General features: G+C 54.2%; 50 protein-coding genes. 19 read left to right on the forward strand and 31 right to left on the reverse strand.

The features are described 5' to 3' along the window. Positions 1 to 253 precede the first annotated feature (253 nt). Entirely contained in the window at positions 254 to 448 is a 195-nt protein-coding gene (locus tag EJ361_RS23880; protein ID WP_126249098.1) for a hypothetical protein, read from the forward strand. A 156-nt stretch (positions 449 to 604) separates the two neighbouring features. On the opposite strand, the gene EJ361_RS23885 is transcribed toward EJ361_RS23880, so the two are convergent. The 7 genes from EJ361_RS23885 to EJ361_RS23915 all read right to left on the reverse strand — a co-directional run bounded on the left by EJ361_RS23885 (position 605) and on the right by EJ361_RS23915 (position 8765). Next, positions 605 to 976 carry a hypothetical protein gene (locus EJ361_RS23885; RefSeq protein ID WP_126249099.1) on the reverse strand — a complete coding sequence of 124 codons (372 nt, stop codon included), beginning with the start codon at positions 974 to 976 and terminating at the stop codon, positions 605 to 607. Between the two features lie 204 nt (positions 977 to 1180). Beyond that, positions 1181 to 1903, reverse strand: a complete 723-nt coding sequence (locus EJ361_RS23890; RefSeq protein ID WP_126249100.1) for a hypothetical protein — start codon at positions 1901 to 1903, stop codon at positions 1181 to 1183. Between the two features lie 314 nt (positions 1904 to 2217). Next, a complete protein-coding gene (locus EJ361_RS23895; protein WP_240646723.1) occupies positions 2218 to 3036 on the reverse strand; it encodes a hypothetical protein in 819 nt (272 codons plus the stop codon). Positions 3037 to 3138: 102 nt separating this feature from the next. Next, entirely contained in the window at positions 3139 to 5124 is a 1986-nt protein-coding gene (locus EJ361_RS23900) for a tetratricopeptide repeat-containing sensor histidine kinase (protein ID WP_126249101.1), read from the reverse strand. 127 nt (positions 5125 to 5251) lie between these two features. Continuing rightward, positions 5252 to 6559, reverse strand: coding sequence for an OmpA family protein (locus EJ361_RS23905; protein ID WP_126249102.1), 1308 nt, complete (start codon positions 6557 to 6559; stop codon positions 5252 to 5254). A gap of 109 nt (positions 6560 to 6668) precedes the next feature. Continuing rightward, positions 6669 to 7958 carry a hypothetical protein gene (locus tag EJ361_RS23910; RefSeq protein ID WP_126249103.1) on the reverse strand — a complete coding sequence of 430 codons (1290 nt, stop codon included), beginning with the start codon at positions 7956 to 7958 and terminating at the stop codon, positions 6669 to 6671. Between the two features lie 99 nt (positions 7959 to 8057). Next, a complete protein-coding gene (locus EJ361_RS23915) occupies positions 8058 to 8765 on the reverse strand; it encodes a Crp/Fnr family transcriptional regulator (RefSeq protein ID WP_126249104.1) in 708 nt (235 codons plus the stop codon). A 122-nt stretch (positions 8766 to 8887) separates the two neighbouring features. Here EJ361_RS23915 and EJ361_RS23920 point away from each other — a divergent pair, with 122 nt between their 5' ends. The 4 genes from EJ361_RS23920 (at position 8888) to EJ361_RS23935 (ending at position 12362) form a co-directional block, all read left to right on the forward strand. After that, the gene (locus EJ361_RS23920; protein WP_240646724.1) at positions 8888 to 9532 is read left to right on the forward strand and encodes a class I SAM-dependent methyltransferase; all 645 of its coding nucleotides are present in this window, start codon (positions 8888 to 8890) and stop codon (positions 9530 to 9532) included. A 13-nt stretch (positions 9533 to 9545) separates the two neighbouring features. Then, complete coding sequence (locus tag EJ361_RS23925; RefSeq protein WP_126249105.1) at positions 9546 to 10109, forward strand: PhnA domain-containing protein; 564 nt, start codon at positions 9546 to 9548, stop codon at positions 10107 to 10109. A gap of 5 nt (positions 10110 to 10114) precedes the next feature. After that, positions 10115 to 11794 (forward strand): SulP family inorganic anion transporter, encoded by a 1680-nt coding sequence (locus tag EJ361_RS23930; RefSeq protein WP_126249106.1) that lies wholly within the window; start codon positions 10115 to 10117, stop codon positions 11792 to 11794. A gap of 82 nt (positions 11795 to 11876) precedes the next feature. Then, positions 11877 to 12362 carry an Lrp/AsnC ligand binding domain-containing protein gene (locus EJ361_RS23935; protein ID WP_126249107.1) on the forward strand — a complete coding sequence of 162 codons (486 nt, stop codon included), beginning with the start codon at positions 11877 to 11879 and terminating at the stop codon, positions 12360 to 12362. Positions 12363 to 12437: 75 nt separating this feature from the next. Here EJ361_RS23935 and EJ361_RS23940 read toward each other — a convergent pair whose 3' ends face one another. The 7 genes from EJ361_RS23940 to queG all read right to left on the reverse strand — a co-directional run bounded on the left by EJ361_RS23940 (position 12438) and on the right by queG (position 21489). After that, on the reverse strand, positions 12438 to 14171 hold the full coding sequence (locus EJ361_RS23940; RefSeq protein ID WP_126249108.1) for a tetratricopeptide repeat protein: 1734 nt from the start codon (positions 14169 to 14171) through the stop codon (positions 12438 to 12440). A 228-nt stretch (positions 14172 to 14399) separates the two neighbouring features. Further along, positions 14400 to 15137 (reverse strand): hypothetical protein, encoded by a 738-nt coding sequence (locus EJ361_RS23945; RefSeq protein WP_126249109.1) that lies wholly within the window; start codon positions 15135 to 15137, stop codon positions 14400 to 14402. A gap of 11 nt (positions 15138 to 15148) precedes the next feature. Beyond that, on the reverse strand, positions 15149 to 16441 hold the full coding sequence (locus EJ361_RS23950) for an OmpA family protein (protein WP_126249110.1): 1293 nt from the start codon (positions 16439 to 16441) through the stop codon (positions 15149 to 15151). An 81-nt stretch (positions 16442 to 16522) separates the two neighbouring features. Next, the gene (locus EJ361_RS23955) at positions 16523 to 17158 is read right to left on the reverse strand and encodes a response regulator transcription factor (RefSeq protein ID WP_126249111.1); all 636 of its coding nucleotides are present in this window, start codon (positions 17156 to 17158) and stop codon (positions 16523 to 16525) included. 42 nt (positions 17159 to 17200) lie between these two features. After that, positions 17201 to 19390, reverse strand: a complete 2190-nt coding sequence (locus tag EJ361_RS23960; RefSeq protein WP_126249112.1) for an ATP-binding protein — start codon at positions 19388 to 19390, stop codon at positions 17201 to 17203. Positions 19391 to 19464: 74 nt separating this feature from the next. Further along, on the reverse strand, positions 19465 to 20421 hold the full coding sequence (locus EJ361_RS23965; RefSeq protein ID WP_126249113.1) for a glycoside hydrolase family 43 protein: 957 nt from the start codon (positions 20419 to 20421) through the stop codon (positions 19465 to 19467). 129 nt (positions 20422 to 20550) lie between these two features. After that, positions 20551 to 21489: a tRNA epoxyqueuosine(34) reductase QueG gene (gene queG, locus EJ361_RS23970; protein ID WP_126249114.1), complete on the reverse strand. Its 939-nt coding sequence runs from the start codon at positions 21487 to 21489 to the stop codon at positions 20551 to 20553. A gap of 163 nt (positions 21490 to 21652) precedes the next feature. Between queG and EJ361_RS23975 the strand changes: the two genes are divergently transcribed. Both EJ361_RS23975 and EJ361_RS23980 read left to right on the forward strand, forming a co-directional pair. Continuing rightward, positions 21653 to 23671: a transglutaminase domain-containing protein gene (locus EJ361_RS23975; protein ID WP_126249115.1), complete on the forward strand. Its 2019-nt coding sequence runs from the start codon at positions 21653 to 21655 to the stop codon at positions 23669 to 23671. Continuing rightward, positions 23668 to 25587, forward strand: a complete 1920-nt coding sequence (locus EJ361_RS23980) for a DUF3857 domain-containing protein (RefSeq protein ID WP_126249116.1) — start codon at positions 23668 to 23670, stop codon at positions 25585 to 25587. Before EJ361_RS23975 ends, EJ361_RS23980 begins: the two co-directional genes overlap by 4 nt. A gap of 60 nt (positions 25588 to 25647) precedes the next feature. Here the strand turns inward: EJ361_RS23980 and EJ361_RS23985 are convergent, their stop codons facing one another. Beyond that, the gene (locus EJ361_RS23985) at positions 25648 to 26913 is read right to left on the reverse strand and encodes an OmpA family protein (protein ID WP_126249117.1); all 1266 of its coding nucleotides are present in this window, start codon (positions 26911 to 26913) and stop codon (positions 25648 to 25650) included. Between the two features lie 287 nt (positions 26914 to 27200). Here EJ361_RS23985 and clpB point away from each other — a divergent pair, with 287 nt between their 5' ends. Then, a complete protein-coding gene (gene clpB / locus EJ361_RS23990; protein ID WP_126249118.1) occupies positions 27201 to 29801 on the forward strand; it encodes an ATP-dependent chaperone ClpB in 2601 nt (866 codons plus the stop codon). Between the two features lie 340 nt (positions 29802 to 30141). After that, the gene (locus tag EJ361_RS23995; protein WP_126249119.1) at positions 30142 to 30627 is read left to right on the forward strand and encodes a nucleoside deaminase; all 486 of its coding nucleotides are present in this window, start codon (positions 30142 to 30144) and stop codon (positions 30625 to 30627) included. Between the two features lie 3 nt (positions 30628 to 30630). Here EJ361_RS23995 and EJ361_RS24000 read toward each other — a convergent pair whose 3' ends face one another. The 4 genes from EJ361_RS24000 to EJ361_RS24015 all read right to left on the reverse strand — a co-directional run bounded on the left by EJ361_RS24000 (position 30631) and on the right by EJ361_RS24015 (position 33271). Then, positions 30631 to 30981 carry an anti-sigma factor family protein gene (locus EJ361_RS24000; protein ID WP_126249120.1) on the reverse strand — a complete coding sequence of 117 codons (351 nt, stop codon included), beginning with the start codon at positions 30979 to 30981 and terminating at the stop codon, positions 30631 to 30633. Positions 30982 to 31011: 30 nt separating this feature from the next. Then, positions 31012 to 31623 carry an RNA polymerase sigma factor gene (locus EJ361_RS24005; protein ID WP_164714407.1) on the reverse strand — a complete coding sequence of 204 codons (612 nt, stop codon included), beginning with the start codon at positions 31621 to 31623 and terminating at the stop codon, positions 31012 to 31014. A gap of 39 nt (positions 31624 to 31662) precedes the next feature. Further along, a complete protein-coding gene (locus tag EJ361_RS24010; RefSeq protein ID WP_164714408.1) occupies positions 31663 to 32661 on the reverse strand; it encodes a tetratricopeptide repeat protein in 999 nt (332 codons plus the stop codon). Between the two features lie 67 nt (positions 32662 to 32728). Further along, entirely contained in the window at positions 32729 to 33271 is a 543-nt protein-coding gene (locus EJ361_RS24015) for a sigma-70 RNA polymerase sigma factor region 4 domain-containing protein (protein ID WP_126249122.1), read from the reverse strand. 74 nt (positions 33272 to 33345) lie between these two features. Here EJ361_RS24015 and EJ361_RS24020 point away from each other — a divergent pair, with 74 nt between their 5' ends. After that, on the forward strand, positions 33346 to 34107 hold the full coding sequence (locus EJ361_RS24020) for a C40 family peptidase (protein WP_126249123.1): 762 nt from the start codon (positions 33346 to 33348) through the stop codon (positions 34105 to 34107). 71 nt (positions 34108 to 34178) lie between these two features. Here the strand turns inward: EJ361_RS24020 and EJ361_RS24025 are convergent, their stop codons facing one another. The 5 genes from EJ361_RS24025 to purE all read right to left on the reverse strand — a co-directional run bounded on the left by EJ361_RS24025 (position 34179) and on the right by purE (position 39725). After that, the gene (locus EJ361_RS24025; protein ID WP_126249124.1) at positions 34179 to 36641 is read right to left on the reverse strand and encodes a hypothetical protein; all 2463 of its coding nucleotides are present in this window, start codon (positions 36639 to 36641) and stop codon (positions 34179 to 34181) included. 218 nt (positions 36642 to 36859) lie between these two features. Then, positions 36860 to 37402 carry an inorganic diphosphatase gene (locus EJ361_RS24030; RefSeq protein WP_126249125.1) on the reverse strand — a complete coding sequence of 181 codons (543 nt, stop codon included), beginning with the start codon at positions 37400 to 37402 and terminating at the stop codon, positions 36860 to 36862. Positions 37403 to 37560: 158 nt separating this feature from the next. Beyond that, positions 37561 to 38028, reverse strand: coding sequence for a DUF4878 domain-containing protein (locus tag EJ361_RS24035; RefSeq protein ID WP_126249126.1), 468 nt, complete (start codon positions 38026 to 38028; stop codon positions 37561 to 37563). 93 nt (positions 38029 to 38121) lie between these two features. After that, positions 38122 to 39165 (reverse strand): PhoH family protein, encoded by a 1044-nt coding sequence (locus tag EJ361_RS24040; protein ID WP_126249127.1) that lies wholly within the window; start codon positions 39163 to 39165, stop codon positions 38122 to 38124. Between the two features lie 104 nt (positions 39166 to 39269). Then, the gene (gene purE, locus EJ361_RS24045; protein WP_126249128.1) at positions 39270 to 39725 is read right to left on the reverse strand and encodes a 5-(carboxyamino)imidazole ribonucleotide mutase; all 456 of its coding nucleotides are present in this window, start codon (positions 39723 to 39725) and stop codon (positions 39270 to 39272) included. Positions 39726 to 39939: 214 nt separating this feature from the next. Between purE and EJ361_RS24050 the strand changes: the two genes are divergently transcribed. Next, positions 39940 to 42549, forward strand: coding sequence for a PAS domain-containing protein (locus tag EJ361_RS24050; RefSeq protein WP_126249129.1), 2610 nt, complete (start codon positions 39940 to 39942; stop codon positions 42547 to 42549). 7 nt (positions 42550 to 42556) lie between these two features. Continuing rightward, entirely contained in the window at positions 42557 to 42949 is a 393-nt protein-coding gene (locus tag EJ361_RS24055; RefSeq protein WP_164714409.1) for a response regulator, read from the forward strand. Here EJ361_RS24055 and rpe read toward each other — a convergent pair. From rpe to thrA, 5 genes are read right to left on the reverse strand one after another with little or no spacing between them, the layout of a single operon-like run. Next, positions 42930 to 43607, reverse strand: a complete 678-nt coding sequence (gene rpe / locus EJ361_RS24060; RefSeq protein ID WP_262707084.1) for a ribulose-phosphate 3-epimerase — start codon at positions 43605 to 43607, stop codon at positions 42930 to 42932. The two genes, EJ361_RS24055 and rpe, sit on opposite strands and share 20 nt — an antisense overlap. Positions 43608 to 43637: 30 nt before the next feature. Then, positions 43638 to 44453 (reverse strand): tetratricopeptide repeat protein, encoded by an 816-nt coding sequence (locus EJ361_RS24065; RefSeq protein WP_126249131.1) that lies wholly within the window; start codon positions 44451 to 44453, stop codon positions 43638 to 43640. 24 nt (positions 44454 to 44477) lie between these two features. Then, entirely contained in the window at positions 44478 to 45806 is a 1329-nt protein-coding gene (thrC, locus tag EJ361_RS24070; protein WP_126249132.1) for a threonine synthase, read from the reverse strand. Continuing rightward, positions 45793 to 46764, reverse strand: a complete 972-nt coding sequence (locus EJ361_RS24075; RefSeq protein WP_240646725.1) for a homoserine kinase — start codon at positions 46762 to 46764, stop codon at positions 45793 to 45795. Before EJ361_RS24075 ends, thrC begins: the two co-directional genes overlap by 14 nt. Continuing rightward, complete coding sequence (gene thrA, locus EJ361_RS24080) at positions 46765 to 49206, reverse strand: bifunctional aspartate kinase/homoserine dehydrogenase I (protein WP_126249133.1); 2442 nt, start codon at positions 49204 to 49206, stop codon at positions 46765 to 46767. Positions 49207 to 49723: 517 nt separating this feature from the next. Between thrA and EJ361_RS24085 the strand changes: the two genes are divergently transcribed. Beyond that, on the forward strand, positions 49724 to 50320 hold the full coding sequence (locus EJ361_RS24085; protein WP_126249134.1) for a hypothetical protein: 597 nt from the start codon (positions 49724 to 49726) through the stop codon (positions 50318 to 50320). A 31-nt stretch (positions 50321 to 50351) separates the two neighbouring features. Here EJ361_RS24085 and EJ361_RS24090 read toward each other — a convergent pair whose 3' ends face one another. After that, entirely contained in the window at positions 50352 to 51182 is an 831-nt protein-coding gene (locus EJ361_RS24090) for a hypothetical protein (RefSeq protein ID WP_126249135.1), read from the reverse strand. 275 nt (positions 51183 to 51457) lie between these two features. On the opposite strand from EJ361_RS24090, the gene EJ361_RS24095 reads away from it, so the two are divergent. The 3 genes from EJ361_RS24095 to hppD are packed head-to-tail and all read left to right on the forward strand — an operon-like array spanning position 51458 to position 54797. Then, complete coding sequence (locus EJ361_RS24095; RefSeq protein WP_126249136.1) at positions 51458 to 52615, forward strand: homogentisate 1,2-dioxygenase; 1158 nt, start codon at positions 51458 to 51460, stop codon at positions 52613 to 52615. Between the two features lie 26 nt (positions 52616 to 52641). Further along, complete coding sequence (locus EJ361_RS24100; RefSeq protein WP_126249137.1) at positions 52642 to 53634, forward strand: aldo/keto reductase; 993 nt, start codon at positions 52642 to 52644, stop codon at positions 53632 to 53634. 32 nt (positions 53635 to 53666) lie between these two features. Further along, the gene (hppD, locus tag EJ361_RS24105; protein WP_126249138.1) at positions 53667 to 54797 is read left to right on the forward strand and encodes a 4-hydroxyphenylpyruvate dioxygenase; all 1131 of its coding nucleotides are present in this window, start codon (positions 53667 to 53669) and stop codon (positions 54795 to 54797) included. A 74-nt stretch (positions 54798 to 54871) separates the two neighbouring features. Here hppD and EJ361_RS24110 read toward each other — a convergent pair whose 3' ends face one another. Continuing rightward, the gene (locus EJ361_RS24110) at positions 54872 to 55699 is read right to left on the reverse strand and encodes a glycoside hydrolase family 16 protein (protein WP_164714410.1); all 828 of its coding nucleotides are present in this window, start codon (positions 55697 to 55699) and stop codon (positions 54872 to 54874) included. Positions 55700 to 55969: 270 nt separating this feature from the next. Here EJ361_RS24110 and EJ361_RS24115 point away from each other — a divergent pair, with 270 nt between their 5' ends. The 3 genes from EJ361_RS24115 (at position 55970) to EJ361_RS24125 (ending at position 57599) form a co-directional block, all read left to right on the forward strand. After that, complete coding sequence (locus tag EJ361_RS24115) at positions 55970 to 56785, forward strand: L,D-transpeptidase family protein (RefSeq protein WP_126249140.1); 816 nt, start codon at positions 55970 to 55972, stop codon at positions 56783 to 56785. Positions 56786 to 56994: 209 nt separating this feature from the next. Beyond that, the gene (locus EJ361_RS24120) at positions 56995 to 57366 is read left to right on the forward strand and encodes a hypothetical protein (RefSeq protein ID WP_126249141.1); all 372 of its coding nucleotides are present in this window, start codon (positions 56995 to 56997) and stop codon (positions 57364 to 57366) included. After that, entirely contained in the window at positions 57363 to 57599 is a 237-nt protein-coding gene (locus EJ361_RS24125; protein ID WP_126249142.1) for a hypothetical protein, read from the forward strand. Before EJ361_RS24120 ends, EJ361_RS24125 begins: the two co-directional genes overlap by 4 nt. Positions 57600 to 57671 lie beyond the last annotated feature (72 nt).

The following is a 57671-nucleotide window of genomic DNA, read 5'->3' on the forward strand; positions in this document are numbered from 1 at the left end:
ATTCGAGTATGCCGGCTGGCAAAAGAAGTTCGATGAGTTGTTTATAGTTCTGGTCCACGGAGATCATAGATATAGCATGCAAAACAAAGCATTTTTTACTCTTTCCCCCAACTTTTCAACTTGATCCCCAACCCCTAATCTATAGTTTGTCAAGTCTTTAGCATAGGTTCGAATCCATTTAAACCAATTCTTAGGTATCAGGGTTATATTATTGGCTTCTTAACTTAATCCTTCCAAAAAAAGATAAAATTCTATGACAAAGTACTTTGACGAAACGCCTTTTTCTTTTGATGATGAACCAATTTATAGGATGTCGCCTGAAGAACTCCGGGGATTTCCTGGTTGGGAGCATTATAATGATGAAGAAGCAAATGAAATTATTGATTCGCTAGAAAAGTTTGCTAATATTCTTCATGAAATTATTGTACAACGGAATGTTACTGAGTAATTTGAGTAAATGGTCATCGCAGCTCCTCCGCAGCTTGGACAAAGAGGCTCCATCAATCGAAGCTTTTGGGCACAGTGTTGACGCATTGATGATAATTTCCCAAGAGGTACCATTCAACTAATACTAATTGCTGTAAATTGGTAATTTGTATTTGCACTAACTGCTAATAATTCTCACGACACCCAAATCCTTCCTCATCGCTTCTTTTAAATCACGGAACACTTTAGGGCGGTCGGGATGAACAGTATCATTAACTGGATTTGTTTCAAAAAAGCGCATACAAAGAAAGATTACTTGCGCTGATCCTACGAGCTCTATTCTATTTATCCAATGAGCTAGGTAGGCACCCGTTTCAGGAGTTTGTTCGACATCGGACTTCTGTATTGCATCTAAAAATCCAATATAGCACTCTTTTTTTTCCTGAAAATTTCGCTTCCTAATTTCCGCCTGATGGGAAATCCAAGCCTGTATAAGTGCAGTTACAATAGCCCCAAGACCAAATGCAGATATAAATTGAATAAAGTCCATCGAATATTATTGAATTAAGACTGTTGTAACTAGAGTTGTAATTATAAATAAAGCACATATAATTCTAACGATTAGTAATTATAGGCGTAATGGATTAGCGGAACAGATCTATTTTTGATTTATGGAGTGGTTCTCCAGGAAAATGAGGTAGTTTATATCATCCATAACGCTTTTTGTTCAGGAGGAATGCATCAGGTCAAGTTGTTAAATGCTTTCCCATACGTCAGACAACGATATCTCAATGGGTTGCTGATCCCTATAATAAACATTCACAACTCCCAAATAAGAAGGGTTGGCAATTTTATTAATACCCTTTACTATATCCTCAAAAATCTCTTCGCGATAATCCAAATCTAATCCCCAAAATATTCTAGACGTTAAAAACATTGAAAATGGAAATGATATTCTCAATACGTTGCGATTATCCTTTGGTTTAGTTTGCTTTAAAAGTTCTTTAGCAGTATTAATTGGAGAAACCCATATGTGGCTTCTCCAAGTACGTTCATCAGGAAACTTCAACGGTAGTTCCTGACCATTCGTATTTGTGTATAGTAGTAGGTGCGAATAAGGGGCACCGCTCCAAATGCGATTTAATTGATCAATATTCATTGATTCAAAGCTATTGGAATTGAAATCACGTTTTGCTTCAAGACAAGCAACCCCTTTTAGGATCTCCCCGGATGAAAATTGTATGGTTATCAATAATGCGATGTCGCCAAGTCTATTTTCTTGCCTACCTCTATTTTTGAAAGATTGCCAGTTTACAATTTTTGACCAGCCGTCAAATCGTATTATTTTATTGCTAAAGAGTTGCCGCAACTTTTGCATTAATTGATAGGAAATGTGATCTTCATCCCATTCATAGGGAAGAGAATTAGTACATATTTCATTGAAAATGCTTTCAAGATGCTCTACGGCTTGCCTCATTGGATTTGACACGAGGTGTTTGATATCGGTAAATATATGGTAAAGAAGCCTAGAAAAACAGTAAAAATTATATATATTGATAATGTGTGTCGATCACTAGTTTACTAAATTGTGTTATGTGTCTGGATGATCTTACTATTTACCCGAATTGAGTTAGATAGACATCAATCTGGCGCAAATCTTCCAGAATTCGGTTAGAAATTTGTCCAGTCATCCCGACACATCAAAAGCCCACGCAGTCGCGTGGGCTTTTGTATTTTAACCCGGCCGGAAAAACTTCAGCCCCGCGAAATACGGATCCTGGAAAACGCAGCTCAGCAGATCATCAACAACCTTTTCCGCCCGGATTTTTCTTCCGGCGCCCGGTGCAGACAGGGGAGGACACGGCTTTCTGGATGATCGACGGCCAATCGCCATAAGTTCCCGACGCCCAGGTTTACGGGGCGCGCACCCGGCAGAGGCTGATAGTGCAGGTCGAAGAAATTGTCGCTTAAAAATGTTTCGAAACCTGCTTCCGGCCCGTCATACAGCTTTTTAAGCGCATCCCGGACAGCAGGGATCAGCACTTTTTGCTCGCCTTGCGAATTGGGCAATATTTCACTGGGATCGCCATGGTAGGTACATAAAAAGGTGTCGGTGGGAATGGGGGAACGGTCTACATGAAACGAATAAACATCGGTGGGGAAAAACGTCAGGCCTTCGTCCCGGTCGTAGTGTAAGATCACATTCAGGACCGGCGACGCGCCATGTGCTTTCAATAATTGCCAGTCCTGCAACAGTATTTCCCGCGCAAGTTGCCCCTGTTCGCTCAATTGCAGTCCGCACAGTTCATCGTATCCGATCTCGGTGATATTTCCACGGGGCATAATCTTTTCCACGATCTCCGAAAAATCACCTGTCAGACCGCGTGACCAGCAAATGGCATTGACGGTTCCATCAAACGGCGCAGCAACCAGCTCCCGGAAATTCGTGACGTATCGAATTTGGTTATTTGTATGAGATAAATCTGTCATATTGGTCGGCGTAAACATTTGACAGCGAAGTACTGCTTTTTTGGTTAAAACGGGTACATCCAGATGACGGAACGTTGAAAAGATAAAGAAGGTATTCCGGCCAGGTTGCCGGATGCGCATGGAAAACTCGTCTGGAACCAGGGTTCCATCGCCATGAACGGCGAACTTATCTTCAGCGGTTTCCGCATTCTCAGTTTGTACGGCGAATAGGAGAGGCGGCCCTTACGATGCGATATCTTCCTGCGGCACAACACCCACCGCCGCTCCGGTGGTATCGAACTCCAGGTAAATGCTCACCCCCTCGTTCGGATAAGCCTCTATTTCCATCGTGCCGTTCAGCGCCTTGGCCCGCGAGGCAAGGCTTTGCAGGCCCATGCCCGCGCCGCCGGTTTCGTCTTTCAGGAAACCTTTGCCATCGTCTTCTACGGTGATGGACAGCAGGTTATCCTGGTGGTTCAGTTGAACGATGGCGTTGCCCGCTCCGGAATGTTTGATGATATTATTGAGCAGTTCCTGCACGATCCGGTATACCGACAGCTCGAACCCGCCGTCGAACCGCGTGGCCTGGCCCCAGGAATCATACTGGATCTTCAGCGTATGGCTGCTGATGTTCGCGCAATAGCGCCGCAGGGCTTCGTGGAGGCCGTACAGCATCAGGATTTCGGGCATGAGGTTGTGCGAGGTTTTACGGACTTCGACGGTAGCGTCGTCCAGCAATTTTACGGTTTGCAGGTAATCCTCCGTTCTTTCCACCTGCTGCTGCAGGTGCACCATGCTGCTGAGGTGCATTTTAGCCGCGGCCAGCATGCCCGCGATACCGTCGTGCAGGTCTTTGGCGATGCGGCTCCGTTCTTTCTCCTCGCCCTTCATCAGCGCCTGCAGCATTTCGATTTCCTGCTGCTTTGCCAGGGATTCCAGTTTGAGGGCGAAAGACTTTTTGCGGTTGCGGTTCCGGATAAACAATACGGTGGCGATCAACAGGGCAATCAACAACCCGACGAGCGCGTACAGCATATTACGGTTGCTTTTTTCCAGCGCCAGGTCTTTTTGCGCCAGTTGCAACTGTTTCTCGGAAAGTGCTTTTTCCTTTTGTGCCCATTGGAAACGGGATTCGATTTCGGTGATCGTCCGGGTATTCTGCCGGGCGTAAAAGGAATCCTTGAATGCGCTGTAACGCTGGTTGTACAAATAGGCCTCCCTGTAATTGCCCTTCAGGTATTCCAACTGCGACAGCCGGTCATATATACTGAATAGGTGGAAAAGGCTCGTATCCGCCTCTGCTTTCTGCTTCAGCGTGTTCAGCACCAGGCCCTGGTTCTTATAGTCCTTTTTCAGCAGGTATGCGTCCGCCAGCTCCAGCCCGGCCGCGATGTAATTGGCGGGATCGATTTCCGCCGAATACCGCATAGATATTTTCGCCGCTGCGATGGCGGAATCGGGCTGGTTGAGCTTGGCCCAGGCGGCAGCCAGGTGGGAATACGCCTTTATGATCAGGATGGGGTCTTCCTGCTGCGGCAAATACCGCATGGCTTTTTTCGCCGCTTCCAGCGCGCCGGGGTAATCCTTACATTGGTTGAGGACATAACTAAGCCCGGTATGCGCCGTAACGATATAATCGCTGTCATTGATGGCCGTGGCGAGTTCCACCGCTTTGCGGGAATAGGAAACGGCTTTGGTCAGCTCGCGCCTGTTGGCAAAACCCGTTCCCACGTTTTCATACAGCCGCGCCAGTTTGCCGGGCTCGGATTTGGTCCTTTCCAGCAATTCGACACCTTTCAGCAGGTAATGCAGGGCGCTGTCGCCCTGGCCCAGTATGTCGAAATTGTAGCCCATATTGATGTAGCAGAGGATGATCCCGCGCGTCCGGTTGATCCGTTCAAAGTGCGTGAGCGCCATCTGCGCATAGTCGATCCCTTCCCGGTTGCGGCCTTCATGGCCCGCGAGGTATCCCAGCCTGGCGTAGCTCGATCCCATCCCGTAATCGTACCCGATGCGGGAACTCCGTTCCAGCGTGATATGCAATATTTCCTTAGCCTTCGGATTATCGAAATTGATAAGGTCCACGGCATAACCCATGAGCGCATTGATCCCGGCCGTATCATTGGCCTGTGCGATCAATTGTGTAAGTTCCGGCTTTTGACCCTGCGCGAACAGGAAGGAAAGGCTCATAAAAAATAAAACGGGAAGCGCGATACATTTCTTTATCATATTGGGGTGGTCGATATAGATGGCTAAAATAAAAATTATTTCCTGCTGCTGCGGAATTTCTTACATGCCAAAGGTCTTTGCAGGACGAATCCCGCAAAGACCTTGCATCTTATAACCCATAATCGGTTTACAGTTTGATGAATTCCACCCGCCGGTTGCTGGCTTTTCCTTCTTTGGTATTGTTATCGGCCACGGGTTGCGATTCGCCGAGCCCGTCGGTTACCATGCGCGCAGCAGCAATGCCGTATTCGGTTTGCAACGCCGCCTGCACCGCTTTGGCGCGCCGTTTAGACAGGTCGGTGTTTTGCGCGGCATCGCCGTCGCTGTCGGTATGACCGGTGATCTTTACCCTGACGGTCGCATTTTCCTGCAAAACCGCGGCAATTCCCTTGAGCACGCCGGCGCTTTCGGGCCTGATCCTGTCGGAATTGACGTCGAACAGGATGCCAGTGGTAACGAGTTTCCCTTCCGTGATGAGCTTGCTCCGCATATCCGGCGTGCCTTCCGCTACCTTGATGTTGGAAATGAACATCCCCAGCTGGTCTTCCGTGTACAGCGATGATTCCAGGCTCAGTCCCACGCGGTTGAAGGTGGATTTGGGAGGAACGGCCTGGGGGATGTCGAACACTTTTTCGCCGTTAATCCAATACCGGATGCGTTCTTTCTGTACCCAAACCGAGATGTGCAGCGGTTTCCCGTCATTGTCCGACGAAATTTTCAGTTCTTTCGCCTGGTTCGAAAAATATTCCGCGCCTTTCGCATAGCTTTTCAGGGAAACGCTGAGGGGTTTTCCCGCGCCGGCAGCGGCGAGCACGAGCGCGACCTCATGTGCTGCGTCCTGGTTCACGACGTAGGAGCGGGGCGATCGCTCACCGGGTGCGAGGTCGAGCAGTTTCAATTCCAGTTCCGGGTACACATATCCGCCTTCATCGCCGAATTGCAATACCAGGTCGGCTTCCAGCGTGAAGTTTTCCGGAAGCCTGCCGGCAGCGGGCGATGTGAACCGGCTGGCGGGGAAGAGGCGCATCCAGTTGCCGGGGAGCTTGTCGATGGTCACGGTTTCGCCGCGGTTGTTGGTGGTCCATTTCAGGGGAAGCTCGCCGATGGCGTCTCCTGCGAAATCTTCCGTATAAACGATCCGTTCCCCGGGAATGAAATCGAATTTGCTGTAGCTTTTCAGGCCGGTATTCGGTTTGCCTGCGTCTTGCGCTACGGGTTGCGCGGCTTTTTCCTTTTCGGTTTTCTGTTTTTTGGCAGGCTGTTTCAACTGGCCGTCCACTTCTTCTTCGGCTTTGTCCATCGATTGATCGATAGCGCCGTCTACGCGGCGTTCGGCCCTGGCTTCGGCTTTCTGTTTGATTTTATCCAGGATGGCCGACTGGGAAAATACCGCCAGTGGCATATGCAGGAGTGCGATGAATACGGATTTTTTCATGTTGATGATGATTTATGCGGCAAAGTAACCGCATCCCGCTTCGCTGGAAATCAGCAGAAAGAGGGAGATATGGAACTGCGTGATTTACGTAGACAGGTTGGCACGTGCCTTACCAGTGGCGCTGTACCTTGAACGTACCATTAATATTGCCGGTCTTGATCTGTTGGCCGTTCTCCCTGTCCAGCAGGCCCGCTTTGCCGATAAAAAATGTTCCGCTGATGTATTTCGTCCCGTTTTCCTCGGTTTCCGCTACATGCAGGAACCCGGCGCTGTCGAACGTTCGCAGGCCATCGTCGAAAATGGAGATCCACATCCGCCGGAAATCGGGTTCGTCATATTCGAAGTTCACGTCTGTCCGGTCTTCATCGTACATCGACCAGAAGTGCATGCCGTCCGATTTCATTTTATCGTTTTCCGGCCATTGGAAAACGATCTGCGGCATGTCTTCGGAAGAGCGGATGTTGCTCATGCTGAACCGGAAAAGTTCGTCCATTTTCACGGCCCGGCCGGGGTACGACTGCCACTCGCCGCCGTCGATGCTGATATGGATACCTTCGGTAACGATGTTGATGGTGCTGATCAGCAATGCCTGTTTCCCGAAGACGTTCAGTTCGACCGAGATGGTGGCGGTGGAATGGGCGGGGGCGGATGCAGGTGCGGTGTAGACGGCTTCCGAGCCTTTCGTTTCCAGTTTCCCGGGGCCGTGGAGCGTCCATTTCACGATGTATTGTTTCTCGATCAGCATGGGCTGGCCGGTGCCGGCGTTCGGGAGGGAGAGCGGTGCGAGCCAGTCGCCCACGTCGGGAAAAACATATCGCAAAGCCTTCAGGGTAACGGTTTTGCCAGCGCCGAGCGTTTTGGTCACGGGCGAGAGCTCCATCGATGCGATGAGCGCCCAGTCGCTGAAATGGTCGGTTTGAACGGAGATCGTTTTGGTGATGGTGTCTTTTGTTGTTTTGCCGGTACATACCCATTCGCCGCTGTCTTTCTGGAAGGCGATCTCCGGCGCGAGCGCGCTACCGAGATTGCCGTTGTATTTCCAGTATTTAAACCGGACGGTTACACTTTTTTTGAAGTTATGCCCGTGCGGTGTCAGGCGGTAGCTTTTCCCGACGGGACGGGTTGCCGTGTGGCGCAGCGGCTGGATGCCGATCTCGGTATCGTTTGTCAGTGCGCCGGGCGGGATTTCGATTTCGAGGAGGCCGTCGGCACTGGTGACCGTTCCGCCGGCGGAACCGATCATTTCCGTATAGTTCTCGCCGACAGGCGTGCCTTTCGGTTGTTGGGTGACGATGCCCTGTTGCTGCTGCAGTGGCGGATCATTGGGTTTTTTCGTGCAGGAAGCCCCGCCGGTAAAAAGGAATAGCAGCAGGTAGGGGAAAGCATTTGATTGGAACATAACTGGCTTTTTAACAGACGGCAAAACTATGGCCATCGGTTTTCGCCCAGCTACGCAAAAACACGGAGATTGAAATGTGAGTAAGTTCCGGTAGGAGGATTAGTGGAAGTCGGCGATCCGGATCAGTTTGTTGACGTCGTGCACGATGATCTTGCGGCCTTTCGTTTCGAGGATCCCTTCTTCCTTGAGCTCCGTCAGCATCCTGACCACGCTTTCGCGGGTGGCGCCGACGAGGCTGGCGAGATCGTCGCGGCTCAGGGTGATGGTGACGGGCATGCCGGGCGAGAAATCCACTTTGTATTTTTCGCGGAGCACGATCAGTTGGAGGGCGAGCCTTTGGCGCGCGGGTTTCTGGGCAAAGAGGCTCACTGCATTGGCCAGCACGCCGAATTCGTGGCTGAGGGTTTTCAGGAGCCGCCGGCTCAGTACGGGCGAGCGGTCGAGGATGTCGAGGAAATCTTCTTTGGGGATGAAGGCGACCCTGCTTTTTTCCAATGCAGCGGCGGAATCGGGGTACCGCTCTTCCGACAGCACGGCATGATATCCCATCAGTTCGCCGGTATTGGCCACGTAGATGATCTGCTCCCTGCCGGCGGAATCCACCTTGAATTTCTTGATCTTCCCTTCCACGATAAAGAAAATCCCCTGCGGGAAGCCGCCTTCCCGGAAAATGACCTCTCCTTTGCCGTAGACCTGCTCCAGCCGGTGCGCCATGAGCCCTTTCAGGTCGCCCTCCGGCAACCCGGCCAGGATCGATTCCCGCCTGAAATTCCATTTGTCTATCGGAAAAATGCCTTTTATGCTCATCGTACGGCGAATGTATCGCTTTAACGGAAAGTGATAAAATGCAATTTTTGGATTGACCTGGCGCACTGGAACCTCCGGAAATCTGTCTTATTTTTGCAGTTTGTGAATATATCGCAGGTTTCATGATGCAGCAGGGTCAAAATAATTTACCCGGGGATCTCAACGCCCCGGGAAACGAACTCAGGACGGACGCCGCGCGTTTCTTCCATTCAGACGCGCATTTCAACGAACTATACCCGCCCGAGATCGTCAGCCTTTCGCGCCGGCACTGGACGCCGCTGCCCATCGCCCGGAAAGTAGCCGCCTTCCTGGCCGTCGGTAACGCACAGGTACTGGATATCGGCTGCGGCGTCGGGAAGTTTTGCCTCGCCGCAGGGCAAATTGCCCCCAACGGAACGTTTTACGGCGTGGAACAGCGGAAACGGCTGCTGCACCACGCGGAGAAGGCCAAAAGGGCTTTGGGGCTGGGAAACGTGCATTTCATCAACGCCAACTTCACCCAGCTGAACTTCCGGGAATTCGATCATTTCTACTTTTACAACGCTTTTTACGAGAACCTCGACGGTACCGATAAAATCGACGACAGTATCGATTATTCCGCCGAACTGTTCCATTACTACAACCGGTTTTTACACCGCCAGCTCGATCAGAAGCCCGCCGGAACGCGGCTTGTGACGTTTCATAGCCTGGAAGACGAAGTGCCGCGCGATTTTCATGTGGTGGACAGTACGCACAGCAATCTCCTCAAATTCTGGATAAAATCCTGACAATCAACATTTCATGAATACAACTATTACCCGCGAACTGAATGAGCGTTGCAGCGGCCTTTGCGAACTGTGCAACAACGCGCCCGCCGCCAGCGCGTACGCCGTTAGCCCGAAAAACCATGATGCCATCGCTAATGAAGTGGCGCTCTGCGATACCTGTCTCGCTGCGCTCGACGATAAAGGCGCCGCAATGCATTGGCAATGCCTGGCCGGCAGCATCTGGAACGAAACGCCCAGCGTGCAGGCACTGACGTACCGTTTGCTTCACCAGTTCAGGGAAGAAGCCTGGGCGCAGGAGATCGCCGGGAGCGTGGAGCTCGACGAAGCTGTGGTACATTGGGCCATGACCGCTTTCGAGGTGAAAGCCGTGCACCAGGACAGTAACGGCACCCCGCTGGAAAACGGCGATACCGTTGTGCTGACGCAGGGCCTGAACGTGAAAGGCGCCAATTTCATGGCCCCGAAAGGAACGATCGTACGGAAAATCAGACTGGTAGCCGATAACGCAGAACAAATTGAAGGGAAGATCAACGAGCAGACGATCGTGATCCTCACGAAGTTCGTCCGCAAATCCTGACGGCCATGTTCATACCCAAGTTGCTAACCACACTGAAAAGTTATAACCGTCAGCAATTCGGAAAGGATGTGATGGCGGGCGTGATCGTAGGCATCGTAGCATTGCCGCTGGCGATCGCGTTCGCCATAGCTTCCGGTGTTTCGCCGGAAAAGGGTTTATACACCGCTATCATAGCCGGGTTTATTATTTCGGTAATGGGCGGCAGCAGGGTGCAGATCGGCGGGCCTACCGGCGCGTTCATCGTGATCGTGTACGGCATCGTGCAGGCGTATGGGGTGGACGGACTGCTGGTAGCCACGTTCCTGGCGGGGATTATGCTCATAGTTATGGGACTGGCGCGTTTGGGGGCGGTCATCAAATTCATTCCCTATCCACTGATCACGGGTTTTACCAGCGGCATAGCTCTCGTGATATTCGCTTCGCAGGTCAAAGATTTTTTGGGGTTGGACATGGGCGCCGTTCCGGCGGATTTCGTCGGCAAATGGGAAAGTTATTTCCAGCATATCCGTTCTGTTAATCTATACGCCCTCGCCATCGGGGTTTTTACCATATTGACGATCCGGCTGGCGCCGAAAATTACCAAAATCGTTCCCGGTTCGCTGATCGCGCTGCTGGTGGCCACTGTGGCAGTAAGCTGGCTGCAATTGCCCGTGGAAACCATTGGCAGCAGGTTCGGCGCCATCCCGGCCGCTTTTCCTTCCCTTTCAATTCCCCATATCGACTATTCCATCATCAAAAATATGATCCAGCCGGCATTTACCATTGCCCTGCTCGGCGGTATTGAATCATTGCTGTCTGCCGTGGTGGCCGACGGGATGATCGGCGGTAAGCATAAATCGAATATGGAACTGGTGGCGCAGGGCACGGCGAATGTATTTTCCTCTTTTTTTGGCGGGATTCCCGCCACAGGGGCCATCGCGCGGACGGCCACCAACGTGCGGAACGGCGGGAGAACGCCGGTAGCGGGGATCGTACATGCTTTTACTTTACTGGCGATCATGCTGTTCGCCGGAAAATGGGCCACGCTCATTCCTATGCCCGCGCTGGCGGGTATTTTGATCGTTGTTGCCTGGAACATGAGCGAATGGGAAAGTTTCGCATCGGTGATGAAAGGGCCGAAGAACGACCGGGTCATTTTGCTGGTCACTTTTTTGCTCACGGTGCTGGTAGATCTTACCGTTGCCATCGAGATCGGGATGGTGCTGGCGGCTTTCCTTTTTATGCGGCATATGATCAGCAGCAGTAAAGTCAGCCGCCAGGAAGAAGGCAGCGCCGATGCCCCGCCATTGCCGGCGGGAACGGAAGTTTTTGAAATCACGGGTCCCCTGTTTTTCGGTGCCGTACACAAATTCCGGGATGCCATGCAGTTCTCGCGCCAACGGCCACACGTGCTCATCGTCCGGATGCGGGAAGTGCCCATCATAGACGCTACCGGCATCAAGGCGATCCGGGAAATCCACCGCGAGCTGGCGCAACATCACACCAAACTGATCCTCTCCGAAATCGTAAGCGAACAGGTTTTGCAGGAATTGAAATCCGCCAGGCTGCTGTTTGCCATCGGCAAAGCGAATGTCACCGCCACATTCCCGGCCGCCGTTGAAAGGAGCCGCGCGCTCATGCAGGATGTGTCTCCGGCATCCCGGCAGGGATCCTCGCAGACAGGCCAAATCCCCCGCCAGTCTTAACATACGGTATATTTTACACTAACTGAATCTTTTGGTTATGTGCGGCAAATGATCTTATTTACGGTCTATAGCTCCATTCACAATGCCAACCAAACCTACGCACCGGCTCGAGCTGGATGATCTCGACCTGAATATCATTTCCGCGCTCTCTACGGATGCGGACACTTCTCACAAGGAACTCGCCAAGCGGTACAACGTATCGCCCGGCACGATCCACTTTCGCGTATTGCGGATGAAAGACCACGGTATCCTCGGCGAATCCAAAATGAAAGTGAACCTGCAAAGCATCGGCCTGAAAGTCACCGCTTTCGTGGGTATTTACCTGCAGAACGGGTCCAAACATGATTTTGTAGTGGCCAAGCTGCAACGGATACGCGAAGTGGTGCGGGTACATACCCTCACCGGACAGTTCAGCCTGCTGGCGGAAGTGGTATGTACGGACAGGGAACACCTGCGGTCGGTACTGTACGACCAAATGATGCAGATCTCGGGCGTAGACCGGACGGAATCGATGATCTCATTGCAGGAGGAGTTCACCAAAGATATTCACGTGCCGTATTTTGCATGAAATCATTTACCGGTAAATAAAAACAGGAAGCACGTTCGCATGCTTCCTGTTTTTTTATGCATATCACAGTAGGTGTCAATCCACAATGGTAGACGAAGATGTGATCTTCATATCCGCATATTGCCAGGCTTCGTCGAACGCAGCTTTGGCTTTTTGTGCTTCGGTGGTTTTGTTTTGCTTTGCCAGCGCATCCTGCAGCCCGATGAGCGCCCAGCCGTTTTTCCGCCAGGTTTTCAGATCGTCGAGGTACACGCGTTCCGCTTCCTTGAATTTCCCCGCTTTGAGCAGTACGGCTCCGAGGTGGTGGCGGACGGAGAAAAACCAGTCTGGCGGCTCGTTATAGTTGAGACGGTCTTCCATAGCGATGGCTTCCTGCAGGAGCGTGGCCGCTTGGTCCGGTTTCCCCTGTTGAAGGGTCACGCCGGCCGAGAGCACCTTCGACGCGATTTGCGCGAGATCGGCTGTGGTATTGATGTTCCAGATTGTAATTTCTTTGAGGGTGGTATCGGCGGCGAGCAGTTGCAGGCTGTCCATTTCAACGCCGGCGCTTTTCAGGTCGTGTTTTCCGAGGTAAGCCATGCCTTTGGCATAATGCCAAACAGCGCGGGGATATACGAGATCGGCAGGAGGAGCGGGGAGCGCGAGGATGGTATCCCACATCGACAGTTTCACCGCCACGTACATGGGAATGGTGTAATAATGTTGCAGGGTGCCCCATCCCGGCATGCGCATGATGGCTTCCGAGGTGTGTGCGTGCAGTTTGCGCGCCGCATCCCAGGCCCATTTCGAATTGCCTTCCAGCGTGGCCGTGGCCGCGAGGAAATGGTAGTTGTGGGGATAATATGCCAGCGGATAGGCGCCCTGGGCATTGCAGGCCGTCGCATATGCACTGTCTGATTCCACGGCGTGGATGTTGGAGAGCGATCCCAAATGGTAATCGCCGGTGTTGATGTAGATGTGCGACGGCATATGCAGCAGGTGCCCCGCGCCCGGTACGAGCGTATCCAGCAAACCGGCGCTGGCCATGGCAACTTCTGGCCGGGCGGACGTTTCCACGGCATGGATGTAAAAGTGATGCGCGCCGGCATGTTGCGGATGCTGCCGGATAAGGCGTTCCAGCAATTGGACGATCGGCGGCGTCCACGCGCGGGGGACTTTCGTGATTTTATCGTACAGGTCCCAGGGATGGAGGTTCATCATGGATTCCGCGTACATCGTGCCCACGTCGGGGTTCGACGGGAATTGCGCATGGACCTTCTTCATGGCGGAAGAATAGGCGATGTCCAGCGGTTTGCGGTCTTCCGGCGGATCCTTCGCATAACGGGCGCTCAATGCTCCGATGAGCGCCTTTTCCACCGGCGAGCAATTCCCGGACAGCGATTGTGCTTTGGTAGCCGCTTCATACGCCCGCTGGAAGTTGTCTTCCTCCATACCGGCATTGTAATTCGGCCCCAATACATATGCGAACCCCCAATACGCCATGGCGCAGGTGGAATCCAGCCGGGCGGCTTGGTGGAAAGAGCGCGCGGCTTCGGCATGATTGAACCCGTATGCCAGCATGAGGCCCTGGTTGAAATAGCGTTGCGCTTCGGGGCTGGCGGTTGTTATTTTGAAATCGATCCCGCCGAGCCCTTCGAGCAGGGGCGCTTTTTTGCCGGAAGCATACCAGTCTTTATCATGCGTAGGCGGAACGGCGCATCCGATAGACAGTTCGGCCTTGCCGGCAGAATCCGTCTCCTTCGGTTTTTGAGAATTGTTGCAGGCGAAAAAAATACACGTCGAAAACAGTGCGAAGCAGATTTGTCTCATAAGAAAAACAGTTTGAGAACATGAAGGATGTTATTTGGAGTTGACATAAATGCGTCATTAGCATAAGTGCATGCCGTGCCGTTGGTTGATCCGATCACAATGCGCCCGGTGGGGTATCCGGACGGAAATCCAGGTTCGATGCACCTAATGTACGCATAATCTGCTTTTCTTGTGGAGGGCGGGATGTATTTTTCCCAAAGGGTTGGTAATGTATGGTTTAGTGAAGGATTATGGGCAGCCACGGGGTTTTTTGCGCAGATACAGTTTGCTTTTTTCGGCGAAGGCCTGGCCGGGCTGATTGGCGTGCCTGGCGTCGAGGGCGCGCAGTTCGCCTTCGATGCGCATGAGGGCGCTGAGCTGATCGTTCAGGCATCCGATCGGTTCCCGGCTGCGGGCGCTCGTGCTGTTTTCCGCTTTGCATATCTCGAGCTTGGCGGCGAGGATGTCTTCCTGCACCACCGCCAGCGGGTCCATCATACTGGCCAAGCTCCGCTGGGCGTTGCTGTTTTGCTGGTAAACGTTGCCTTCCCGCGCCTGGGCCAGCGCCGCTTCGCGCTTGTGCGCCTGTTCCTTTCTGAAATCGAACAGCAAAGCCCTTTCGCCTGTGCAGGGGCCGGCGCCGGTGTGGGCCGCCCGGTCGAGTTTTTCCTTTTCGATGTTGATATTCGCCTGCCGGCTGTATTCTTCTTCGCGGGGCACGAACGATTCCGTATGCAGACAGGCGTTGGCGGGCTCGGCCATTTTGCCGGGCATGGTGATCTTGAGGTCGAATTCCATGTTAAAGCACAGCGATGCCCCATGCGGTACGATGGGCCGCGGCGAAGTAGCCCCCGTCAGCACCGGCGCCTGCCGCACTGCGGTTCGCCATGCGGCGATGGTTGCGGAATCTCTCCGGTCGGCGGGCTGGCCGCACACTTCGGTGATGGCGGCAAGGAACAGCCAAAAGGTCCAGAAGATTGTTTTCACAGGTAGGGGTTTTACAATTTCACGAATTCCACACGGCGGTTACGGGCTTTCCCGTCTGCAGTAGTATTGCTGGCCACGGGCTGCGATTCACCTTTTCCATCAGTCTGTATCCGCGAGCCCGCCACCGCGAAATTCTCCGTGATATAGGTTTTCACGGCCGCGGCGCGGCGCTGCGACAGGCTGATGTTGCTGGCGTCGTCTCCATTGCTGTCGGTATGCCCGATGATCCTGATCCGCAATGCCGGCGTTTTCTGCAACGCATCGCCGAACTGGTCGATGATCGGGAAGGATTCGGGTTTGAGATGGTCGCTGTTGACGTCGAACAGGATATCGCTGGTAACGGCTTTGCCTTCGCTCATGAGCTGTTTCACCAGGAGGCTGCGGGCGTCGGTGTCTCCGGAAGCGATGCGGAGGTTACCGATGTACATGCCGGTTTCGGAAGCGGGAATGATGGCGTTGTTGTTCAGGAAGAAGGTGTTGCGCATCCCATCCGTCAAAGCCCGCGGCAGATCGATCACCTTGTTGCCGTCGAGGTACAGCCGGATGCGGGATTTGTTCACCGCAATGGCCACCGGCAGCACTTTATTGACGTAGGACGGGAGCGGGAAATTACTTTTGTTACCGATGATGTCGTTTCCCAGTCCATATTCCAGCGTTTTGCCATCTTCTTCCGTGTAGCGGTGCAGGTTGATGAAGAAACGGTCTTTATAGAACATGTCTTCTTTCAGGATATCTTTCACCTGGCTGAGGCCGAACTGGATGAAAGGCGTACTCCGGCCGCTTTCCGACCGCAGCAACAAATCGAATTCGATCGTACAGTTTTCGGGAAGCGGGCCTTTCACCACCGGCACCACGATGCAGTTGTGCACCACATCCAGCCAGCGGCTGTCTTGCCCCGAAAGGGTGACTACCTTGCCGCTGCCGTTGGTGTTCCACCGGGCCGGGAAATCCCCCAATCCATCTTTTTCGAAATGGTCTTCGAACAGCACCTTCGCCCCGGGCACGAAATCGCTGCCGCCGCTGGAAGTGACCGTTCCGGAAGCGGCGCCTTTCCCGGTGCCCGCGTTCCCCTGGCCGGGCGCTGGCGCCGGTTGGACCTTACGCTTGTCTTTCTTTTTGAAAATGCTGCCGATGGCGCGGCCGGCGTTGTCGAACGCGGAATCGAGCCCGCGGTCTATGGACGCGTCTACGCGGCTATTGGCTTTAGCTTTGGCCCGTTGTTCCACCCGTTTTTGGACGGGCGTCTGCGCCAGGGCGGCGATGGTGCAGATGCACAAAATGGGAAGGAATAGGATGCGTTTCATGGTCGTGGGTTTTAATCCAAACCTACTGGGAACGCGGTAGGAGAACAACTACATATACATGTCGCGGGAGGGGAGAAGGAGTCAGACGAGTTTGTCGCGGATGGCACGGGAAACCGCGCCTGCGGCGGAGTGTACGTGGAGTTTGTCGTAGATTTTCTTGATATGGAAACGGACGGTGTCGATGGTGACGCCCAGTTCCGCCGCCATCATTTTATAGCTGTAGCCTTTGACGAGGAGCTGGAGGATGGTGGTTTCCTTTCCGGTGAGGTTGCCGGTTTCCTGTTCGGGATTCGCGGCTTTCGGCACCATGGCCAGCACTTTCTTCGCCACCGACCCCGTCATGGGCGCGCCGCCGGCCAGCACGGTGCGCACGGCGGCGGGGAGCTCTTCGGTAACATGCTGTTTCAGTAAATACCCGGAAGCGCCTGCGCAAATGGCGTTGAAAATATTGTCGGTATCATCGAAAATCGTGAGCATGATAACGGGCAACTGCGGGCTCACCTGCCTGATCCGCTTAACGGCCGCCACACCGTCTACCACGGGCATGTCGATGTCCATCAACACTACATCGGGCCGCATTTGCTCCAGGTCTGTTTCCACCGTTTCCGCGTTGGGCATGGCAGCCGCCATTTCGAGATCGTCTTCCGACTCGATCAGTGCGCCGATGCTGGTGCGGAGCGCCTCGTTGTCATCATAAACCAAAACCTTAATTGCCATGTGCTAAAAGTAATCATACCGTTTTATCCGGCCACTACATGATCATGTAATGGGTATTTTGAGCAGGATGGTTGTGCCGCTGCCCGGTGCAGACGTGATCCCGAGCGTGCCGTGCAGCGCCCTGGCGCGCGAACGCATGTTCTGGAGGCCGCTGGTGGATTTGTGGGCCACCGTGTCGAACCCCGCGCCATTGTCGGCGATCCGGAGCACGAGGCATCGCCCCTCCGTCCGGATATCCACCGTCACCGCCGAAGCGCCCGCATATTTGGCGATGTTGTTCACCGCTTCCTTGTATATAAGGAAGAAATCACGGCGCTGCTGCATGTCGAGCCCCGTTCCCAGCAGCTGTTCATTGATATGGATATCCGTCCGCACCTGCTTGCATTCCAGCGTTTGCGCCGCGTATTCCCGCATGCGGGCCACCATGTTTTCCAGTTTGTCGTTTTCGGGCTTGATGGCCCATACGATGTCGCTGATGCCCTGCTGCGCGGCGTTGGACTGCTCGGAAATGGAATGGATATAGGTCAGGGTCTTTCCTTTGTCTTTTTCGATGCTTTTACCGGATACTTCAGACAGGATGCGGATGCTGGTCAACGTAGACCCGATCTCGTCGTGCAAATCCTGCGCGATGTTGTTGCGCACGGCCAGCAGGGTTTCCTGTTCCCGGAGCTTTCTTTTCAGCTGGTACCGGTTAAAGGAAAAATATCCGATGATGCACAACAGCAAGAGCCCCGCGAACAGAAAGTTGCGCATGGTACGGGAGTTTTTCAGCAGCCGTTCCTGCAATTGCTGCTCTTTTTCCGACAGTTCCAACTGTTGACGGGTACTTTTCGCCAGCAGTTCCTGGCGCTCCAGTTGCTCGCGCTGCAGGGCTTTCTCGCGCGACAATAAATCGATTTCCTGTTGCTTTTTCTCGGCTTCGAGGCGGTTGCCGGCGAGGAGTGCCGCCTGTTTTTCCAGTTGCAATACCTTGATTTCCCGTTCGGCATGCAGCCGCGCAATGAGGTGGTCTTTCTTCTCGGTTTCGTATTTGGTTTCCAGCTCCGCGATGTCTGACGCCGTGCGGTCTTTAATGATGCTGTCGCGGTAAGCGATGTGCTGATGGTAGTTTTGATAGGCGCGTTCGTAATCCTGGCGGTCGCGGTAAAAAAGCGCGCGTTGATAATAGAGGTCGCGGAGGTTGTACTTATCGTTCCTTGCGGCCGCCAGCAACTGTGCTTTATGGAACCAGGCGGCTGTTTGCGCGGAGTCCGTTGTCATGGAGGCCATCCCTGCTGCGATGTAGCGCCTTGAGAGCATGATCGGGTCTTTAACGCTGCGTTCCAGCAGTTCGATCGCCTTCAGCTCGTGGCGGATGGCGGATTCGGGGTCTTTCCGTGCACTGGCCACCAGCGAGGCCGTTACATATGCATGCACGATACGGGCCGTATCGCCCGTTTGCAGGGCGTATTGGAGGCAACGCTGCTGATACCGGAGTGCTTCGTCGTTGTTTACGCCGAGGTAAAACTGGCTGAGGTTGCAACAACCCAAAGACAGCCGTGCGATGTCGCCCGTTTTTTCGCGGCAGGCGATCGATTTCAGGGCGTATTCGATCGTTTTGTCCCTTTGCTTCAATTCATAATACAAAGTAGCGAGGTTGTTGTAGGTGGCGGCTTTCTCGCCATCGAACCCTTCGCCGAGCGTTTCATAAATTCCCGCCGCGCGCAGGAGGCATTCCGCTTTATTCTTCATATCGCCTTTCATGCCCCAGGTATACCCGAAATCGTTATACGCCAGCGCGGCGTATCTGGACGGATGCGCCGCGAACCAGCCGACGCATTTCTCGAAAAAGGAGATCGCTTCATCGTACCGCCGGTCGTACATCCTGACCTGCGCCAGCTGCATTTGCGCGATCGCCAGGATCTGCTGCCGGCCGAGCTGCTGGCCGATGGCCAGTGTGCGCCGGGCCTCGGTTTCAGCTTTTGCCAGGTCCCCTTTGTCGATCAGCACGTCCGTCCGCTCGATAATGGCGTAGGCCATGCCCGCGCGGTAATGCTGACGGCGGCTGAACGCTTCGGCCAGGTTACAGTAATGCAGGGCGGAATCGTACCGGGAGTCGGTGAAAAAGTTTTCTGCGGTGGCGATCAGTTGCGCGTTGTGAAGGGAATCGCCGGGCAAGGATTGCGCCTTCGCCCGGGGCGTCGAAACCGCGAGTAAGAGCAAGATCAGTAAGGATCGCTGCCGGCGTTTCATCGGAAATGATTTGTTTTTGGGGATATATGCTACGTCAAGTTACCAAGAAATCGGCGAATGGGGAAAAATAAGGGTCAGGGCTTGATTGTCAGTGTCCTGAAGGATGTTGCATCGGCTTCCAGCACATCTTCCCCATCGTTCCCGGGCCGGAACCGCAGGCCGATCACCGCCGTGGCGCGGGGAGATACCTTGTTGTCCGAATGATGGATATGCAGCACGTAGTGCATGTTTCCCTTTTTATCGATCAGCACATCGCCATGACCCGTACCGTTTTGCTGTACCATTTGCCGGTTGATGATGGGGTTGCCTTCGTATTTTTTCCAGGGTCCCTTAGGCGAGGGGGCCGTTGCATAGCCCACGGCGTAATCCTTATTACGGAAATCGTTGGCGGAATAGATCAGGTAATACAGGTTTTTGTGCCGGATGACCGCAGGCCCCTCCGCCACCGGCCACTCCGCGCCCGCGGTGTTTTCCCATCCCGCGACAGCGGCTATGCATTCCTTTTCCGTGCCTGGAATTACGTCCGACAGATCGGGTTTCATTTCCGACACGAATATCCGGTTGCCTTGCCGGAGCTTTACATGATAGAGGTACACTTTCCCGCTTTCATCGACATACACGAACGGATCGATCTGCTTGCCCGAACCGCTGATCCGTAACGGTGCATCCTGCCGGAAAGGCCCTGCGGGATGCGGTGCCCGCGCAATAGCGATCTGCTCGTTCGCCGTGTAGGCCATAAAGAAACTGTCGCCCCGCTGGAACACCTGCGGCGCCCAGAACCCTGTATTCCCGAACGCTGCTCCGCGTTCCATCGCCAGATGTTTGGTGCTGTCTGCCGGTTGCGCCCATGTCTTCAAATCTTTCGACGTATAATATGGGAAACCCTCGCTGCTGCCGGTCCCGTATAAAAAATACGTTCCCCCGTGCACGAAAATCGTTGGGTCTGCCAGGAAAATCCTTCTGTCCTGGGATCGGGATGGAATGGCGGCCATGAGCAAAATGGCGACGGAGATGGTTTTCAGGGGTGACATGTCAGAAAAATAGCGAAAAGACAGGATGTTTCCTATCCATGGATATCGCGGATGCTGCAAAGATGGCCGTTATGCCTGAAGAAAAGTCGGATGCGCAACGGCAGGCTATTTTCATGGTAAAAGGGTTTTTCAGGGGAGGGAAGGGGGCTCCAGGAACCGGAGGTTCCTGCGGATGCCGGCGAATTTGCTCCTTTTGAGGGGGCTTTTCCGGAAGATGCGCCGGAATTCTTCCTCCGTCAGCTCTTCCCATTGCGAACTGGTGAAATTCAGGATTTCGGGGATGGGCGTGAAGGCCGTTTCGGAAGTAGCTTTGGCGAAACGGTTCCAGGGGCAAACGTCCTGGCAGATGTCGCAGCCGAACATCCAGTTGTCGAACTGGCCCTGGAGGCTCCCGGGAATGAGGGCGTCCTTCAGTTCGATGGTGTAATAGGAAATGCACCGGCTGCCATCCACCACGGTTGGGGAAACGAGGGCGCCCGTGGGGCAGGCGTCCAGGCACCGGGTGCAGCTTCCGCAATAATCGCCGGCGGCGCTGTCGTACACCAGGGGAATGTCAACGATCAGCGTGGCGATGAAGAAAAACGAACCGGCCTGTTTGTGGATGAGGTTCCCGTTCTTGCCGATCCATCCCAGCCCGCTGCGCTGCGCCCAGGCGCGCTCGAGCACCGGCGCGGAATCCACGAACCCGCGGCCCTGCACCTCTCCCCACTGCTCCCGCATCCGGGCCAGCAGGGTATTGAGCTTTTCGCGGATAATATCGTGATAATCCGCCCCGTAGGCGTATTTGGCCACCTGCGGCGCATCCGGCCGCTGGCGCTGCCCGGGATAATAATTCAGCAACAGGGTGATGACCGACTGCGCCCCGTCTACCAATAACCGCGGATCGATGCGCTTGTCGAAATAATTCTCCATATACTGCATCCCGCCGTGCATGCCGCGGTTCAGCCACTGCTCCAGCCGGAAAGCATCGTCGCTCAACTGCTCCGCTTTCGCGATGCCGCAATGATCGAACCCCAGCTCCCTGGCCAGCTGCTTGATGAACACGGTATTTTTCTCCAAAATCTGCATGCTGGCGCAAATTTACGCTTTTCCGCCGCGATGTTATGGAATTGAAGCATGGTTTACATCTGTTGGGGGAGATGTTCCGGAATATTTTTGCCGGAAAGGACGGGATGCCCGGAAAATCCATAATTTTAGCCAAAATTAAACCCGAATACCTAAGTTCATTGTAATGCAACTCAAAACTGTCGTTTTAACGCCCCTGTTCCTGGTTTGGGCCATGATGCTGGCCGCGCAGGACAAAACACCCGTCAAGTATGGAAAAGTCAGCCCGGAAGATTTCAAGACCCGCTATGACATCGACACCGGTGCCGCCGCCGTAGTGCTGGCAGACGTGGGCTCGTCCGAGTTTGAATCGGGGCGCGACTGGTTCATCCAGATGTATAAACAGCACCGCCGCATCCACATCCTCCGGAAGAGCGCCTACGAAAAGGCCAATATCAGTATCGAACTGTACATGCAGGGCGCGGCCGAAGAGTCGCTTTCCAACCTGAAAGCCTGTTCCTACAACCTGGAAAACGGTAAGGTGGTGGAAACGAAGCTGGAAAGCAAAGCCGTTTTTACGGAAAAGGTAGACCGCAACATCGTCCGTAAGAAATTTACGTTGCCGGCCGTGAAGGAAGGCACCATCATCGAATATTCCTTCACCATCAACTCCGAATTCCCTACCTACCTGCGGCCCTGGGCTTTTCAGGATATCGAAATGCCGGTACTGTGGAGCGAATACGAAGTGTCGCTGCCGGAATATTACGAATATCTCTTCCTCAGCCAGGGATACAACGGTTACCACATCAAAAGCTCTAAGGATTCCCGTAAAACATTCAGTTTCAATATGAAAGGGGAGTCTTTGGCTTCTCCGTCGCGCCACGTGTCCGTGACGCCCGGCATCACCACCCATCGCTGGGTCATGAAAGACGTGCCGCCGCTGAAAGAGGAAAGTTTCGTGACCACACTTAAAAACCACATCAGCTATATCGAATTCCAGCTGTCTTCCATCCGCTTCCCCGAAACGCCCGTGCGCAACATCATGGGCACCTGGCCGAGGTTCATGGAAGAAATGGGGAAAGATGAAGATTACGCCGGAGAACTGATGCGTGCCAATAATTTTTTGTCGGACGATGTGAAACGCCTCACCGCCGGCGTATCTACCGCAAAAGAGAAAGCGGCGAATATCTTCGGTTTCGTACGGGATAATTATACCTGTACCGATTACTCCGCCATCTGGAAGAGCCAATCGCTCAAAACGACTTTCAACAAAAAGAACGGCAACGTCACCGATATCAATATCCTGCTCACGGCGCTGCTGCGCGAAGCGGGGCTGGATGCGTCGCCCGTATTGCTGAGCACGCGCAGCCACGGGAAAATATACGCCATGTATCCCATCCGCTCCAAGCTCAATTACACGGTAGTGAGCGTGTATGCGGAAGGGGAAGAGTTTTTCCTGGACGCCACCCGGCCGTTCCTGGGCTTCGGCAAACTGCACGCGTCCTGTTATAACGGTCCCGCCCGAAAGGTGAACGCCTCGGCAGACCCGCTGTCTTTCGAAGCGGATTCCCTCTCGGAGCGCAGCGTGACGGGTGTTTTCATTTCGCCCGACGACAACGGCCGGCTATCCGGGCACTTCCAGCGGCAGTACAGCTTCTTCGAATCGTACGACGCCCGTTCCCGCATCCGGGAGAAAGGGCAGGATGTATTCTTTAAAGACCTGGCGAAAGGGTTTGTGGCAGACATCGAGATGAGCAACGGGAAATTGCAGGAACTGGAGAATTACAGCAACCAGCTGTTGGTGGATTACGATTTCAAGCTGGGTGAAATGGACGAAAGCGGCATGGTGTACTTCCAACCCATGTTCTCGGAATCCATCCGCAGCAATCCTTTCAAATCGGAAAACCGCAAATACCCGATCGAAATGCCGGCGGTGACGGACTATAACTATAGCCTGACGCTCACATTGCCCGAAAACTGTTCCTTCGAAGAGATCCCGAAATCCACCATCGTGAAATTCAACGACGGGGAAGGCATTTTCCAGTACCTCGTGCAGCAAAACGGCAACCAGCTGTTGATGCGCTCGCGCCTCAAGTTTAACCGTGCATCGTACGAAGCGGAAGAATACCAGCCGCTCCGCGAATTCTTCGACGTAGTCGTGAAGAAACATGCGGAACAAATAGTCATCAAGAAGAAAAAAGCATGATCCGGAATTACCTCTTACTGATATTTTTACTGACCGCCAGCGGTTCTCTCCGCGCGGCTGACCCCCGCTATCCCGTCAGCGCCATCCCGCCCGCATTGTTGAAAAACGCGTATGCCGTGCAGCGCGAAGAACTGGTGTCCGTCAAAATCGTCGATACCCGGGATGTAAGGTATGTACACCGCATCGTGGTGACGGTGCTGAACGAAAACGGCGACCGGTTCGCCGGGTTCAACGAAGATTACGACAAATACCGCGAGATAAAAGACGTGAGCGGTGTTTTGTACGACGCCCAGGGCAACCAGCTCCGCAAGCTCAAACAGGGCGATGTGCGCGATCTGAGCGCCGTGAGCGAAATGAGCCTCATGGAAGACAGTCGCGTCAAATCGCACAACTTCTATCATAAAGCATATCCATATACGGTCGCCTACGAAGTGGAATTCCGCCATCGCCATACAGCGTTCATCCCGCGATGGGTGCCGCAGGGCGCCAACCATTATTCCGTGGAGCAAAGCAGGCTGGAAGTGACCGCGCCCGAAGGGTACGATCTGCGCTACAGGCAGTTCCGGTATGAAGGGAAACCCGCGGAACGCACGGAAAAAGGCGCGATAGTGCGCACCTGGGAAGTCAGGAACGTGCCCGCCATGCAACCGGAACCTTTTACCGGCCCCCTGCGCGACCGCTGCACCATGGTTTACCTTGCGCCCAGCAAATTTTCGTTCGCCGAATACGACGGCGATATGAGCTCCTGGGAGAACTTCGGCAAGTTCATCGCCACGCTCAACCAGGGGCGCGACGTATTGCCGGCCAATATCAAATCCACCGTAGCAACGCTCACCGCCAACGCCAAAACCGACAGGGAAAAGATCCGGCTGCTGTACGAATATATGCAGCAAAATACCCGCTACATCAGCATCCAGCTGGGTATCGGCGGCTGGCAGCCATTCGATGCGAATTATGTGGCCACGAAAGGGTATGGCGATTGCAAGGCGCTTTCCAATTATATGAAAGCCCTGCTGTCGGAAGCCGGTATCCGCTCCCACTACACGCTCGTGCATGCGGGGCGGGAGGAAACGGATTTCATGGAAGACTTCACCGTCAGCCAGTTCAACCACATCATCCTTTGCGTACCCGGCCAGCAAGATACCACCTGGCTGGAATGCACCAGCCAGACTGCGCCAACGGGCTACCTTGGCGGCTTTACGAATAACCGGCCTGTTTTATTGATTACCGAACAGGGCGGCAAGCTCGTGCGCACACCCGCTTACCCGGCAGAGCAGAACCTCCAGGTCCGCAATATCATCGCGGAAGCGGATGGTACCGGCACGCTGAAACTTAAATGCGAGACCCGCTATACCGGGCTTCAACAGGATTATTACCACCAGATCGTCAATTACGACAGTAAGGAAAAGCAGTTGGAGCAGCTGAAAAACCGTCTAAAGCTGCCCAGTTTCGATATCGGCCAGTTGAAATATACGGAACATGCGGATGCGCGGCCCGTTCCGGAAATGGAAGAGACCATAGAACTGAAGGTCCCCAACTACGCCTCCGTTACCGGCAAGCGAATGTTTATTTTGCCCAATATCCTCACGCGCGGGGCCAGCAAGCTTTCCAGCGATTCCACCCGCAGTTCGGACATCTATTTTTACGATCCGTATGTGGACGCAGATTCGGTGCTCATCACCGTGCCGGAAGGCTACACGCCCGAAGCGATGTTCCCGGAAGTGAAGCTGAGCACAGCTTTCGGTAATTACTACGCGAGGGTGACGGTCAACGGCAACCGCATCACGTACGTCCGCCGCGTTGAAATGAAATCCGGGCGCTTCCCGGCCAGGGATTACCCGAAGCTGGAAGAATTCCTCAATCAAATCTACAAGTCTGACCGAAGCAAGGTCGTTCTGGTCAAAAAGGAAGCATAAAAAGCGAAGGGCGCCCCAATCGGAGGCGCCCTTCTGTTGTATGTACTTTTTGCATTACTGTTATTTTTCCCTAACGCTGACGGATATATGGCGGTCTTTTCTCCGCTCTTCGTCCGGCGCATCGGCCGCCGCTTTGGCGAACTGGCTGCCGTAGCCTTCGGCGCCCAGCAGTTGCACGGGCTTCACGTTGGCGGCAGAAAGCGCGGTCACCACGGCGGTAGCGCGGTCTTGCGATAATTGCCTGTTCTTTTTCGCGTCTCCCGTGGCATCGGTATATCCGCCCACCTTGATCTTCGTTTTCGGGAAAGCATGGAGGATGGCGGCGAGGTTATTGATCTGCACCTGGCTTTCCGGCGTGATCTGCGCGGAGCCGGTCTGGAAGTTCAGGTTGTCGAAATCGAACCACACGTCTTTACCCGCGGCGGCATTCGGGTTTTGCAGGAACTGTACGAGCTGGTCTTCGATACCGCCCTTGTACGCGTCGAGCACCTTGCCGTCGGGCAGCGTTACCTTGATGGATTCGCGGACAACGGGCGCTGCGGCCGCCGGGGCCATATGCGAAGCCGGGTCTTCCATGACGGTGAGACTGTCGGCCCTGGCGACGGTCGTATGCTCTTTCATACCACATCCCCTCAATAGCCACCACAACAGCAGGATGGTGGCAATGGCGATGATGAGCCAGGTCACCCATTTGCTGCCGCCGGAAGCGGCTTCCCCCACGGAATGGCCCACGGAGTTGGCGGTGCCTTTGAGGGAACCGGCGAGCGAGGATATCTTGCCGCCGATATCGCCCAGGCTGCCCACGCCCAGCAGGCCCGCGAGGCCGAGGCCGGAGGGGACGGCGGCCAGTATTTTATCTTTCTGGCTATTTAACATTTCGAGCAGGCCGGAAGTGCCCAGGCCGGTAGTCTCCGCATGCTTTCCGATAACGCCCAATGCTGCAGGCGCTGCGGCCTGCATGAGCGTATCGGCCGATTGTGGTTTGATGCCCGCGTATGATGCCACGGCTCCCGAGATATCGCCCGATTTATTGCCGAACAGCGATTGGAGGAACCCGGAACCCTTGGCCAGCAATTCCGCCGGCAAACCGCCCGCGATGTTGCCCAGCTTCGAAAGGTCTGCGCCCGCCGCATCGCGGACAAGCCCCATCAGTCCGCCCGCATCGCCCGAACCAGCTTTGTTCAGCAAGCCCGTGAGCACGGTGGGTATTATACCTCCCAGCGCCTTCTGAATGCCGGATTCACTTTCACCCAGCCGCGACGCGGCTTTCCCGGCGAATTCCGTGTTGAATAGGTTCTTCAGGGTTTCTATGAGGTCAAACGCCATAAATGAATGTTTTGGTGGTGATACAATAAGGATGTAACGGATCTATAACAGCGTATACTCCCTACAGTTCAATTTATGGGTGGATTTAACACAAATGCGCCCCCAAGCCCCTCAAAATGAAAAGAATAGACAAAATAGCAGTTAATACACATATAAACTGAAATTAATGCAGTCGGATGAGCGATGGGCTGTCAGCTTGACGGGTTTGGGCCCCTTGGTTCGGGATTTGATCAACCTGAACAAATCAAAAAACCAATCGTTAACCTAAAGGAGCATAAAGCAGACATATGAATTTGAACAACTTTACCATCAAGTCCCAGGAAACGCTGCAACAGGCGCAGCAGCTGGCTTTCAACCATCGCAATTCGGCGATTGAAACCGGCCACATCCTCAAGGCGTTGCTGCAGGACGAAGATAACAGCATAGAATACCTGTTGAAGAAGAACGACGTGAATACCGGCTTCCTCGACGGCAAACTCAACGAACAGATCCAGGCATACCCCGTCATCGGCAGCGGTGAAGGCGGACAGGTGCTTAGCCGCGACGCGAACAACGCGATCCTGCGGGCAGGCGCCAGCATCAAGGAATTCAAGGATGAATTCGTGAGCGTGGAACACCTCCTGCTGGGGTTGCTCGGCGGCAGCGACGATACCGCAAAGCTGTTGAAAAACGCCGGTCTCACGGAAAAAGGGCTCAAAGCCGCCCTCACCGAGTTGCGCAAGGGGGGAACGGTGAACAGCCAAACGGCCGACGCCACGTATAATTCACTCGAAAAATACGCCAAGAACCTCAACGAACTGGCCCGCGCCGGCAAGCTCGATCCCGTGATCGGGCGCGATGAGGAAATCCGCCGCACCCTGCACATCCTGAGCCGCCGCTCCAAAAACAATCCCATCCTCGTAGGGGAACCGGGCGTCGGTAAAACCGCCATCGCAGAAGGGCTCGCACATCGCATCATCAACGGCGACGTGCCCGATAACCTCGATAATAAAATCATCTTCGCCCTCGATATGGGCGCACTCATGGCAGGCGCCAAATACCGCGGAGAATTCGAGGAAAGACTCAAAGCCGTGGTGAAGGAAGTCGCCGACTCCAATGGCGACATCATCCTGTTCATCGACGAAATCCACACCCTCATCGGTGCGGGCGCGATGGAAGGCGCAATGGACGCGGCCAACATCCTGAAACCCGCCCTGGCGAGAGGGGAGCTCCGTGCCATCGGCGCCACCACCCTCAACGAATACCAGAAATATTTCGAAAAAGATAAAGCCCTCGAACGGAGGTTCCAGAAAGTATTCATCGACGAACCCTCGGTAGAAGACGCCATTTCCATCCTCCGCGGATTGAAGGAAAGATACGAAAACCACCACCACGTGCTGATCCGCGACGAAGCGATCATCGCCGCCGTGGAACTTTCGCACCGGTATATTACCGACCGCTTCCTGCCCGACAAAGCGATCGACCTGATCGACGAATCCGCCGCCAAGCTCCGCCTGGAAATGAACTCCATGCCCGAAGAGCTCGACGAACTGGAACGCCGCATCCGCCAGCTCGAAATTGAACGGGAAGCCATCAAACGGGAAAACGACCAGGAAAAACTGCGTGAGCTTGGCGCCGAAATCGCCCGGCTGAGCGAAGAAAGGAACACGTTCAAATCTAAATGGCAACAGGAAAAGGAACTTGTAGATAAGGTACAGAACGCGAAAGCCGCCATCGAAAACCTCAAGCTGGAAGCCGAACAGGCCGAACGTAACGGGGATTTCGGGAAAGTAGCGGAAATACGTTACGGCAAAATAAAAGAACAGGAAAAACTGGTGGCCGACCTCAGCGCCGAGCTCACCGGCATTTCAGCCAACAATAAACGCCTGCTGAAAGAAGAAGTAGACGCCGAAGACATCGCCGAAAACGTGGCCAAAGCCACCGGCATTCCCGTGGCCAGAATGATGCAGAGCGAAAAAGATAAGCTCCTCCACCTGGAAGACGAACTGCACAAACGCGTGGTAGGGCAAGACGAAGCCATCGTGGCCGTTGCCGATGCCATCCGCAGAAGCCGCGCGGGACTGAACGATCCGCGCCGGCCCATCGGTTCCTTCATCTTCCTCGGTACTACCGGTGTCGGTAAAACGGAGCTGGCCAAAGCCCTGGCGGATTACCTGTTCGACGATGAAGGGATGATGACCCGCATCGACATGTCCGAATACCAGGAGAAACATTCCGTAAGCCGCCTCGTAGGCGCGCCTCCGGGATACGTGGGGTACGATGAAGGCGGCCAGCTCACCGAAGCCGTTCGCCGCAAGCCCTACAGCGTGGTGCTGCTCGACGAGATCGAGAAAGCCCACCCGGATACGTTCAATGTACTGCTCCAGGTGCTCGACGATGGCCGGTTGACCGACAACAAGGGCCGCGTGGTGAACTTCAAGAACACCATCATCATCATGACGAGCAATATGGGCAGCCACATCATACAGGAAAACTTCGAAAAAATCACCGAAGGGAATAAAGACGAAGTGGTAGACAGAACGAAGGAAGAAGTGATGAGCCTGCTCAAACAAACCATCCGTCCGGAGTTCCTGAACCGCGTGGATGAGGTGATCATGTTCCAGCCGCTCATGCGTTCCGAAGTCAAGGGAATTATTAACATACAATTACAACAACTGAAGGATCTGGTAGCGAAGAATGGCATGATATTGGAATTCTCTGATTATGCGCTGGACTACCTGGCAGAACAGGGTTACGATCCCCAATTCGGTGCAAGGCCGCTGAAAAGATTGATCCAGAAAGAGATCGTAAACCTGCTCAGCAAGAAGATCCTCGGCGGAGAGATCGACAAGGCGAAACCGGTTTTGGTGGATGTGTTTGACAATGTGGTCGTGGTCCGCAATACTTAACAAGTCATTTCTAATACGACGATATACAGTTACAGGTTAATGCCCGGATGAATCCTCATCCGGGATTTTTTTTGCCTATTTGACGCATTATCAATATAAATAAATTAAAATTTGTCGTAATCTAAATTAGCGGTTATCTTGTGGCCCACGAAACGAGCTACCCGCTGGTTCTGCGGCAAGGAATTACCGCTTTAAAAGTGGTGAACGATTGTGTAGCCAGGATTATGGGGGTTAAAAAGGCCTACAGGAAGGGCGCGGGGTATTGCCTTGGCGCCTTCCCCTGTACGGTTGGCGGATCATAACCGCTTGAAATCCGTACATTTGGGATAAAACCAGGCTTATGTACCCGATCGGAGAAAGAGAAAGGAAGTTCATGGCGATGGCGGTGCAATTATCCGCCCGCGGGATGCGGAATGGAGAAGGCGGGCCTTTCGGTTCGATCGTAGTGAGGGGAGATGAAGTGGTAGGGGAGGGATGGAACCAGGTGCTGGCCCACAACGATCCCACGGCGCATGCCGAGGTGGTGGCTATCCGGGACGCCTGTCAGCGGTTGGGCACTTTCCAGTTGTCTGACTGTGAGATTTTTACTTCCTGCGAGCCCTGCCCCATGTGCTTCGGGGCTATTTACTGGGCGCGCCCGAAAAGGGTTTTCTTCGCCAATACGAAAGAAGAAGCGGCCGCCATCGAATTCGACGATTCCTTTATTTACCACGAACTGGAATTGCCTTACGGCGATAAGAAAATCCCCTTTATCCCCATGCCCGAAGATTCGGCGAAGGACGTGTTCCGGGAATGGGCCCGTAAAACCGATAAAACCAGTTATTGACGGCTATCTCCGCGCGAAATGGTAAATCCAGTACAGCGCGATGGCCATGAAGAGGACGATCAGCGCCACGATGGCGACGTAAAGGTAGTAGTTCTCTTTCTTCTTCCGGCGGTTCTTCCGGCGGAGACTGTGCAACACATTCCACTTCGCCTGCCGCAGCCATCCGGGGATCTGGTCTTTCCGCGAAATGGCCGACAACCCTTCCACAGCTTCGCTGCACAGCTCGCAGTCTTGCAGGTGCATTTCAACCTCGTGCCTTTCGGAAGCACTCAGTTCACCCTTGACGTAGGCCAGCAGCTTGTCTTGCGAGGGACAGGCGGTTTCGGTGAATATGTCAGCAAAATGGTCGTTCATATCTGTTAAGGCGTTGCCTGCTGCTGCAAGTTAACGCATATTTTTACTGTACTTTTCCAATAATATTTTAAGGTTGCGTTTTCCGTTCTGGATGTAACTTTTTACCTGTCCGGCGTTGAAGCCGGTGATGTCGGATATTTCCTGGTAGCTTTTCTTCTCGAGGTAAAAAAGGCGCACGGTCACTGCCTGGTCTTTATTCAATTCTCCCAACGCCCGTTCCATATTTTCGAGCATCATGTCTTTCTGCACATGGGCCACATGCCGCACGTCTTCCTGCTCCGCCACGCCGGGCACCAGATCCTCTTTCAGTTCCAGGTCTTTCTTATGCCGCAGCTGCATGAGGCAATGGTTTTTGGCGACCTGGTAGATCCAGGCTTTGAAATAGATCACGTCATGCTTATGGATTTCGGAAAGCACTTTCAGGAAGATTTGCTGTACGCTGTCGCGCGCATCTTCTTCATTCTTGAGATACTTCATGCAAAGGCCCAGCAGCAGTATGGCGTATCGGTCGAAGAGGACGCCTATCCACTCGGTATTGCCATCGGCTTTATACCGTTGGAGCAGGTCCTGGTCGCTCATGTGTTGATATTGGTCGGAGGATGGATGCACGTTGTTACAGTAGCGTTCTCGATTGAGATGCATAAGTAAACAAATTCCATAAATATTTCAAATGGAAGCGGGTCAATTCATGTTGCTGAGCTCTTCCTGCGCGAGGGATTTCATGGGGCCTTCGGAGTTGGCGATATCGCGCAGCATCCGGCGGGCCCTGCCTTTCTGGCCTTTCGCGCGGTAGCAGATGGCCATTTGGTAACGGGCGCGCTCTGCATATTTGCCATTGTCGGAAAGTTTGCGGAACTGGTTGATGGCTTCGTTGTAGTCGCCCTGTTGCTGGTATTGCATGGCGCTGCGGTACACATAGTCGTCTCCGTTAGCCGGTTTTGCCGCCGGTTCTTCTTCTTTCGCTGTTTTTGCAACGGGTGCGGGCTCGGGGGCTTTTTCCTTAGGCGTTTCCTTCTGCGGCACTTTTTGCGGTTCCTTCGGTGTTTCGGCCGGCGGTGGCGGCGCTTGTGCTGCCGGTTTTCGTGTATTCGTATCTGCAGGCGGCAGTTTGGGTAGCGCACTGTCTTTCACGATCTTTTTCTTCTGCGCGGTATCGCGGGTAGGTACGGGTGTAACGGCTGCCGTAGTGCGGGATGTATCGCGGCTGCTGTATTTGGTCTGGATCGCAAGCGGCTCCTGTACGGGCTCGGAAGGCGCCTGGTAATTGCCCACTTCTGCGCCTTTGGGCGCCGGCAATACCACAACTTCCGCGGCGCGCGCGGGCATGACGGTCATCGGGGGCCGGTTTTTCAGGTGCTGCTGCAAAAGGAAAATACCGCCGCCGCCGAACGCAAGGAATACAATCGTCCAGAAATAAGATTGGACGCTATCTGCAAAGGTTTTCCGCTCCTGCTGCGGTTTGGCCGTGAATTGTTTTTGCTGGCGCAGGGGCGGGGGAGCAGGTGCATATTCCCGCTGGATATACTGACTGAGCTGATGGCTCAATTGCTGGTAAGATTCGATGTTTGCGGGATTCCCGAGCGTGGCGAGCGCATCGTTGCAAAGGTCGCATTCCACGAGATGCTGTTCCACCAAATGCTGTTCCACAACGGTCATCTGGCCGAGATGGTAACGGCGCATCTGGTCCCTGTTCAGACATCGTACGGGAGTGAAGATCCGGATGATCCTTTCTTGTCTTGGAGAATGACTATTCATATGCCGCCTCTTTCATATACATAGCAACCTGTTGACGGATGCTTTTCAGCCGGTCCCTGACCTGGCCTGAATCGATATGCCGCGAGCGGGCAAGCTCACTGAGAGGCTTGTGCTCGAGGTAAAATTCATTTAGCAAGTCCATATCCTCGGGGATCAGCCTGCCCAGCGCATTTTCCAGCTGTGCTGCCAACGCCATTTTTTCGATGGGATTGTTACCTGCATGATCTACCCTGCTTTCCAGCTCGCGCATGGCCACCGGTGGTGCTTTACGCGTTTTACCGAAATATTGCTGGACCAATCCGTGCATGATTTCGTTTACTTTGCCGGTGGCATTGTGCAATTGATCGAATAACTTGCCGGTCAGTTCGGGGAATACGGTTTCTGCGGGATGCCGCTCATCGAGCCCGGGTAAACAAACCGCCACCAGCAGGTGGCTATACCGGTCCAATAAAACCCCTGCAACCTCTCTTTCCCGGAATTTCCGGAACCGGAGAAGCAGTTCCCTGTCGCTGAGGTTATTTAACTGGAGATGCATATATACTATCATTATATTTACGTAAATCCGGGCCAAAAGTTCACCGGTGCCGTCATATTATTTAAACAATTAACATGCCATTAGCGATCACCATTGTGCCGGTCATGCCCCTCCGGGCGGAGCCTTCGCACCGGGCCGAAATGATTTCCCAGGCTGTTTTCGGGGAATGTCTTGAAACAGAAACCGTTACGCAAGACGGTTGGGTGAAGGTACGGATGCAGTACGAAGGGTACGAGGGCTGGGTAACGCTTTCGCACCTGGAAACCATCCCGCAGGGCCTCTACGAAGCGCTCCCCACGCATGTGGTGCGCCACTGGCAGGCCGTTCTTCAACTCAACGGAAAGCCCGTCCACGTACCCTACGGCAGTTTGCTGAAACTGGGCGCTACCGGATGGGGGAGCGTAACAGTTACCCCCGGAGAAGGGATCGTGCCGTTCAAGCCGGCTCCCGCGCCGCGGGAGGCCTGGGAGCCGATTGCCATGGAATTCCTGAATACAGGGTATTTATGGGGCGGGAAAACGGTGTTTGGGACAGACTGTTCCGGCTTTACCCAAACCGTGTATAAAATCCTCGGCATCCCCTTGCTGAGAGACGCATATCAGCAGGCCGCACAGGGGGAAACTGTTTCATTCCTCCAGGAAGTAAAACCCGGCGACCTGGCGTTTTTCGACAATCCCGAAGGGCGCATCACGCACGTGGGCATTATGCTCGACGAGCAGCGGATCATCCATGCTTCGGGGAAGGTGCGCATCGATCCGGTAGACAATCAGGGCATCGTGAACGCCGACACGGGCGAGCGTACGCATAAGCTGCGGTTGATCAAACGGTTGTTCTGAAAATCTATAAAAACAGCCCCCATGCATAACCTGCATGGGGGCTGTCCTATCTTGCGAATAGCAATAGTCTATCAGCGGACTTTCCCGATCATTTCGGGCTTGCCTTTCGCCCGGATTTCGAGTTTTACGTCCGCCCCGTTTTCTCCGGAATATTTACCGTCAAACATAATCTCGTTTGTGCCGGAGGACAGTATGGGCAAAGGGTTTGCGAGCTGGATGGTTTCCTGCAACTGCCATTGCCGGTTAAAAAGTTGCACGCTTTTTCCGTCGCATTTCAGGAATTGGTTCCTTTTCAGGGAAACGGGTAGCACCAGCGCATCCTGCCGGTTGATGGCGATGGAGATCTGGTCGAACGTGACATCCGGATCGGATTCCTTCGTGGGAGCCAGGGTGATCATGAACGAAACGGGCTGCACATCGCCGGTATTGTTGAATTTGAAAGTGGAAAATACCGGCTCGCCGGGTTGTTTCAGTTGTTGCTGATGCCTGAAGTAAGCGTTATATACCGGCGTTAAGCGGTAAGCGTTATTTGCGGTTGCTTCCAGGTGGAATTCGTGTTGCAGGCTACGCATTTGCGCTTTCTGCGCTTCCGTGAATACGTTCTGCATCCGGGCCTGTTCCCAGGTGCTGATGAGCGCCAGCACTTCGTCCTTTTTGCCGTGTTTCTTCAGGGTTTCCAGGCTGGTCGACAAGCCGAACCCTGCGTTATAACCAGCTCCCATGGCAAGCATCCATTCTATGTCTTCTACCGTCGTTTCTGGCCGGAGGCTGAACCAGCCGAGCATGGAGGGCATCAGGTTCCGCTGGTAGAATTGCTGGTTCTTCAGGCGGAGCTGCAGCTGGCTTTCACGGAAACCGGCATACCAGGGCTCGCCCCAGTTCATGCGGGTGTAAACGTGCCAGAAGAAGTGCCCGGGCATGCTGGCGTCGTTGATCACTTTTCCTTTCAGTTCGGGCGAAAGCTGGTCGTACCAGGTTTGTGCAAACATTTGCCGAGCATATTGCCCCATTCCGGAAGAATGGCAACCTTCCAGTCCGTCGAACGAGATCTGCATCAGCCCGGTTTCATTGAAAAGCCGTGCGATCGTTTTGGCCATTTCTTCCTGCAATGCGTAGTTAGTAAGAAAAACTTTATAGCCGTGGTCCATCAGTTTGCCGATGGAATCATTTTGCGCATGTGCGGCGGGTTGGGTGCCGAAAGACCCGCGTTCGCAATCCAGCAGTTTCCAGGGCGCGGATGTGGAAACGCTGCCGTACCGGATAATCTCATTGCCCACCACAGCGGCTTTCAGCGTATTATTCTGGAACTGGTTGAAGAACGTCGGATCTGCTATCCCGATTTCTTTCTCAGTGGCGTTTATAGGGCCGCTGAGTTTCGAGTATCCTACTTTCGCCAGCCTGGGATCGGGAACGGGCGTAACATATGGATCATTGGTCGTGATGAAGTTGGACAAGGTATGGACCCCCAGGCGCACGCCTTTCGCTTTCGCCGTTTCGACGGCCTGGCGCATGCTGGCCCAGTTCTGCGGGAAATCGCGCGGATGCAGTTTGAAGGTGCCCCACTGCTCGAAGGGATCGCCGTGATAAAGGTAGCGGAGCCCGGCCTGTTTCGTAACCGCGATGGCGTCTTGCAGGTTGGCGTTTCCAAAATTCATGATGAGATACGACTCGGAAGCGTGCCGGGCCTGTTTCCCCCAAACGCCGTCCAGCATCGGGTGCGGCAATCCTTCCTTTAACTCGATCCGGGAGATGGTGGGCAGTACGTCGGCGGTGGCTACGCCGAACAGGGCGATCTTGCTGCCTGTTACGCCGCCGTCCTTGAAAGCGGGAGCCAGGTATGCGGTATGGCCCCAGTTTTCGATGATACGGTCTTTCCCGCGGTTGCGGCAATAAGCCTGCAGTACGGCCCCGAATGCGGTGGGGCGGGCCACATCGCCCCGGAACAATTGCTTGTGCAGGTCGTCTTCCTTCACGTCCACTTTATTGCCGCCCTCAAAAACATCGTATGAAGGTTCAACGTCACTTTCGTTATTGGGGTAGCCGCCCAGTGTTTTAATGTTCAGCGCCTGGATACCGATTGCGAATTCCGGGTTGCGCACAACCCCCACCACTTCGCCGACGGTGTCTGCAATGCTGGTTGGATAAGGCCCCCACAGCACCAGGTCCACTTTTTCGGCCGGTGAGATTTTAGTGAGCTCGAAACGGAGGTATTGGTCGTTGGATTGCACTTTCACCACGGCTTCCACGCCGGTCTGCGGATAGGATAGGGCCAGTTCCGATTTCTTCGGGTTCCAGGTACAGGTGCGCGGCGCATGTACCGCCCCGTCCTTTTTCACGCTGAGTAATGCCGTGGCTTCCGCCGGTACGAGGAATTCCTTATTGAGCGCTAGGCTCTTCATACTGGTGACTTTACCGGCCCCGTCGAGCCCGAATTGCCATTGCTTCGTTTTAAAGCTTACCTGTGCCGTTGCGGCCGATCCCGCCAGTAAAGTGAGGCAGATGAGGAGCCCCCGGCCGATTGGTCTTTTTTTCATTGCTATACTTCTAATGATAACCGGGATATTCCCGTTTGGTTGAAGCCATCAAGATACCGGTATGGCCCTGGGGAAACTCCCATATTATTGACGAATTATGCCGTTTTATTTGCAGGGAAGATGGTTGCATATAAACTACTTGTAATCAATATTATATAAATGAAAAAAGCCTTCGGGGATATAATTCCGAAGGCTTTTGATATGATTTTTGCAGCGGATTATTGCTGCGTGAAAGTCTTGTTGTACAGCTCGAAAGCGTCGCGGATGATTTCTTCCGCTTTGGCTTTGTTACCGAATTCTTCCACCTTAACGGTCTTCTTTTCCAGGGTTTTATATTCTTCGAAGAAGTGGCGGATCTCGCTCAGCAGGTGCGGGGGTAGTTCGGAGATGTCGTTGATATGGGCCACGCTCATGTCGTGCGCTGCCACGGCAATGATCTTGTCGTCTGCCTCGCCGCCGTCGATCATCTGCATTACCCCGATCACTTTGGCGTCCATGATGCACATGGGGACCACTTCGATCTGGGAAAGGATGAGGATATCCAGCGGGTCATTATCGTCGCAATATGTTTTCGGGATGAAGCCGTAGTTGGCGGGGTAGTACACGGAGGAATACAGCACACGGTCCAGTTTCAGCAGGCCGCTGTCTTTGTCGAGTTCATACTTGGCACGGGAGCCTTTCGGGATTTCGATAATGCCGGTTACCGTGTGGGGGGCATTTTCGCCGGGGCTTACGCTGTGCCATGGATTCGTTGTCGTCATTCAATCTTGCTTTAAAAAATATGATATCAATCTCGTTTACTGACGGGTAAAAACGGCGAACGGGTTGCAATTCAACCCGGCCGGATAAGAAAACCCGGTTTGTTCAGTGCGCAAAATTAATGAACAAACCGGGAATAGCTATAAAAAATTGGGAGAGATCATTTTACGAGCGCCGAATCCATGGGTACCACGGGCGACATGGAGTTCATGTCCATGGTGCCTGGGGGTACGGAAGTCGGGAGGATGCTTTCGAGGGTGAGGGATATTTTCCACTGACCGTCTTCCTTCACGAGGTGAAGGGTTTCCTTTGAGCTCACGGAGGAGTTGAGGATGGTGACGGTGGCTTTATCGCCCTCTTCGTCGTGGTTAACCACTTTCAGCTTGGCGTTTTTGATCTTTTCCCGTTCATTTTCATTGCGTTTGCCGTCGAAAATGGAATACAGGAGGATCACCGACTGGGATTCTTTCGTGGCGTATTCTTTGGCACGTTCGAAATTCGATTCCTGGATAGCGTGCATAAACTCCAAGGCAACCTCCTGCGGCTCGGGTTTTTTCTTGCAGCTGCTAATACTGAGCGCCAGGCCCGATGCGCACATAAGGTATAAAAATCGCCTATAATAGCTCATGTGGTTGATAGGTTAATGTTTATATTGTCTTACCGCAAAAGTAGATGGAATCTTCCAATTGCACAACTTACGACAACGGCTGTTAAGGCTGTGTTAATTGTGGTCCTTCTGCTTATGGTCCTTATGATCTTTCTGATGGTGGTGATCCCGTTCTTTTTCCCTTTCCTTTTCGCGTTCTTCTTCCTGTGCCGCGGCCTGGTCGTAGGCCTTGATGATGGCTTTTACCAGGCGGTGGCGAACCACATCTTCCTCGTCGAGCTCCAGGTAACCGATCCCATCTACGTTCCGGAGGATGCGGGCAGCTTTGCCGAGGCCGCTCTTCTGGTTTTTCGGAAGGTCGATCTGGGTAAGGTCTCCCGTGATGATCGCTTTGGCGGAGGAGCCGATACGGGTGAGGAACATCTTCATCTGCAGGTCTGTGGAGTTCTGGGCCTCGTCCAGCAGAATGAAGGCGTTATCGAGGGTACGGCCGCGCATGTAGGCGAGGGGGGCTATTTCGATGATCCGGTTGGTCATGAAATAGTTGAGCTTGTCTGGCGGGATCATATCGTCGAGCGCATCGTACAAAGGCCGCAGGTACGGGTCGATCTTTTCTTTCAGGTCGCCCGGCAGGAACCCGAGGCTTTCGCCGGCTTCTACCGCGGGGCGGGTGAGGATGATCTTCCGGACGGCTTTGTTTTTGAGGGCGCGGACGGCGAGGGCAACGGCGGTGTAGGTTTTACCGGTACCGGCGGGGCCGATGGCAAACACGATGTCGTTCTTGTCTGCCAGGGTCACCATTTTCTTCTGGTTGGCCGTTTTGGCGCGAACGGTACGGCCGTTGGGGCCGAAAACGAGCACGTCGTTAGGATTGCGGTCCTTGAAATGGTCGATGCCGGAACCTTCTTCCTCTCCGAGGATCTGTTCAAAATAGTTTTCGCTGAGGTGGCCGTTCCGCTCGAGGTAACTGACGATCTGACCGATCTTTTCGCGGGCGGTGGCCACTTCTTCAGGAGCGCCCGACAATTTCAGCTGCGTGCCGCGGCTGAGGATCTTCAGTAGAGGGAACTTTTTCTTTAGTAAGTCCAGTTTTCCGTTGTTTACCCCGAAAAACTCGATCGGGTTTACGCTGTCCAGGTTAATGATGGATTCTGTCAAGTGCGGTTCGATTTAATCTTGTCCATAGTTTCGGAATCTGAACAGTGCGTTTGAGGTAGAACGGCGGACGGGATGCGCCCGCCGTTCCTTATTCAGAGACTGGATCAGATCCGGTATCCGTTCTGTTTGAACGCTTCTACGCGTTCAGCGATTTGCTTGTTGCCAAGAGCGAGGATGCGTGCTGCGAGTACCGCCGCATTGCGCGCGCCAGCTTTGCCTACGGCCAGGGTGCCTACGGGCAGCCCTGCGGGCATCTGTACGATGGAATACAGCGCGTCGATACCACCCGGTAAACCACCGTCCAGGGGAACACCCAGTACAGGAAGGGAAGTATAGGCAGATACTACACCGGGCAGCGCCGCCGCCATACCTGCTGCTGCAATAATCACGCCGTAACCCTGGGATTGCGCGTTCACAACGATCTCGCGCACCTTGTCGGGATTACGGTGGGCAGAAGCCACAATCATTTCGTTTTCGATGCCAAAGAACTGTAAATGGTTCTGAGATTCCTGCATTACGGGCTTATCGCTTTCCGAGCCCATGATAATTAAAACTTTCATTTGAGTATTAATCTGCTATAAATTAACGTAAAAAAATGATTATTTGTTTCCTGCGTCAAAGATATATCATCATGACTTAACAAATCATTTCCGCCCCCGTGAAATTTTCAACATCCATTCCATACCCCTTAATTCCCACGCTGATAAGTTAAAATTGTGTAATATATTGTCTACCTTCGCGCATCAACTAGCCTATGCCCAATAGTCCGTCCCGATGATCGATCCTTTGCTGACACAGGTGATCGAAGCCCTTCCAGACCCCGTGGCCGTGTTTGACACGCAGTTGCGCCTGGTTACGGTGAACAGCGCTTTCTCCAATGAAAGTTGCCGCCACCTCGGCTTTGCCCTTCGGCCAGGAGATAACCTTCGCCGGCTGGCGGATATCCATCCCGGCATCGCCGCACAATCCATGCACCACTGGGCCAACGCCCTCGGCGGCCAGCGCGTGGCCTTCGAACTCCAGTACGGCCGGCCGCCCCTCCGCTACCAGGTTTCCTGCAGCCCCCTGCTGAACGACCGTAAAGAGGTATTCCAGGTCATGATGGTGATCCGCAACATACAGGCCGAAACGGAAGCCCGCGAAAACGAACGCTTCTTCCGGTCCGTCCTCGAAAACCTCCCCGTCGGCCTCCAGGAATTCACGCCCGAAGGATGGCACCGCAACATGAACGGCGCCCAGCGCATCATCCTCGGCGCCAACCACACCGCCAACTCGGGGCCCTATAACGTTTTCGACGATCCCTTCAACCGCCGCAACGGCCTCTCCGCCCTGCTCGACGAAGTAAAACAGCATAAAGCGCCCGTCAAACGGGAAATGATGCTCAAATACCAGGAGATCCACGATGAAAACGTGACCCGCATCCAGCCGATGTATTATGAAGTGACCGGTTTCCCGGTGCTCGACCTTCAGGGCGACATCGAGTGCCTCTTCATCATCCTCAGCGAAATCACCGAAAAGAAACTGGCCGTGCTCAGCCTCGAAAAAAGCGAACGGCTGCTGCACACCATCGTCGAGAACCTGCCGGTCGGGTATATTCAATTCGACAACTTCGGGTTCATCCGCCGCGTCAACCAGACGCAACGCAAATTCTTCGCCAGCACCGGCCTGGAAGAGCAGCCAGACAGCAACCTGGTGCAAGACCCTTTCGCGCGGCTCTTCGAGCTCGACCAGCTTTTCATGGAAGTATTGCAACGGGGGAAAGTGGTGCGGCTGGAAAAGAAACTCGAGTTCCAGGTGCATACCGGCGCAGGGAAGATCGACCGGGAAATTTTCCTCGACCTTACCATGTTCCCGGTAGAAGACCCCGTAGACAAAGACCAGATCGTAGTAGCGCTGGTCAACGATATCACCGAAAAGAAGCGGCAGGAGCTGGAAAGCACCAAAGTGCAGGAATCGCTCCTGCAAACGGGCGAGATCGGTAAGATCGGCGGTTGGGAGCTGGACATGGCCTCCAGGCACCTGCGCTGGAGCGGGCAAACCTATAAAATCCACGAACTGCCGCCCTATGCCACCATCAATGTGGAAAAGGCGCTGTCGTTCTACGAGCCCGAGTCCCGCGCGCGGATGGACCAGGCCATCGCCGCGTGTATGAGCCGCGGAAAGGCATACGATCTGCAGGTGACCATCATCACGGCGCGCAACAACACGCTGCAGGCCCGCGTGATCGGGAAACCGGAATACCGCAACGGGCGCATCGTTCGGATTTACGGGGTGATCCAGGACGTGACGGAGCAGTTCCGCATCCGGAACCAGCTCACCCGGAACGCAGAGCTCATGCGGTTGTTCTTCGACACCATCGATATGGGGTACGCCGTGATGGACAAGGAAGGGAAGGTCAATTTCATCAACCGGAAGGCCCAGGAGATCGTGGACCACGGCAAAGTGATCGGGCGCAACATTTTTGAAGTGTTCCCCTCGCTGGTGGGGTCTACGTTCCACGCCCGCGTGCGGCAATGCATCGAGGCGCAGGCGCCCGTATCGTTCTCGAACTACCTTCCGCAGCTCGATAAATGGTACGAATTCCTGCTGGCCCCCATGCAGGACGGCAGCATTTCCATTTTCACCCGGAACATTACCGACAGTAAAAAGATGCAGCGGGAATTGCGGAAAGCGAACGAACAGCTGTCTAGCCTCAATAAATTCCTCGTCAACCAGAACAAGCAGCTGGAAGACTTCGCACATATCACTTCCCACAACCTCCGCGCGCCGATCGCCAACCTGAAGGCGCTCATGCAGATCATGAACGAAACGGGGAACGAGCAGGAACGGGAAATGTACCGGGGGATGTTTGCCGAAGTGATCCGCAATATCGACGAAACGCTCAACGACCTGATCGAAATCGTGCAGATCCGGAAAGACCTGAACGTGGAAAGGGAAACGCTGGCTTTTGCGGACCGGCTGCAGAAAGTGAAGGATATCCTGCTGGTAGACATGGAAACGAGCGGCATGCGGCTCACGGCGGATTTCACGGAGGCGCCGCATATCGATTATCCGCGCATCTACCTGGACAGCATCCTGCAAAACCTCCTCACCAACGCCATCAAGTACCGCTCGCCGGAACGAAAGCCCAGCCTGCATCTGAAGAGCAGGGTAGTAGACGGGGGAATTATGCTGACGGCGGAAGACAATGGCATGGGGATCGATATGGAGCGGTATGGCGCCAAATTGTTCGGGTTCCGGAAAACATTCCATAAAAATAAAGACGCCAAGGGCATAGGCCTGTTTATCACCAAAACGCAGATAGAAGCGATGGGTGGGAGCATACATGCCGAAAGTAACCTGGGTGCAGGAACGAAATTTATCATTACCTTCAGGCCCGAATAGCAATTCTATGAAGCCGCTACATTCGATCTTTATAGTAGACGATGACCCCATTCACCAGCAGATCACTGAAATCATGCTGGAAAGACTGAGGATCGCTGATGCAGTCACCAAGTTTTCTGACGCACAGGATGTGCTGGACCATATCCGCGTCAATACCGCAGATCAGGCATCCCTGCCGGACTTGATCCTGCTGGACCTCAACATGCCTGTCATGGACGGGTGGGAATTCCTCGAAGTGTATGCCGGGATCCGGCATCAGATCGCCAAAGACATCCGGATATATGTGCTCACTTCCTCGATCGACGAGCGCGACCGGCAGCGGGTAGACCAGTTCGACTTCGTGTCTGGTTACCTCACCAAGCCTTTGACCAACGATATTATCATGGCATTATTACCGTAACGGGGCGTTTCAGCTCGCGGATGGTGGCTGCGGGGTTTTCGGAAGAGAAAACCGTGTTGCCGGCTACCAGTACGTCTGCCCCCGCTTCCACGACGAGCGCCGCGTTTTGCGTGGTGATACCGCCGTCTACCTCGATGAGGGCGGTGGAGCCTGTTCTGCGGATGAGGTCGCGCACCTGGCGGAGCTTGATATAGGTTTGTTCGATGAAATGCTGGCCGCCGAAACCGGGGTTTACGCTCATGATGAGCACCAGGTCGAGGTCGGTGATGATATTTTCCAGCTGGCCCACGGAAGTGTGGGGGTTAAGGGCAACACCGGCTTTCATGCCCAGCCCTTTGATCTGCTGGATGTTGCGGTGGAGATGGCGGCAGGCTTCGATATGCACGGTCAGGTAATCTGCGCCCGCCTTCGCGAAAGCTTCCGCATATTTTTCCGGCTCCTCGATCATGAGGTGCACGTCATTCACTTTTTTCGAGATTTTCGTAACAGCGGAAACCACCGGCAGCCCGAAGCTGATGTTGGGCACAAAGCGGCCGTCCATGACGTCGAGATGCAGCCAGTCGGCATGGCTGTCGTTGATCATTTCCACATCTTTCCCGATTTCGAGAAAATTGGCGGCAAGGAGGCTGGGGGCGATGAGTGGTATTTTCTTTTCCAATGCGTTACGAGTTTTCAAGCTGGTACAATACTACAGATTTTTAGCCGAATCGAGCAGGTGTTGCGCTTCGGGAAAGTTTTTCCGGAAGGAAAGGGCTTTGGTGAGATCGTCGAGCCCAGCGGCTTTGTTCCCCAGTTGCAGCAAGGTTTTTCCGCGGCGGTAGAAGGCGTCGGCGTTGGTGGGATCGGCTTTCGCGGCCATGTTGTAGGATACGAGCGCGTCTTTGGCGTTGCCCTGGGCGGCCAGCAGGTTGCCGATGGCAATGTAGGCCGGTGCGTAGGCGGGGTTGCGGCGGATGGCTTCGCGGAACTCGTTCCGGGCTTCGGGGATTTTTCCCGCTTTTTCCAGGCATTCGCCGGTGAGGAACGGGGCTTCGGCGGACGAGGAGTCGATCCTCGCGGCGAGGCGATAATAGTTCGTGGCGTTTTCGTAGCTACCGAGCGCGGCGATCATATCCGCGGTGAGCATCACCACCTCGTATTCGCTGGAATCCTGCCGGATGTGGATGGCGGAAGTCAGCAGGTCGATGGATTTGACCGTGTCCTGCTGCCGCAACGCGATCAGCCCGCGGATATACAACGCCTGCGGCAGTTTGCCGGGCGCCCGGGCGATGATGGCCGCCTGGCTGTCTGCCGCGGCGTATTCGTTATGTTCGATGAGGGCGTTGGCGAGCCAGACGCGCAGGTTCAGATCGTTCGGTTGTACGGCCAGGTCGGTCCGCATATTGTGAATGGCGATGGCGAGAGAATCGGCAACGGGCGCCGGCTGCTGTTTTCCGGGATCGGCCTGCTGGCCGCATGCGCACAACAGCGCCGGCAGCGCCCAAAGTAAATGGCGGGTGTTCATCGCCCAAACATACAGAAATCCCTGCTATTTCGCATCTTCCGTAACGGCGGCTTTCGCGGTTTGCAGCAGCCAGTCGCGCATTTTTTTATAGTCTGCGTCCATCAGTACGGCTTCTTTCTGCATGCCATCGAGCAACATTACCCGCTCCGGCGCCTGTATGGCGTCTGCGAGGCCCGCAGGCATCGTGTTGGCGAACTTCACCGGGTGCGCGGTTTCCAGGAAAATGCCCAGGTGGCCGGGGTGCGTTTCCATGTATTTTTTCAGGCCCAGGTAGCCTACGGCGCCGTGCGGGTCCATGAGGTAACGGCGGCGGGCGAATACGTCTTCCATGGCGGCCACTGTCTGCTCGTCGGTGAACCGGTAAGCGGAAAGACGGGCTTTCAGCGCCCGGTCGTTCTGCGCGAAAAGCTGGAGGATGCGCACGAAGTTGCTGGGGTCTGCCACGTCCATGGCGTTAGACAGCGTGGCGGTGGCGGGTTGCGGCTCGTATTTGCCGTTTTCCATGAATCGCGGTACGGTATCGTTCACGTTGGTGGATGCGATGAAATGGGGGATGGGCAGGCCCATCGCGGCGGCCATCATCCCCGCGCATATGTTGCCGAAATTGCCGCTGGGAACGGAGATCAGGGGTTCTTTCTTCCACTGTTTCACTTTCCGGTAAGCCATGAAGTAATAAAACATCTGGGGCAGCCACCTGGCTACGTTGATGGAGTTGGCGGACGTGAGGGGCCTCCGGGCCTGCAGTTCCTCGTCGAGGAAAGCCATTTTTACCAGTCGCTGGCAATCGTCGAACGTGCCTTTGATCTCCAGCGCGCGGATATTGCGGCCGAGTGTGGTGAGCTGCTTTTCCTGGAGGTCGCTCACTTTGCCGGAAGGGTAAAGGATGACCACTTCCACGCCGGGCACATCGTAAAACCCGCTCGCCACGGCGCCGCCGGTATCGCCGGAAGTGGCTACCAGCACGGTGACGGGCTTCTCTTCATCTTTCCGGAAATACCCCAGGCAGCCGGCCATGAACCGGGCGCCCACGTCTTTGAAAGCCAGCGTGGGGCCGTGGAATAACTCCAGCGCATATACGTTGTCTTCCACTTCGCGGAGCGGGAAGGGGAAGGTGAGCGTTTCGCGGATGACCTGGGTTAGCGCCTGCACGGGAATGTCGGCGCCCACGAAGGGCTGGATCACTTTCCGGGCGATGTATTGGGGATCGTATTCTTCGAGCCGTTCGATGAAGTCTTTCTCCAGCCGCGGTATTTCAGCAGGGAAATAAAGCCCTTTGTCGGGCGCCAGGCCGCGGATGACGGCTTCGCGGAAGGAAACGCGGTGCTGGTGGTTCTGGAGGCTATAGTATTGCATGTTGATGGGCTTTGATGGCTTTTACGCCGGTGGAACTGATGCGGGAAACGTGAATGTGATAGTCGACGCCGAGGGGTGCGTAGATGGATTCCATCATGGCGGCCACGGTGCGGGCGTTGGCTTCTCCTTTGGAGAGCATGAAAACGGACGGGCCGCTGCCGGAAATCCCTCCGCCCAGGGCTCCCGCTTCGCGGCAGCGCAGCTTCAGGTCGTGGAAGGCGGGGATGAGAATGGAGCGGATCGGCTCAACGATCACGTCTTCCAGCGCGCGGGCGATCAGGTCATAATCTTCGCGGTACAGCCCGGCTACGAGTGCGCCCACGTTGCCCCACTGGCGGATGGCGTCTTTGAGCATCACCTGCTGTTTGAGGATCTCGCGCGCGTCGGCCGTCCGCACCTCGATCTGGGGGTGGATCACCGTTACCCAGAGGTCGGCCGGCGTGTGCAGGGCGATCACGTCCAGCGGCTGATAGCTGCGCACGAGCGTGAAACCGCCCAGGATGGCCGGGGCCACGTTATCGGCATGCGGCGTGCCGCAGGCCAGGCGCTCGCCTTCCATCGCGAAACGGATCAGCGCATCGGAGGAAAAATGATCGTTGAGCAGCATATTGGCGCCCGCCACGGCGCCGGCCGCGCTCGCCGCGCTGGAACCGATGCCGCTGCCAGGATGGATGTTTTTGCGGATGGCGATCTCCATGCCCACTTCCGGTTTGCCGTATTCCTGCAGCAGCGCCTGCAAAGCCACGCCCGCCACGTTCTGCGACGCTTCCAGGGGGAGCTTCGCGCCTTCGATGGAGGTGATGCGCACGCCGGGCGTGGCAGAAAGGCGGATGTCCATTTCATCGCCGGTGCTTTCCAGCGCCAGCCCGATCACGTCGAACCCGCAGGCGACGTTGGCTACGGTGGCCGGGGCAAATACCGTAACGGAAGGCTTGTTTTCCTGGTTCATATCTTTCATTTAACGAACGGTTCTGATAATGTCTGCAAATATGCCCGAAGCCGTTACATCGGCCCCGGCGCCCGCGCCTTTCACGATCAGCGGTTGCGCGGAATAACGCTGGGTGGTGAACAGCACGATGTTGTCTTTCCCTTCCAGCTGGTAAAACGGGTGCTGCGGACCTACCGACTGCAATCCTACGGAAGCCTTTCCCATATGGTAACGCGCCACGAACTTCAGTCGCTCGCCTTTGTCTGCCGCGTTTTTCAGCAATTGTCCGAAGTGCGGCGCGCAGGCGTCGAGCTGTTCGAAGAAGGCAGGAACATCGGCCGCATTGAGGCAGGCATCCGGCAGGAAGGAATGATTGTCGATATCGTCCATTTCCAATACTGCGCCGCTTTCGCGGGCGAGGATGAGGATTTTTCGCATCACGTCTTTACCGCTGAGGTCGATGCGGGGATCTGGCTCGGTATACCCTTCGTCCTGCGCGGCTTTTACCACTTGCCGGAAGCTGGCGCCGTTCACGAAATTGTTGAACACGAAGTTCAGGCTGCCGCTGAGAACGGCTTCGATGGTCTGCACCTTGTCGCCGCTGCGTACGAGGTCGTTGAGGGTGTTGATGACCGGGAGCCCCGCGCCCACGTTGGTTTCGAAGAGGAAGGACGCATTGTACTTCCGGGCCAGGTCTTTCAACTGTTTATAAGATGCGTATTCCGACGAGCACGCGATCTTGTTGCAGGTTACCACCGAAATGCCGTGCTGCAGGAAGTTAGCGTAAAGTCCTGCAACGGCTTCGCTGGCGGTATTGTCGACGAACACGCTGTTGCGGAGGTTCATCTGCGGGATGCGGGCGGCGAAGGCGGCGAGGTCCATGGGCTCGCCGTTATTCAGGGCGTCTTTCCAGTTCCCCAGCGGAATGCCGCTTTCGGAGAAATGCATGCTGCGGCTGTTGGCCAGGGCGATAATGCGCACCTGCACGCCGAGCTCGTTACGGAGGTAGGGGGCCTGCTGCTGGAGCTGTTCAAGCAGCTTTCCGCCAACGTTGCCCGTGCCGGCTACGAAAATGTTCAGTTGGCGGGTGTCTGATTCGAAGAACACTTCATGGATCACATTGAGCGCTTTACGGAGATCGTTTTTCCCGATCACGGCGGAGATATTCTTTTCGGTAGACCCCTGTGCGATGGCCCTCACGTTGATGGCGTTGCGCCCCAGGGCGCCGAAGAGCCGGCCGCTCATGCCGTGGTGGTTTTTCATATTGTCGCCCACAACGGCCACGATGCAAAGGTCTTTTTCCACCGTCAGCGGATTGATGCGCTTGTCATGGATTTCCTGCGCAAATTCGCCGTCTGCCGCCGCTTTGGCTTTGAGCATATCGCTTTCGTTGATGCCGACGGTGATGGAATGTTCGCTGGAGCTTTGGGTGATGAGGATGACGTTCACCCGTTCCTGGAGCAGCGCGTCGAACAGGCGGCGCGAAAATCCGGGAATGCCCACCATGCCGCTGCCTTCGAGGGTGAGCAGTGCGATGCCTTTGATACCGGAAATGCCGGTTACCGGGTAAGGTTTTTCACCGTTGTCCTGGATGAGGGTGCCGCCGGCCTCGGGCTCAAACGTGTTCTTGATGAGGATCGGTATCCTGCGGTTCATGACCGGCTGGATGGTGGGCGGATAGATGACTTTGGCACCGAAGTGCGACAGTTCCATCGCTTCCTCGTAAGATATCCGCGGAATGGCGATGGCCTGCGGAACGATGCGCGGATCGGCGGTCATCATACCGCTGACGTCTGTCCAGATTTCGAGCACGCTGGCGTCCATGGCCGCCGCGATGATGGCGGCGGTGTAGTCGGAGCCGCCGCGCCCGAGCGTGGTGGTATCCTTATCGGCGTTGGAGGCGATGAAACCGGGCAATATGACGATGTCGGCCTGTTGCTGGTGGAAGAAAGTAGTGATATTATGATCGGTGGCGTCGAAATTGACGGCCGCACTGCCGAAATGGTTGTCGGTGAGGATGAGATCGCGGCTGTCTTTCCAGGCTGCGTTCAGGCCTTCGAGCCGCAGTTTTTCGGCCAGCATCCAGGAGGAGAGGAGCTCACCGTAACTCATGACTTTGTCCCGGCACCGGTCCGACATTTCCCCTACCTGGAAAATCCCGTCCAGCAAGGCTTCCAGCTGGTTGAGCTGTTTCTTTACCTGGCTGAGGTGGCCGCTTTGCGCGGTGATGGGGAAGAGGTTGCGGACGGTGTCGAGGTGGAGCTGTTCAATTTCGCGGAGCACGTCGCGGTATTGTTCGTTGCCGGCGGCGGCGAGATGTCCGCAGCGGATGAGTTTGTCGGTGGTGCCGCTCATGGCGGACACGACTACGGCCATGACGCTTTTGCGTTTATAACGGGCTAGTATATCGCATACCTGGCTGATGGCTTGGGCGCTGCCTACGGAGGTGCCGCCGAATTTTAGGACCTGCATGTTGAATCAAGATGAATGAGGAAACGGAAGGGGAAATACCCCGCTTGCTGGGAACCGGAGAAGCCCGGTCGGTGGACGATATGTGAAAATTAACCCCGGGATGGGGTTGTAATGGTTGTGGTTGTGATAATAGTGCCCGCTGCTCCGGTGGAGTGGGAAGCAATACGGATAATATGTGAGTTGGAGTAATGCACTATTAACTTATGACGTTTATAAGACAAAGGTTATTAATTCTACTGAAAAATGCAAGCGTTCTTGGTAAAATTCGAAAATTTCTAAGTGGGAAGACTTGTGTTTTAGCAGGTGTAATCAACTGAAATGTTGATCTGTACTGAATTTCAATCATTATGACAAAAATGTGACAAATAATAAATTCCAACTTGCTGCAACTTCCGGGCAGATAGGTGTGTGAGGATTGGTTGATTTGGGTTGAGGGTAGACTTGTATATATTTGTTGCGTTGCCGGGACATCCAAAAAACGGGCAAGTCTATACCTATTCTGAAATCAATACCCAACATGACAAAGTTTCTTTCGCTCAAGCATTGGCAATTATTCGCGCTTTTTATCGGGATTCCGTTTCTGTTTCAAATTGTTACCCTGGGCGCTGTAACTTCGGGCAACGATCAGATGTACCTCCTGTATTTGTTCCCAATAATTATGTTGGTGATGACCGCGCTCTATTTTGGCTGGTTTTATGCTTTGGGGACGAACCTCTATAAAAAGATGCGGGGGGTGGAAAGGATGAATGTTTCCAGGTTTAAAACCTTCGTTTTGATACCTGCAGTTTACATTATTGTTATTTGCGTTGTAATGTCGGGCTTGTTTTTCGGTTATGTGCCGGAAGGCGATCTTGAACTCGGGCCCATGGTGGCGCTAATAATCCTGCCCATTCACCTGTTTTCCATATACTGTATTTTTTATTGTATGTACTTTATTGCGAAAGTATTGAAAACGGTGGAACTACGCAGGCCGGTAACGTTTTCAGATTTCGCCGGAGAGTTCTTTATGATCTGGTTTTTCCCGATCGGCATATGGTTCCTTCAACCGAAAATCAATGCGATTTTTGCCGCCGGAGCAGCGGGCGATGAGGAGAAGTTCGATTTTGAAGCGTAGGCCGTAATCGGCTATTGCAAACGTATTCCGGTTATTGACGCGCCTGGGTTTCCATATCAAATTGTATATCTATCGCTGTGACCGCCGCACTCGCGGCGATGGCCGCACATGGGATCATGGAAAATACATAAATAAGTACGGTTACTCCTCCTGAAAAAAGGTAGGCGAGGGTTTCATTGGGCATGAGCGCGAGGAAGGGGGTGGTGACCATCGCGGTGGTGAGGGAAACAAGCACCGCGATCAGTTTAATCCAGAAAAACAAAATCGTGGAAGCGGCCAGGAGGGCCGGCCGGCCGGAGTCGTTGATCTTTCTCCCAGCGCTTTTCATGACGACCAGTACGGTCATAATAGCCGTCACGGCTTCAAATGCATTGAAAACTACGGAGAGCAACCAGGTATGTACTGCAATGCTATAAATGGTGTTGTAGGAAAATGATTCTTCATTTGCATAAGTGAGCAGCCGCAGGAATTCGTATGCCGCAAAGAGGACCAGTATCATCAGGATCCCGAAACTGAAAAATCTTCTGCCTTCCGGCAGCAAATCGCCGGGTCCGAATTGTGTGGTGGCAGGCGTGCCGGTTTTCAGCATTCTTGCTGCAATGAACGCAGACGCAAATATCATGATGTGTACCCCGCAGGTAATGCCTTCCGCGAAAGTAAAAACGATAAGGGAGCCGGCTTCTTCCAGTTTATCGGAGCTGCCATACAGGAAAGCCACGATAAAGAACGTGGTCATCCCGATAAAAATGCCGACTGTGGCGGCAAAAAAGCCAAGTTGGCGGGAGTTGGATGCAAACGATTTGTGAAATGATTCGATATTTTCCAGTGTATGAAGCAACGACTGGCGGATGTGAGGCCACATGGTACAGGTATTTTAGGTAAAGGTTGACCCAAAGTAAAAAATTTCAGGTGGTTTTGATGGATGTATTGGAATTTCCCTTAATTTTATCGGAGTTACGTATGCATCATTCGCTTACATACAAGTATCAGAGCAATTACTGCTTCCTCATGGCAACTCTCGCCATGGATTCGGCGTTATAATGCCGGGGGCCCTTTGTTGCGGCCATTCCTCCCATTTACCAGCATCGTAGGACCCATTTTCCGGCTTGCCGCCGGGAATGATCAATTCCACCAATTATGCCACATTATCATACGCTCGGGCAAATTCCGCATAAGCGGCATACCCAGTTCCGAAAACCGGATGGCTCCCTGTATTCGGAACAGCTTTTCTCGACCGAAGGGTTCTCGTCCCACTATTCCCTGCTGTACCACTGCCATCCGCCCACGGAAATCGTGAAAGTAGACGATCCCTACGCCGCCGCGCCCCGCGTAGCCGAAGAGAAAATGCTCAAACACCGCAGTTTCCAGGGCTTCCAGGTGCAGCCGGAAAGCGATTACCTCGCCGCCCGCAAACCGGTGCTCGTGAACGCCGACTGCCATCTTTCCCTCGCCGCCCCGCGCAGCAGCATGAAAGACTACTTCTATAAAAACGCGGATGCTGACGAATTACTCTTCATCCACGAAGGTTCCGGCATCCTCCATACTCAATACGGCCGCATCGATTTCGGGTATGGCGATTACCTCGTTATCCCCCGCGGTACCATTTACCAGCTCGAATTCTCCAATAGCGACAACCGCCTGTTCATCATAGAATCTTTCAGCCCGATCCGGTTCCCGAAAAGATACCTCAGTCCATTCGGCCAGCTCCTGGAGAACGCTCCCTTCTGCGAGCGCGACATCCGCCAGCCGAAAGATCTCGAAACCATCGACCAGGCCGGCGATTTCATCATCAACATCAAGAAAAAAGGCATGATGTACCCGATCCATTACGGCCATCACCCGTTCGATGTAGTGGGGTGGGACGGATGCGAATATCCCTTCGCGTTGTCTATCCACGACTTCGAGCCCATTACCGGCCGCGTGCACCAGCCGCCGCCGGTCCACCAGACTTTCGAAGGCCACAATTTCGTGGTATGCTCGTTCGTGCCGCGGATGTATGACTATCATCCGCAGGCCGTACCGGCGCCTTACAACCACAGTAATATCGACAGCGATGAAGTGCTGTATTATGTGGACGGCGATTTCATGAGCCGCAAACACGTCACCCGCGGCATGATCACCCTTCACCCCGGCGGCATCCCGCACGGGCCGCATCCCGGCGCAGTAGAGAAAAGCATCGGCGCAAAAGAAACGAAAGAGCTCGCCGTGATGGTAGACACCTTCCATCCGCTGCAGGTAACGGAAGATGCGCGGGGCATCGAAGACGAGCGATACACCATGAGCTGGGCCGAATAAATATTACTTTTGGAAAAAATAAAAGCATGGAATACAGACAATTAGGAGACAGCGATCTGAAAGTATCCGCCATCACCTTTGGCGCATGGGCCATTGGCGGCTGGATGTGGGGCGGCGCAGAACGGAAAGACGCCACTGAAGCCATCCGCGCTTCCATCGACCGCGGCGTAACGTCTATCGACACCGCCCCGATCTACGGGCAAGGCACCAGCGAAGAGATCGTGGGAGAAGCGCTTGCAGGCATCCCGCGCGATAAAGTGCAGCTTCTCACCAAATTCGGCATGACCTGGGAAGGCACCAACGGAACGTTCGCATTCAGCAGCCAGGACAATAGCGGAAAGCCCATCGAGATTTACAAGTACGCCGGGAAAGACAGCATCATCCGCGAATGCGAGGCCAGTCTCCGCCGCATGCGCACCGATTATATCGATCTCTACCAGATCCACTGGCCAGACGCTACCACACCCATCGAAGAATCTTTCGAAGCCGTGCTGCGCCTCAAGGAACAGGGCAAGATCCGCGAAGCAGGCGTGTGCAACTACAATGCAGCGCAAATGAAAGAAGCCGATGCCGTGGTGAAACTCGCCTCCAACCAGGTGCCGTTTAGCATGGTGGAACGCAACATCGAAAAGGAACTGGTGCCTTATTGCATCGAAAACAATAAAGCCATCCTGGCATATAGCCCGCTGCAACGCGGCATCCTCACCGGCAAGATCAAGCCGGAGCACAAATTCGAGGAAGGTGACCACCGCCCGAAAACGCCCTTCTATCAACCCGATAACATCGCAAGGATCAACGCTTTCCTCTCGATCATCAAACCATTGGCGGAAAGCAAGAACGCCACGCTGGCGCAGCTCGTCATCCGCTGGACCATCGAGCGGCCGGGCATCACCGTTGCCCTCGTGGGCGCGCGCAACGCCGGCCAGGCAGAGCAGAACGCCGCAGCCATCAACGTGAAACTGACATCCGAGGAGATCGATTTTATCAACAAGCATTTGTACGCTTTGCAATTAGTATAAAATCAAAAATCATACACCAAAACAATCTTTTTATGAACACAGCCACCGTAAAGCCAGCAACTGCGCAGGACACTGCAGACTTCCTGCCGCTCAACGGTACGGACTACGTGGAGTTTTACGTGGGAAATGCCAAGCAGGCCGCGCATTTCTATAAAACAGCCTTCGGCTTCCAGTCGCTCGCCTACGCAGGTCCCGAAACCGGCGTGAAAGACCGCGTATCGTACGTGCTCGTGCAGAACAAACTGCGCTTCGTATTGACGACGCCGTTGAAACCCGGAGGGCCTATTGCCGACCATATCGCCCAGCATGGCGATGGTGTGAAAGTACTGGCCATCTGGGTCGACGATGCCCGCAAATCTTTCGAAGAAACCGTGAAACGCGGCGCCAGGCCGTATATGGAGCCGACCGTCGAAAAGGACGAGTTCGGTGAAGTGGTGCGCAGCGGTATACACACCTATGGCGATACCGTTCACATTTTCGTGGAACGGAAGAATTACCAGGGCCCCTTCCTGCCGGGGTACCGCCCGTGGCAAAGCCGTTACCAGCCTACCAGCACCGGCCTGCAATATGTAGACCATTGCGTGGGTAACGTAGGGTGGAACGAGATGGACGAATGGGTGAATTTTTACAGCGAAACGATGGGTTTCCATAACCTCGTGTCTTTCGACGACAAGGATATCTCCACCGAATATTCCGCGCTCATGTCCAAAGTGATGAGCAACGGCAACGGGCGGATCAAATTCCCCATCAACGAACCGGCCGAAGGCAAGAAGAAATCGCAGATCGAGGAATACCTTGATTTTTATGGCGGCCCGGGCGTACAGCACATAGCCATCGCTACCAACGATATCGTGCATACCGTGGGCGAGCTGCAGGCGAGGGGCGTGGAATTCCTGAGCGTTCCATCGTCGTACTACGTCACTTTGCTGGAAAGGGTAGGCGAGATCGACGAAGACCTTCGTCCGCTGGAAGAACTGGGCATCCTGGTAGACCGCGACGACGAAGGTTATCTCCTCCAGATCTTTACCAAACCGCTGCAGGACAGGCCTACGGTGTTTTTCGAGATCATCCAGCGCAAGGGCGCCAAATCTTTCGGGAAAGGCAACTTCAAGGCGTTGTTCGAGTCCATTGAACGCGAACAGGCGCTGCGCGGCAACTTATAAACCAACCTGCTACGTGAGAAAATAAAAGCCGTTCCGGTTCGACCCGGGACGGCTTCGCTGTTTCTACGAAAATCCTACTTGCCGGAAAGCTGGTATACCCGCACGTAATCCACCAGCAGGCGCGAAGGCATGTGGGCATCGGGGATTTCTTCGCCGCCGTGGCCCAGGGCTACGTTAAGGAGCAGGTAGAAATCTTCGCGGAAGGGGAGATTCCCTTTATGGGCGTTCCTTGCGGTTGGGATGTCTATCGTGTTGAGGGCTTTCCCGTCCACCGAAATCACCATTTCGTTTTCGTTCCAGATCATTTCCCATTCGTGGAATCGCTCCCCCCATTTTTCGCCGCCCCAGGCGGCTACGGGCCATTTGGCTTCGTCCCAGGCGGTTTGCCCATCGCCTTCCCAGGCGGCATTGGCGAGGAGATCGCCCTGGTAGTATTCCATGATGTCTACTTCCCCGCAGGCCGGCCAGTGAACGGGGCCGCGCTTGGCGCCCAGCATCCAGAAAGCGGGCCAGCTCCCTTTGCGGACGTCTATTTTAGCCCGCATAACGACCCGGCCGTAGGTGAACTGGAATTTGCCTTTGGTGATGAGGCAGGAGGAAGTATATTCGGCGAAAGGGCGGTTGCGCTTCCAATCGCCGCTCGCCGAGTCGAACCCGGGATTGGGGATGCGTTCTTTGCGGGCTTCTATCACCAGGAGGCCATCCCGGCAGGCGGCGTTTTCCGGACGGTACCATTGCGGCTCCCGGTTGCGGACGAAGCCCCGTTCGTAATCCCATTTGGCGGTGTCGGGGCGGCCGGGCGTATCGAACTCGTCTGACCATACGAGCGTGTACCCGCTGGTGTCTGCGGCGGGAGCAGGGCGCCCGAAAGCAAGGGCGGCGAACAGGAAGATGGATTGCATGAAAAATTCGTTTTTTGATAGGCTTTTACCCACTAAATAGTTAAATTTGGCGTTAATATTTATGGAATTAAGAGATCTATTCGGGTATCTGTTCATTTTGGCAGGGCTTATGCAGCTGCTGACGGCCTACCTGATTTTCGCCGGCAACCGGCATTATGTATTAAGATTTGCCAACAAGAAGGTAGGTTCGATAATATATGTTATTTTTGCATTTATATTATTCTACCTGGCATATTATTTTCTGGCATGAATTGGTAAGACAGACTAGATATGAAGCGGTTATTCATCGGTATTTTATCCCTCCTCGGCGCCTATGGTGCGCATGCGCAACAATCCTTCCTCGAGAACCAGAAACTGTTCCCGAGGGTAGGCGAAGCGTTCAGGGAGAAGGAAGAAAGCATTAAAAAAGAATGCGCCAAAAAAGGCATCGCCTGGCCGGCCAAACAGATTTACATCCGCAGCTTCAAGCTGGACAGTGAGATGGAAATCTGGGCGCGGAACAACCCCGGCGACACTTTCACCCTCGTAAAAACCTACCGCGTCTGCTCGCTTTCGGGCAAAATGGGGCCGAAACGGAAGGAGGGCGACCGCCAGGTGCCGGAAGGGTTCTATTACATCAACGATTTCAATCCCAACAGCAGTTACCACCTTAGCCTCGGAATCAATTACCCGAACTATTCCGACCGCGTGCTCAGCGATCAGAAGAAACCGGGCGGCGATATCTATATCCATGGCTCCTGCCTTACGATAGGGTGCATCCCGCTGACGGACGAATTCATTTCCGAAGTGTATATAATGGCGGTGCAGGCCAAGAACGCCGGACAGGATTTCATTCCCGTGCACGTGTTCCCCGTGCGGTTCGGCAACAGCCGCAGCATGGATTACCTCGGCAGCCAGTCGCTCACCGACAATGAATCCCAGAAATTCTGGCTGAACCTGAAGAATGCTTACGATTACTTCGAGAAAACACGCAAAATGCCGGTAGTGATGGTGAACAGCCAGGGCAAGTACGTGTATACCGCGCCCACACCGGAACCCGCTGTGGCACAGATCGGCTCCGCCCGCCCGGCGCCGCATACGAATTGATTTCGATGAAATTTTATATAGCGTAGCCCTCCGGTAAACGGAGGGCTTTTTTTTGAGCGGTAGTTTCCTATATTCATTGTATCATCCCTTTTCCAATGAATAATTGGTTCCTTTTATTGCCGGCATGGTATGCATTCTGGGTTTTCCTGGTGTTGATGATCCTGCCTGACCGGGGATTTTCCGTATATTCAGTAAACTTCCGTTTGCTTATGGAATACTTCAAGTTTTTTTATTTCGGTGGATTCATGATTGCCCTGTTCGCGCTCGGCTGGATCCGCCTCGGGGAAGGCGGGATCGATGCCTGGCAGGTAGTCCGCATCTTCCTGCGGAAGGTTTTTCAGGCGATAGCCGTACTGGCGTTGGGTTTTTTGCTGGCAATGGTTTTAGGGGCCGTCGTGGGCAAAGGTTCCCTTTTCGACAGGGAAGGGCGCGGTATGCTGGCGGATAGCTGGTCGGTAGCAGGGTTTGTATTCCTGCCAACGGTCCTTATTATATGGGATTCGGTAGTGAAGGAAGAAAAACGGAAGCGGGAAGCTGAAAAAGACCCCGGGAAAAAGCACCGCCTAAAACTCAAGGGATGAACTTGTTCCACCGGTTCCGGTACTTCTGGATAACGTTGCTGGTCTGCTTCGCGGGATACTGGTTGATCGCCATCTGGATGGGGGAAGCCCGTTGGGCGGATACGGAAAGCGTACTGCAAATGGGGCTCGGTATCGCCGTCATCATCCAGGTTTTCGCCTGGGCCGGAAGCGTCCGGAAACCTGTAGAGGGGCCGCGCGATGATGCCCCGCAGGAAAAAAGTACCGGGAAATAAGCAAATATTCCTATCCCGAGAACGGCCATCCACGCGTATTACAGCCGAAAATTACCACCTGGCCCTCTTCCC

Source organism: Chitinophaga rhizosphaerae, assembly GCF_003958645.1.
GTDB lineage: Bacteria > Bacteroidota > Bacteroidia > Chitinophagales > Chitinophagaceae > Chitinophaga > Chitinophaga rhizosphaerae.

Excerpts from the sequence above, each read along its gene's own strand:
- EJ361_RS23880 (WP_126249098.1), top strand. The coding sequence starts at position 254 with ATGACAAAGTACTTTGACGAAACGCCTTTTTCTTTTGATGATGAACCA.
- EJ361_RS23885 (WP_126249099.1), bottom strand. The coding sequence starts at position 976 with ATGGACTTTATTCAATTTATATCTGCATTTGGTCTTGGGGCTATTGTA.
- EJ361_RS23890 (WP_126249100.1), bottom strand. The coding sequence starts at position 1,903 with ATGAGGCAAGCCGTAGAGCATCTTGAAAGCATTTTCAATGAAATATGT.
- EJ361_RS23895 (WP_240646723.1), bottom strand. The coding sequence starts at position 3,036 with ATGCGCATCCGGCAACCTGGCCGGAATACCTTCTTTATCTTTTCAACG.
- EJ361_RS23900 (WP_126249101.1), bottom strand. The coding sequence starts at position 5,124 with ATGATAAAGAAATGTATCGCGCTTCCCGTTTTATTTTTTATGAGCCTT.
- EJ361_RS23905 (WP_126249102.1), bottom strand. The coding sequence starts at position 6,559 with ATGAAAAAATCCGTATTCATCGCACTCCTGCATATGCCACTGGCGGTA.
- EJ361_RS23910 (WP_126249103.1), bottom strand. The coding sequence starts at position 7,958 with ATGTTCCAATCAAATGCTTTCCCCTACCTGCTGCTATTCCTTTTTACC.
- EJ361_RS23915 (WP_126249104.1), bottom strand. The coding sequence starts at position 8,765 with ATGAGCATAAAAGGCATTTTTCCGATAGACAAATGGAATTTCAGGCGG.
- EJ361_RS23920 (WP_240646724.1), top strand. The coding sequence starts at position 8,888 with ATGATGCAGCAGGGTCAAAATAATTTACCCGGGGATCTCAACGCCCCG.
- EJ361_RS23925 (WP_126249105.1), top strand. The coding sequence starts at position 9,546 with ATGAATACAACTATTACCCGCGAACTGAATGAGCGTTGCAGCGGCCTT.
- EJ361_RS23930 (WP_126249106.1), top strand. The coding sequence starts at position 10,115 with ATGTTCATACCCAAGTTGCTAACCACACTGAAAAGTTATAACCGTCAG.
- EJ361_RS23935 (WP_126249107.1), top strand. The coding sequence starts at position 11,877 with ATGCCAACCAAACCTACGCACCGGCTCGAGCTGGATGATCTCGACCTG.
- EJ361_RS23940 (WP_126249108.1), bottom strand. The coding sequence starts at position 14,171 with ATGAGACAAATCTGCTTCGCACTGTTTTCGACGTGTATTTTTTTCGCC.
- EJ361_RS23950 (WP_126249110.1), bottom strand. The coding sequence starts at position 16,441 with ATGAAACGCATCCTATTCCTTCCCATTTTGTGCATCTGCACCATCGCC.
- EJ361_RS23955 (WP_126249111.1), bottom strand. The coding sequence starts at position 17,158 with ATGGCAATTAAGGTTTTGGTTTATGATGACAACGAGGCGCTCCGCACC.
- EJ361_RS23960 (WP_126249112.1), bottom strand. The coding sequence starts at position 19,390 with ATGAAACGCCGGCAGCGATCCTTACTGATCTTGCTCTTACTCGCGGTT.
- EJ361_RS23965 (WP_126249113.1), bottom strand. The coding sequence starts at position 20,421 with ATGTCACCCCTGAAAACCATCTCCGTCGCCATTTTGCTCATGGCCGCC.
- queG (WP_126249114.1), bottom strand. The coding sequence starts at position 21,489 with ATGCAGATTTTGGAGAAAAATACCGTGTTCATCAAGCAGCTGGCCAGG.
- EJ361_RS23975 (WP_126249115.1), top strand. The coding sequence starts at position 21,653 with ATGCAACTCAAAACTGTCGTTTTAACGCCCCTGTTCCTGGTTTGGGCC.
- EJ361_RS23980 (WP_126249116.1), top strand. The coding sequence starts at position 23,668 with ATGATCCGGAATTACCTCTTACTGATATTTTTACTGACCGCCAGCGGT.
- EJ361_RS23985 (WP_126249117.1), bottom strand. The coding sequence starts at position 26,913 with ATGGCGTTTGACCTCATAGAAACCCTGAAGAACCTATTCAACACGGAA.
- clpB (WP_126249118.1), top strand. The coding sequence starts at position 27,201 with ATGAATTTGAACAACTTTACCATCAAGTCCCAGGAAACGCTGCAACAG.
- EJ361_RS23995 (WP_126249119.1), top strand. The coding sequence starts at position 30,142 with ATGTACCCGATCGGAGAAAGAGAAAGGAAGTTCATGGCGATGGCGGTG.
- EJ361_RS24000 (WP_126249120.1), bottom strand. The coding sequence starts at position 30,981 with ATGAACGACCATTTTGCTGACATATTCACCGAAACCGCCTGTCCCTCG.
- EJ361_RS24005 (WP_164714407.1), bottom strand. The coding sequence starts at position 31,623 with ATGCATCTCAATCGAGAACGCTACTGTAACAACGTGCATCCATCCTCC.
- EJ361_RS24010 (WP_164714408.1), bottom strand. The coding sequence starts at position 32,661 with ATGCGCCGTTACCATCTCGGCCAGATGACCGTTGTGGAACAGCATTTG.
- EJ361_RS24015 (WP_126249122.1), bottom strand. The coding sequence starts at position 33,271 with ATGCATCTCCAGTTAAATAACCTCAGCGACAGGGAACTGCTTCTCCGG.
- EJ361_RS24020 (WP_126249123.1), top strand. The coding sequence starts at position 33,346 with ATGCCATTAGCGATCACCATTGTGCCGGTCATGCCCCTCCGGGCGGAG.
- EJ361_RS24025 (WP_126249124.1), bottom strand. The coding sequence starts at position 36,641 with ATGAAAAAAAGACCAATCGGCCGGGGGCTCCTCATCTGCCTCACTTTA.
- EJ361_RS24030 (WP_126249125.1), bottom strand. The coding sequence starts at position 37,402 with ATGACGACAACGAATCCATGGCACAGCGTAAGCCCCGGCGAAAATGCC.
- EJ361_RS24035 (WP_126249126.1), bottom strand. The coding sequence starts at position 38,028 with ATGAGCTATTATAGGCGATTTTTATACCTTATGTGCGCATCGGGCCTG.
- purE (WP_126249128.1), bottom strand. The coding sequence starts at position 39,725 with ATGAAAGTTTTAATTATCATGGGCTCGGAAAGCGATAAGCCCGTAATG.
- EJ361_RS24050 (WP_126249129.1), top strand. The coding sequence starts at position 39,940 with ATGATCGATCCTTTGCTGACACAGGTGATCGAAGCCCTTCCAGACCCC.
- EJ361_RS24055 (WP_164714409.1), top strand. The coding sequence starts at position 42,557 with ATGAAGCCGCTACATTCGATCTTTATAGTAGACGATGACCCCATTCAC.
- EJ361_RS24065 (WP_126249131.1), bottom strand. The coding sequence starts at position 44,453 with ATGAACACCCGCCATTTACTTTGGGCGCTGCCGGCGCTGTTGTGCGCA.
- thrC (WP_126249132.1), bottom strand. The coding sequence starts at position 45,806 with ATGCAATACTATAGCCTCCAGAACCACCAGCACCGCGTTTCCTTCCGC.
- EJ361_RS24075 (WP_240646725.1), bottom strand. The coding sequence starts at position 46,764 with ATGAAAGATATGAACCAGGAAAACAAGCCTTCCGTTACGGTATTTGCC.
- thrA (WP_126249133.1), bottom strand. The coding sequence starts at position 49,206 with ATGCAGGTCCTAAAATTCGGCGGCACCTCCGTAGGCAGCGCCCAAGCC.
- EJ361_RS24085 (WP_126249134.1), top strand. The coding sequence starts at position 49,724 with ATGACAAAGTTTCTTTCGCTCAAGCATTGGCAATTATTCGCGCTTTTT.
- EJ361_RS24090 (WP_126249135.1), bottom strand. The coding sequence starts at position 51,182 with ATGTGGCCTCACATCCGCCAGTCGTTGCTTCATACACTGGAAAATATC.
- EJ361_RS24095 (WP_126249136.1), top strand. The coding sequence starts at position 51,458 with ATGCCACATTATCATACGCTCGGGCAAATTCCGCATAAGCGGCATACC.
- EJ361_RS24100 (WP_126249137.1), top strand. The coding sequence starts at position 52,642 with ATGGAATACAGACAATTAGGAGACAGCGATCTGAAAGTATCCGCCATC.
- hppD (WP_126249138.1), top strand. The coding sequence starts at position 53,667 with ATGAACACAGCCACCGTAAAGCCAGCAACTGCGCAGGACACTGCAGAC.
- EJ361_RS24110 (WP_164714410.1), bottom strand. The coding sequence starts at position 55,699 with ATGCAATCCATCTTCCTGTTCGCCGCCCTTGCTTTCGGGCGCCCTGCT.
- EJ361_RS24115 (WP_126249140.1), top strand. The coding sequence starts at position 55,970 with ATGAAGCGGTTATTCATCGGTATTTTATCCCTCCTCGGCGCCTATGGT.
- EJ361_RS24120 (WP_126249141.1), top strand. The coding sequence starts at position 56,995 with ATGGAATACTTCAAGTTTTTTTATTTCGGTGGATTCATGATTGCCCTG.
- EJ361_RS24125 (WP_126249142.1), top strand. The coding sequence starts at position 57,363 with ATGAACTTGTTCCACCGGTTCCGGTACTTCTGGATAACGTTGCTGGTC.